Origin of the sequence: Phycicoccus endophyticus, from assembly GCF_011326735.1 — a bacterium.
GTDB classification, from domain to species: Bacteria; Actinomycetota; Actinomycetes; order Actinomycetales; family Dermatophilaceae; genus Phycicoccus; species Phycicoccus endophyticus.
In genome coordinates this window covers 168794-225183 of sequence record NZ_JAANCN010000002.1, presented here as the reverse complement: position 1 = coordinate 225183, position 56390 = coordinate 168794, and the positions used below count along the sequence as shown (strand labels likewise).

General features: G+C 73.4%; 50 protein-coding genes, 2 tRNA genes and 1 pseudogene (2 of these 53 running past the window's edge). 28 read left to right on the top strand and 25 right to left on the bottom strand.

Annotated elements, in window-relative coordinates; translation table 11 throughout:
- On the top strand, positions 1-458 hold the final stretch of the coding sequence (locus tag G8D98_RS04105) for a dihydrolipoamide acetyltransferase family protein (RefSeq protein ID WP_166099464.1). The gene continues 1051 nt to the left of window position 1, outside the view; 458 of the gene's 1509 nt are visible here — the last part of the coding sequence; the start codon falls outside the window, past its left edge; the stop codon is at positions 456-458.
- 1 nt (position 459) lies between these two features.
- Positions 460-1923: a hypothetical protein gene (locus G8D98_RS04100; RefSeq protein ID WP_166099462.1), complete on the top strand. Its 1464-nt coding sequence runs from the start codon at positions 460-462 to the stop codon at positions 1921-1923.
- A gap of 10 nt (positions 1924-1933) precedes the next feature.
- Here G8D98_RS04100 and G8D98_RS04095 read toward each other — a convergent pair whose 3' ends face one another.
- On the bottom strand, positions 1934-3076 hold the full coding sequence (locus G8D98_RS04095) for a carboxylate-amine ligase (protein WP_166099459.1): 1143 nt from the start codon (positions 3074-3076) through the stop codon (positions 1934-1936).
- A 196-nt stretch (positions 3077-3272) separates the two neighbouring features.
- Between G8D98_RS04095 and G8D98_RS04090 the strand changes: the two genes are divergently transcribed.
- The gene (locus G8D98_RS04090; RefSeq protein ID WP_166099457.1) at positions 3273-4472 is read left to right on the top strand and encodes an acyl-CoA dehydrogenase family protein; all 1200 of its coding nucleotides are present in this window, start codon (positions 3273-3275) and stop codon (positions 4470-4472) included.
- 30 nt (positions 4473-4502) lie between these two features.
- Positions 4503-5714 (top strand): MFS transporter, encoded by a 1212-nt coding sequence (locus tag G8D98_RS04085; protein WP_166099454.1) that lies wholly within the window; start codon positions 4503-4505, stop codon positions 5712-5714.
- Here the strand turns inward: G8D98_RS04085 and G8D98_RS04080 are convergent.
- From G8D98_RS04080 to G8D98_RS04065, 4 genes are all read right to left on the bottom strand, one after another.
- Positions 5695-7473, bottom strand: a complete 1779-nt coding sequence (locus tag G8D98_RS04080) for an MDR family MFS transporter (RefSeq protein ID WP_166099451.1) — start codon at positions 7471-7473, stop codon at positions 5695-5697. The genes G8D98_RS04085 and G8D98_RS04080 overlap by 20 nt on opposite strands.
- A gap of 3 nt (positions 7474-7476) precedes the next feature.
- Positions 7477-7947, bottom strand: a complete 471-nt coding sequence (locus tag G8D98_RS04075; RefSeq protein WP_166099448.1) for a MarR family winged helix-turn-helix transcriptional regulator — start codon at positions 7945-7947, stop codon at positions 7477-7479.
- A 135-nt stretch (positions 7948-8082) separates the two neighbouring features.
- The gene (locus tag G8D98_RS04070) at positions 8083-8559 is read right to left on the bottom strand and encodes an SRPBCC family protein (protein ID WP_166099446.1); all 477 of its coding nucleotides are present in this window, start codon (positions 8557-8559) and stop codon (positions 8083-8085) included.
- A gap of 2 nt (positions 8560-8561) precedes the next feature.
- Positions 8562-9410, bottom strand: a complete 849-nt coding sequence (locus tag G8D98_RS04065) for a maleylpyruvate isomerase family mycothiol-dependent enzyme (RefSeq protein WP_166099443.1) — start codon at positions 9408-9410, stop codon at positions 8562-8564.
- A 27-nt stretch (positions 9411-9437) separates the two neighbouring features.
- On the opposite strand from G8D98_RS04065, the gene G8D98_RS04060 reads away from it, so the two are divergent.
- Entirely contained in the window at positions 9438-11426 is a 1989-nt protein-coding gene (locus G8D98_RS04060; RefSeq protein WP_166099440.1) for a bifunctional copper resistance protein CopD/cytochrome c oxidase assembly protein, read from the top strand.
- Positions 11427-11463: 37 nt separating this feature from the next.
- Positions 11464-12270: a carbon-nitrogen family hydrolase gene (locus G8D98_RS04055; protein WP_166099437.1), complete on the top strand. Its 807-nt coding sequence runs from the start codon at positions 11464-11466 to the stop codon at positions 12268-12270.
- Between the two features lie 59 nt (positions 12271-12329).
- Here G8D98_RS04055 and G8D98_RS04050 read toward each other — a convergent pair whose 3' ends face one another.
- Positions 12330-13241: a hypothetical protein gene (locus G8D98_RS04050; RefSeq protein WP_166099435.1), complete on the bottom strand. Its 912-nt coding sequence runs from the start codon at positions 13239-13241 to the stop codon at positions 12330-12332.
- Positions 13242-13441: 200 nt separating this feature from the next.
- On the opposite strand from G8D98_RS04050, the gene G8D98_RS04045 reads away from it, so the two are divergent.
- The 3 genes from G8D98_RS04045 (at position 13442) to G8D98_RS04035 (ending at position 16862) form a co-directional block, all read left to right on the top strand.
- Complete coding sequence (locus G8D98_RS04045; RefSeq protein WP_166099433.1) at positions 13442-14812, top strand: FAD-binding oxidoreductase; 1371 nt, start codon at positions 13442-13444, stop codon at positions 14810-14812.
- A gap of 136 nt (positions 14813-14948) precedes the next feature.
- The gene (locus G8D98_RS04040) at positions 14949-15203 is read left to right on the top strand and encodes a DUF6458 family protein (protein WP_166099430.1); all 255 of its coding nucleotides are present in this window, start codon (positions 14949-14951) and stop codon (positions 15201-15203) included.
- 129 nt (positions 15204-15332) lie between these two features.
- On the top strand, positions 15333-16862 hold the full coding sequence (locus G8D98_RS04035; protein ID WP_166099427.1) for a fatty acyl-CoA synthetase: 1530 nt from the start codon (positions 15333-15335) through the stop codon (positions 16860-16862).
- A gap of 58 nt (positions 16863-16920) precedes the next feature.
- Here G8D98_RS04035 and G8D98_RS04030 read toward each other — a convergent pair whose 3' ends face one another.
- Complete coding sequence (locus G8D98_RS04030) at positions 16921-18792, bottom strand: acyl-CoA dehydrogenase (RefSeq protein ID WP_166099424.1); 1872 nt, start codon at positions 18790-18792, stop codon at positions 16921-16923.
- Between the two features lie 175 nt (positions 18793-18967).
- On the opposite strand from G8D98_RS04030, the gene G8D98_RS04025 reads away from it, so the two are divergent.
- Positions 18968-19498, top strand: coding sequence for a hypothetical protein (locus G8D98_RS04025; RefSeq protein WP_166099421.1), 531 nt, complete (start codon positions 18968-18970; stop codon positions 19496-19498).
- A gap of 356 nt (positions 19499-19854) precedes the next feature.
- Here G8D98_RS04025 and G8D98_RS04020 read toward each other — a convergent pair.
- From G8D98_RS04020 to G8D98_RS04010, 3 genes and pseudogenes are all read right to left on the bottom strand, one after another.
- Positions 19855-20350: pseudogene (locus G8D98_RS04020) on the bottom strand (IS256 family transposase); the annotation flags it as partial.
- Between the two features lie 406 nt (positions 20351-20756).
- Positions 20757-21557 carry an SDR family NAD(P)-dependent oxidoreductase gene (locus G8D98_RS04015; RefSeq protein WP_166099419.1) on the bottom strand — a complete coding sequence of 267 codons (801 nt, stop codon included), beginning with the start codon at positions 21555-21557 and terminating at the stop codon, positions 20757-20759.
- A gap of 53 nt (positions 21558-21610) precedes the next feature.
- On the bottom strand, positions 21611-22201 hold the full coding sequence (locus G8D98_RS04010) for a TetR family transcriptional regulator (protein WP_166099417.1): 591 nt from the start codon (positions 22199-22201) through the stop codon (positions 21611-21613).
- A gap of 79 nt (positions 22202-22280) precedes the next feature.
- On the opposite strand from G8D98_RS04010, the gene G8D98_RS04005 reads away from it, so the two are divergent.
- Positions 22281-23102 carry an SDR family NAD(P)-dependent oxidoreductase gene (locus G8D98_RS04005; protein ID WP_229661865.1) on the top strand — a complete coding sequence of 274 codons (822 nt, stop codon included), beginning with the start codon at positions 22281-22283 and terminating at the stop codon, positions 23100-23102.
- A 228-nt stretch (positions 23103-23330) separates the two neighbouring features.
- The gene (locus G8D98_RS15710) at positions 23331-23684 is read left to right on the top strand and encodes a hypothetical protein (RefSeq protein WP_476704106.1); all 354 of its coding nucleotides are present in this window, start codon (positions 23331-23333) and stop codon (positions 23682-23684) included.
- 293 nt (positions 23685-23977) lie between these two features.
- Here the strand turns inward: G8D98_RS15710 and G8D98_RS03990 are convergent, their stop codons facing one another.
- Together G8D98_RS03990 and G8D98_RS03985 are read right to left on the bottom strand one after the other, a co-directional pair.
- Positions 23978-25282 carry a D-alanyl-D-alanine carboxypeptidase/D-alanyl-D-alanine-endopeptidase gene (locus G8D98_RS03990; protein ID WP_166099407.1) on the bottom strand — a complete coding sequence of 435 codons (1305 nt, stop codon included), beginning with the start codon at positions 25280-25282 and terminating at the stop codon, positions 23978-23980.
- 243 nt (positions 25283-25525) lie between these two features.
- A tRNA-Gly gene (locus G8D98_RS03985) sits at positions 25526-25599 on the bottom strand.
- Between the two features lie 283 nt (positions 25600-25882).
- On the opposite strand from G8D98_RS03985, the gene dcd reads away from it, so the two are divergent.
- Positions 25883-26458, top strand: coding sequence for a dCTP deaminase (gene dcd, locus G8D98_RS03980; RefSeq protein ID WP_166099405.1), 576 nt, complete (start codon positions 25883-25885; stop codon positions 26456-26458).
- 7 nt (positions 26459-26465) lie between these two features.
- Positions 26466-27119 carry an alpha/beta hydrolase gene (locus G8D98_RS03975; RefSeq protein WP_205859697.1) on the top strand — a complete coding sequence of 218 codons (654 nt, stop codon included), beginning with the start codon at positions 26466-26468 and terminating at the stop codon, positions 27117-27119.
- Here the strand turns inward: G8D98_RS03975 and G8D98_RS03970 are convergent.
- Both G8D98_RS03970 and G8D98_RS03965 read right to left on the bottom strand, forming a co-directional pair.
- Positions 27097-28512 carry an MFS transporter gene (locus G8D98_RS03970; RefSeq protein ID WP_166099402.1) on the bottom strand — a complete coding sequence of 472 codons (1416 nt, stop codon included), beginning with the start codon at positions 28510-28512 and terminating at the stop codon, positions 27097-27099. The two genes, G8D98_RS03975 and G8D98_RS03970, sit on opposite strands and share 23 nt — an antisense overlap.
- Positions 28513-28601: 89 nt before the next feature.
- A complete protein-coding gene (locus G8D98_RS03965; RefSeq protein WP_166099399.1) occupies positions 28602-30386 on the bottom strand; it encodes a chloride channel protein in 1785 nt (594 codons plus the stop codon).
- Between the two features lie 27 nt (positions 30387-30413).
- Between G8D98_RS03965 and G8D98_RS03960 the strand changes: the two genes are divergently transcribed.
- From G8D98_RS03960 to G8D98_RS03940, 5 genes are all read left to right on the top strand, one after another.
- Positions 30414-30920, top strand: a complete 507-nt coding sequence (locus G8D98_RS03960) for a MarR family winged helix-turn-helix transcriptional regulator (protein ID WP_166099396.1) — start codon at positions 30414-30416, stop codon at positions 30918-30920.
- Between the two features lie 136 nt (positions 30921-31056).
- Positions 31057-32199: an ABC transporter ATP-binding protein gene (locus G8D98_RS03955; protein ID WP_166099393.1), complete on the top strand. Its 1143-nt coding sequence runs from the start codon at positions 31057-31059 to the stop codon at positions 32197-32199.
- A 1-nt stretch (position 32200) separates the two neighbouring features.
- Positions 32201-32848, top strand: a complete 648-nt coding sequence (locus tag G8D98_RS03950) for an ABC transporter permease (protein WP_166099390.1) — start codon at positions 32201-32203, stop codon at positions 32846-32848.
- Positions 32845-33603 carry an ABC transporter permease gene (locus G8D98_RS03945; RefSeq protein ID WP_166099388.1) on the top strand — a complete coding sequence of 253 codons (759 nt, stop codon included), beginning with the start codon at positions 32845-32847 and terminating at the stop codon, positions 33601-33603. Before G8D98_RS03950 ends, G8D98_RS03945 begins: the two co-directional genes overlap by 4 nt.
- A gap of 97 nt (positions 33604-33700) precedes the next feature.
- Complete coding sequence (locus G8D98_RS03940; protein WP_166099386.1) at positions 33701-34618, top strand: ABC transporter substrate-binding protein; 918 nt, start codon at positions 33701-33703, stop codon at positions 34616-34618.
- 16 nt (positions 34619-34634) lie between these two features.
- Here G8D98_RS03940 and G8D98_RS03935 read toward each other — a convergent pair whose 3' ends face one another.
- Positions 34635-37688: a (Fe-S)-binding protein gene (locus tag G8D98_RS03935; protein ID WP_166099383.1), complete on the bottom strand. Its 3054-nt coding sequence runs from the start codon at positions 37686-37688 to the stop codon at positions 34635-34637.
- 343 nt (positions 37689-38031) lie between these two features.
- Here G8D98_RS03935 and cysK point away from each other — a divergent pair, with 343 nt between their 5' ends.
- Positions 38032-38961: a cysteine synthase A gene (cysK, locus tag G8D98_RS03930; RefSeq protein WP_166099380.1), complete on the top strand. Its 930-nt coding sequence runs from the start codon at positions 38032-38034 to the stop codon at positions 38959-38961.
- A 2-nt stretch (positions 38962-38963) separates the two neighbouring features.
- Entirely contained in the window at positions 38964-39560 is a 597-nt protein-coding gene (gene cysE, locus G8D98_RS03925) for a serine O-acetyltransferase (RefSeq protein ID WP_166099378.1), read from the top strand.
- On the opposite strand, the gene G8D98_RS03920 is transcribed toward cysE, so the two are convergent.
- From G8D98_RS03920 to G8D98_RS03900, 5 genes are all read right to left on the bottom strand, one after another.
- Positions 39553-42036 carry a CHAT domain-containing protein gene (locus G8D98_RS03920; protein WP_166099375.1) on the bottom strand — a complete coding sequence of 828 codons (2484 nt, stop codon included), beginning with the start codon at positions 42034-42036 and terminating at the stop codon, positions 39553-39555. The genes cysE and G8D98_RS03920 overlap by 8 nt on opposite strands.
- Positions 42037-42131: 95 nt before the next feature.
- Positions 42132-42629, bottom strand: coding sequence for a hypothetical protein (locus tag G8D98_RS03915; protein ID WP_166099372.1), 498 nt, complete (start codon positions 42627-42629; stop codon positions 42132-42134).
- Positions 42626-43222, bottom strand: a complete 597-nt coding sequence (locus G8D98_RS03910; RefSeq protein WP_166099370.1) for an RNA polymerase sigma factor — start codon at positions 43220-43222, stop codon at positions 42626-42628. The genes G8D98_RS03915 and G8D98_RS03910 overlap by 4 nt, the downstream gene beginning before the upstream one ends.
- Positions 43222-44841: a S8 family peptidase gene (locus tag G8D98_RS03905; RefSeq protein WP_166099368.1), complete on the bottom strand. Its 1620-nt coding sequence runs from the start codon at positions 44839-44841 to the stop codon at positions 43222-43224. The genes G8D98_RS03910 and G8D98_RS03905 overlap by 1 nt, the downstream gene beginning before the upstream one ends.
- A 503-nt stretch (positions 44842-45344) precedes the next feature.
- On the bottom strand, positions 45345-45734 hold the full coding sequence (locus tag G8D98_RS03900; RefSeq protein ID WP_187566683.1) for a protoporphyrinogen oxidase: 390 nt from the start codon (positions 45732-45734) through the stop codon (positions 45345-45347).
- 130 nt (positions 45735-45864) lie between these two features.
- Between G8D98_RS03900 and G8D98_RS03895 the strand changes: the two genes are divergently transcribed.
- Positions 45865-45951, top strand: a tRNA-Ser gene (locus tag G8D98_RS03895).
- Between the two features lie 39 nt (positions 45952-45990).
- Here the strand turns inward: G8D98_RS03895 and G8D98_RS03890 are convergent.
- From G8D98_RS03890 to G8D98_RS03870, 5 genes are all read right to left on the bottom strand, one after another.
- A complete protein-coding gene (locus G8D98_RS03890; protein ID WP_166099365.1) occupies positions 45991-46428 on the bottom strand; it encodes a hypothetical protein in 438 nt (145 codons plus the stop codon).
- A complete protein-coding gene (locus G8D98_RS03885; protein WP_166099362.1) occupies positions 46425-46820 on the bottom strand; it encodes a hypothetical protein in 396 nt (131 codons plus the stop codon). The genes G8D98_RS03890 and G8D98_RS03885 overlap by 4 nt, the downstream gene beginning before the upstream one ends.
- Positions 46821-46997: 177 nt before the next feature.
- Positions 46998-48701, bottom strand: a complete 1704-nt coding sequence (locus tag G8D98_RS03880) for a glycoside hydrolase family 13 protein (protein ID WP_166099359.1) — start codon at positions 48699-48701, stop codon at positions 46998-47000.
- Between the two features lie 35 nt (positions 48702-48736).
- Positions 48737-49681 (bottom strand): nucleoside hydrolase, encoded by a 945-nt coding sequence (locus G8D98_RS03875; RefSeq protein WP_166099356.1) that lies wholly within the window; start codon positions 49679-49681, stop codon positions 48737-48739.
- Positions 49678-50577, bottom strand: coding sequence for a PfkB family carbohydrate kinase (locus tag G8D98_RS03870; protein WP_166099353.1), 900 nt, complete (start codon positions 50575-50577; stop codon positions 49678-49680). Before G8D98_RS03870 ends, G8D98_RS03875 begins: the two co-directional genes overlap by 4 nt.
- Positions 50578-50851: 274 nt before the next feature.
- Between G8D98_RS03870 and G8D98_RS03865 the strand changes: the two genes are divergently transcribed.
- From G8D98_RS03865 to G8D98_RS03845, 6 genes are all read left to right on the top strand, one after another.
- The gene (locus G8D98_RS03865; RefSeq protein WP_166099350.1) at positions 50852-52192 is read left to right on the top strand and encodes an ABC transporter substrate-binding protein; all 1341 of its coding nucleotides are present in this window, start codon (positions 50852-50854) and stop codon (positions 52190-52192) included.
- Positions 52193-52269: 77 nt separating this feature from the next.
- The gene (locus tag G8D98_RS03860; protein WP_205859696.1) at positions 52270-53619 is read left to right on the top strand and encodes an ADP-ribosylglycohydrolase family protein; all 1350 of its coding nucleotides are present in this window, start codon (positions 52270-52272) and stop codon (positions 53617-53619) included.
- Positions 53600-54529 carry a carbohydrate ABC transporter permease gene (locus tag G8D98_RS03855; RefSeq protein WP_166099347.1) on the top strand — a complete coding sequence of 310 codons (930 nt, stop codon included), beginning with the start codon at positions 53600-53602 and terminating at the stop codon, positions 54527-54529. The genes G8D98_RS03860 and G8D98_RS03855 overlap by 20 nt, the downstream gene beginning before the upstream one ends.
- Entirely contained in the window at positions 54519-54851 is a 333-nt protein-coding gene (locus G8D98_RS15650; RefSeq protein WP_308788819.1) for an ABC transporter permease family protein, read from the top strand. The genes G8D98_RS03855 and G8D98_RS15650 overlap by 11 nt, the downstream gene beginning before the upstream one ends.
- A complete protein-coding gene (locus G8D98_RS15645; protein ID WP_308788820.1) occupies positions 54824-55336 on the top strand; it encodes a carbohydrate ABC transporter permease in 513 nt (170 codons plus the stop codon). Before G8D98_RS15650 ends, G8D98_RS15645 begins: the two co-directional genes overlap by 28 nt.
- 78 nt (positions 55337-55414) lie before the next feature.
- Positions 55415-56390 carry the 5' portion of a LacI family DNA-binding transcriptional regulator gene (locus G8D98_RS03845; RefSeq protein ID WP_166099343.1) on the top strand. The gene runs 38 nt beyond the window's last position, so 976 of the gene's 1014 nt are visible here — the first part of the coding sequence; the start codon lies at positions 55415-55417; its stop codon lies beyond the right edge, outside the window.

Here is a 56390-nt window from a genome sequence, read left to right as displayed (position 1 = left end):
CCCAGGAGATCGTCTACAAGCACGACGTCAACCTCGGGATCGCGGCCGCCACCCCGCGCGGGCTCGTCGTCCCCAACGTCAAGGGCGCCGACCGGATGACGATGCGCGAGCTCGCCGACGCCGTCGCCGAGCTGACCGCCACCGCGCGGGAGGGACGCACCCAGCCCGCGGACATGGCGGGCGGCACGATCACCGTCACCAACGTCGGCGTCTTCGGGGTCGACGCGGGCACCCCGATCCTCAACCCCGGAGAGGCCGCGATCCTCGCCTTCGGTGCGGTCTCGCGCCGTCCGTGGGTGCTCGGCACCGGCGCGGAGGAGCGCATCGAGCCGCGATGGGTGACGACGCTGGCGCTCTCCTTCGACCACCGGCTGGTCGACGGCGAGCTCGGCTCGCGCTACCTCGCCGACGTCGCCGCCCTCCTGCACGACCCGGCCCGCGGGCTCGTCTGGGGCTGAGGTGTCGGGTGAGCAGCACGGGGTCGTCTTCCCCGTCGTCGACGGGCGCCGCTCGACCTCCACGACGGGGCGGGCGGTCGTCGCCGAGGCGCTGCGCCCCGTCGACCCCGTCGGCGCGGCGGCCGCGGCTCGGGAGACGAGCTGGCGCACCGGGTACCTGACGCACTTCCGCCGCCTCGTCGAGGCGGGGCTGACGAGCTACGCCGACGCGCGCACCATCGCCGAGTCCGGCCTCGCCGCGGTCCACGAGCAGCTGCGCTGGCGTGCCGACGACGGGGAGGAGCACCCGCTCGTCGCCGCCGTGGCCGGCGCACCCGGGGGGCCCACCGAGCTCCTCGACACCGTCGCCCTCGCCGGCGGGGCCGAGCCCGACACCGCCCTGACCGTCCCCTACCGCGGACGCCGGCTGGCCGGGGACGACCTGCGGCGCCAGCTCGACGCCTGGGTCGAGGCCGGCGTCGTCGAGCCGGGGCTGCGCGAGGTGGTGGGCACCGTCCTGGAGAACCCGGGCTGGCTGCGCCTCGAGGGACGCACCGTCGTCGTCCTCGGCGCGGCCGCGGAGATGGGGCCCCTGCGCTCGCTGCTGCGCTGGGGGGCGTCCGTCGCCGCCGTCGACCTGCCGCGCCCCGAGCTCTGGCGGCGGCTGCTCGAGGACACCCGTGGGCTCTCCGGACGCCTCCTCGTGCCGGCTCGGGCCGGTCGGGGCGACCTCGCACACCGGGCCGGCATCGACGTGCTGCACGACCTGCCGGATGCGACCGCGTGGGTCACCGGCCTGCCGGACCGGCTCGTGCTCGGCAGCTACGTCTACGCCGACGGCGCGACGCACGTGCGCGTGAGCGCCGCGGTCGACGCCCTCTGCGAGGCCGTGCGCGCGCAGCGCTCGGACACCGCCCTGTCCTTCCTCGCCACACCGACCGACGTCTTCGCGGTGCCGGCCGAGGCGGTCGAGGCCGCCACCGCCGCCTACGCGAGCCGCCGCACGTCCAGGCTGCTGCGCGTGCCGTTGCGGACGGTGTCCGGGGGTCGGCTGCTCCGGCGCAACTACGTGCCCGGCGAGGACCCTGGCATCAACGACTCGGTGGTGCTCCAGCAAGGCCCGAACTATCTGCTGGCCAAGCGGATCCAGCGCTGGCGAGCCACGGCGGCCCGCGCCTCGGGGGCCACGGTCTCCCTCACCGTCGCCCCGCCGACGCGCACCCGGTCGGTGCTGCGGAACCGCGCACTGGCGGCCGCGTACTCGGGAGCGCACCGCTTCGGTGTCGAGGTCTTCGAGCCCGGCACGGCGAACACCCTCATGGCCGCGGTGCTCGTGCACGACCTCATGGCCCGCCGGCCCGCCCAGGACCACCCGTGGCAGGACGAGGCGTACGCGGCCGCGCACGGCGGTCTGTGGCGCTGCGCCTACGACCCCCGCAGCGCCCTCGGACTGGCGGCGCTGCTCGGGGTGGCCTCGCCCCGCTGAGCGTGCCGGGTCACCCGCGCCAGACGGCGTTGGTGCGATCGACGACGTCGTCGACGACCCCGGCCACCTCGCCGGTGCGCTCGAACGCCGCGCGCTGCCGGCTCGCCCCGCCGCCCGCCAGGGCACGGCGCAGACCGTCCTGGACGAGCTCGACGTCGCCGGTCTCCTCGAGCGCCTCGCGGGTCACGGCGAGCAGCCGGTCGAGCACCGCGGCGGCGGGTGCGAGCTCCCCGGTGGCGGGGTCGAGCAGCTGCCCGGTCAGGGCGTGCCGGGCGGCGCGCCACTGGGCGGCGCGCAACAGCTCCGAGCGCCAGACGTACTCGGCGGAGCGGCCCGCGGCCGTGCGCTCCTCGTCGGCCTCCCCGGTCGCCCGGCGCACGGCGCGGGTGACGAGCCCGCGCAGCGCCGCGGCGATGAGGACGGCGTCGTCGGGGTCGGTGCACACGTCGCTGATCCGCACCTCGACCGTCGGGTGCTCGGCGGCCAGCCGGGCGTCGAAGTAGAGCATGCCGTCGTCCCGCGCCGCGCCCGAGGCGAGCATCTGGGCGCTGACCTCGCGGTAGGCCTCGAGCGACCCGAACGCCTCGGTGGGCCCCGCGCTCGGCCACTGCGACCAGGCCTGGGAGCGCCACGACGCGTAGGCCGTGTCGTGCCCCTGGAGGTAGGGCGAGTTCGCGCTGATGGCGAGGACGACCGGCAGCCACGGCACGAGCTGGTCGATGACCGAGACGCCCACCTCGGGGGACTCGACGAAGACGTGCACGTGCATCCCGCAGGTGCCCCCCGGCCGGGCGATCTCGCCGAAGCGGGCCACCATGTCGAGGTAGCGGTCGTCGTGGGTGACGTGCGGGTCGGCGTTGACCGTCGGCACGGTGCCGGCGGCCATCGTCACCAGCCCGGTGGCCTCGGCGGCCTCGGCGGCCAGGCGCCGGGTGCGCACGAGCTCGGCTCGCAGGTCGGTCATGGACTCCAGCGGAGGCGTGCGCGTCTCGACCTGGTGGAGGTACAGCTCGTGGCCGAGGTCCTCCGGCCCCACCTGCGGCTCGTGCTCGGCGGCGTGCTTGAGCACCCGTTGGGACCCGGGCACGATGAGCCGGGTCTCCGGGTCGACGAGGAAGAGCTCTTCCTCGACCCCCACGGTACGAACGGACATGCGGCCTCCCTCAGCGCGTTGACCAGGCGATTCTCGCCGGTTCCAGCTGCCCGCGTGGGCTTTCGTCGCAGGCCGGACGCGCGCCGGGCGCGCGCCCGACGCGCACCGGACGACGTCCGGAGGCCGGCTCGTGGCCGCGCGCGTCCGGGGGACGGCCGGGGGCGGGCGGTCCGCCTCCGGGCGGCATGATGGGTCCATGAGCTCGTCGTCGCGCCCGAGGCGCCCCGCGGACCCGCTCGACATCGTCGACGTCGACTCCCTGCTCACCGACGAGGAGCGGGCGGTCCGGGCCACCGTGCGCCGGGTGTGCGACGACCTCGTCGAGCCCCACGTGGCACAGTGGTACGAGCAGGGCGAGCTGCCGGCGCGCGAGCTGGCCGCGCAGCTCGGCCGGCACGGCCTGCTCGGGATGCACCTGGAGGGGTACGGCTGCGCCGGGATGTCCTCCGTCGACTACGGCCTGGCCTGCCTCGAGCTCGAGGCGAGCGACTCCGGCATCCGCTCCCTCGTGTCGGTCCAGGGCAGCCTGGCCATGTACGCCATCCACGCCTTCGGCTCCGAGGCGCACAAGGAGGAGTGGCTGCCGCAGATGGCCGCCGGCGAGGCGATCGGCTGCTTCGGCCTGACCGAGCCCGACCACGGGTCGGACCCGGCGTCGATGCGCACCCGGGCCCGGCGCGACGGCGCGGACTGGGTGCTCGAGGGCAGCAAGCTGTGGATCACCAACGGCTCGGTCGCCGACGTCGCCGTCGTCTGGGCCGACGCCGGCGAGGAGCACGGCGGCATCCGGGGCTTCGTCGTCCCCACCGACACACCGGGTTTCGAGGCCCACGAGATCACCCACAAGATGTCGCTGCGGGCATCGGTCACCGCGGAGCTGGCGCTCTCCGGCGTCCGGCTGCCCGGCGAGGCCGTCCTCCCCGGTGTCACGGGCATGCGCGGTCCGCTCTCCTGCCTCACCGAGGCGCGTTACGGGATCGTCTGGGGCTGCCTGGGTGCGGCGCGATCCTCGCTGGAGGTCGCCCGCCGCTACTCGTGCGAGCGGGTCCAGTTCGGCCGGCCGATCGGTGCCTTCCAGCTGACCCAGGCCAAGCTCGCCCGGATGTCGACCGAGCTGCAGCTGGGGCGGCTGCTCGCCCTCCACCTCGGGCGGCGCAAGGACGCGGTGGGGCTGCGCCCGGAGCAGGTGTCCGTCGGCAAGTACAACAACGTGACCAAGGCGCTGGAGATCTGCCGCACGGCGCGCACCGTCCTCGGCGCGTCGGGGATCAGCGGCGAGCTGCCGGTGATGCGGCACGCGAACAACCTCGAGTCCGTCCTCACCTACGAGGGCACGGTCGAGATGCACACCCTCGTCATCGGGCAGGCCCTCACCGGCGAGCCCGCCTTCCGCTGAGACCGCCCAGCCCGACCCCGAAGGCCCTTCGTGCTCACCGCCTACCGCCCCCTGTTCGCCGTGCCCGGCGCCCTCCCCTTCATCGCCGGGACGGCGCTCGCGCGCATCGGTGGTGCGATGTTCGGGGTCGCCGTCATCGTCATGGTCAGCGACCGGCGTGGCTCGTACGCGGTCGCCGGCGTGGTCTCCGCGGTCGGCCTGGTGGTGCTCGCCCTCGCCGGTCCGGTGCTCGGCCGGCTCATCGACCGGTACGGGCAGCGGCGCGTCGCCGTGCCCTTCGTCGCCGTCGCCGGGGCGACCGGGCTCGGTACCGCGCTCGCGTCCTGGGCAGGTGCCCCGGTGTGGGCGCTGGCGGTCCTCTACGGGCTGAGCGCCTTCCTCCCCGAGCCGGGCCCGATGTCCCGGGCCCGCTGGGCGCACATCTTCCGGGACGACCCCGACCGGCTGCACACGGCGATGTCCTTCGAGCAGGTCGCCGACGAGGCGTCGTTCGTCGTCGGGCCGGTGCTCGCCGTCCTCGTGTCGACGCTGTGGTTCCCCGAGGCGGGGCTCGTGCTCGCCGAGGCGTTCTTCACGACCGGTGCGCTGCTCTTCCTCGCCGCCCGGGCCACCGAGCCGCCGGTCGTGCCGCACGCCGAGCGCCCGGCCGGCCTCGCGGTGCGCTGGCCCGGGCTGCTCCTCGTCGCGGGGGCGCTCCTGCTCACCGGCGTCGCCCTCGGGGCCAACGAGGTGCTCGCCGTCGCCTTCGCCGAGGCGGACGGGAACGCCAGCCTCTCCAGCGTCGTCCTCGCGGCCTTCGCGCTCGGCTCGACGGTCTCCGGCCTGTGGTTCGGCGGCCGGCGGTTCGGCTCGACCCTGACCCGCCGCCTGCTGCTGGCCACCGGCGCGATGTTCGTCCTCGAGGTGCCGGCCCTGCTCGTGCACGGCACCTGGCAGCTGGCGCTCGTCATGCTCGTCGCGGGCTCGGCGACGGCGCCGACGCTCATCACGAGCCTCAGCCTGGCCCAGCGCCTCGTGCCGGCCGCGCTCGTCACCGAGGGCATCGCCGTCGCGGTCACCGGCATCCTCATCGGCATCGCCGGCGGCTCCTCGCTCGGCGGCTGGGCCGTCGAGGCGCTGGGGCCGCAGCGCGGCTACGCGGTCCCGGTGCTCGCCGCGGCGCTGGCCACGGCGGCCGTCGGGCTGCGCGCTCGGCACCTCGAGGGTGCCGAGCGCGCCCGGCTCAGCTCGCCGGTGCCGTAGCGGTCTCCTGCGCCCGCTCGGCCTGCTCGGTGCGCTCGCTGTAGGCGGAGCCACCGCGCAGCTCGACGTGCGGGAGCATGAGCATGACGAGCAGCCCGAGGACCATGACGCCGGCGCCGACGAGGAAGACCAGGTCCATCGCGTCCGAGAAGCCGACGAGGAACGGCTTGGCCAGGCGCGGGTCGAGCTGGCTGAGGAACGAGGAGTCCGAGAGGACCCCGCTCGAGGCCGCCGCCGTGGCGTCCCCGGAGGCCGCCTGCTGGATGGCCGTGGCGACCTGGTGGTCGACCGAGCCGGCGGGCGCCTGCAGCCCCTCCGCGACACCCGCCTGCAGCTCGCGGGTCCCGGCCAGCCGGGTGAAGCTCTCGGCGATCCGGTCGGGGACGGTGGAGAAGAGGATCGAGAGGAAGACCGCCGTGCCGACCGTGCCGCCGAGCTGGCGGGTGGTCGTCGCGGTCGAGGTCGCCACCCCGATCTGCTGCGCCGGCACGGCGTTCTGCACGGCGAGGGTCAGCGGCTGGAAGTTGAAGCCGAGGCCCAGGCCGAAGACGACCATGATGATCATCGTCTGCCACAGCGGGGTGTCGTAGGCGACGAAGTGGAACCCGAAGAGCCCGACGACGAGCAGCGCCGACCCGATGATCGGGAACATCCGGTAGCGGCCGGTGCGGGCGATCACCTGGCCCGAGACGATCGAGCCGGTCATGATGCCGCCGACGAGCGGGATGAGCTGCAGGCCGGCCTCGGTGGGCGTGGAGCCCTTGACGATCTGCAGGTAGAGCGGCAGGGCGGCGAGGCCGCCGAACATCGCGATGCCGATGATGACCGACGCCGTCGAGGAGACACCGACGGTCTTGTTGCGGAACATCTCGAGCGGGAGGATCGCCTCCTCCTTCATCCGCAGCTCCTGCCAGACGAAGGCGACGGCCGCGACGACGGAGACGACGTAGGCCACCCAGGCACCGGTGGAGGTCCAGCCCCACTCGCGTCCCTGCTCGAGGACGATGAGCAGCGGCACGAGTGCGGCCGACAGGAGGAAGGCGCCCGCCCAGTCGATCCGGTGGTCGAGCCGCTGGTGGCTCAGGTGCAGCGTGCGGGAGACGACGACGAGGGCGACCAGGCCGATCGGCACGTTGACGAGGAAGACCCAGCGCCAGCCGGTGATGCCGAGGATGGAGTCGGCGCCCGCGAAGAACCCGCCGATGATCGGCCCGGCGACGCTCGAGGTGCCGAAGACGGCGAGGAAGTAGCCCTGGTACTTGGCGCGCTCACGCGGCGGGACGATGTCGCCGATGATCGCGAGGGCGAGCGACATCAGCCCGCCCGCGCCCATGCCCTGGACGGCGCGGAAGGCGGCCAGGCCGTACATCGAGCCGGCGAAGGAGGACAGCGCCGAGCCGACGACGAAGATCGAGATCGCGAAGATGAACAGCTTCTTGCGGCCGTAGATGTCGCCGAGCTTGCCGTACAGCGGTGTGACGATGGTTGCGGTGATGAGGTAGGCCGTTGTCGCCCAGGCCTGCTGGTCGAGGCCGTGGAGGTCGTCGGCGATGGTCCGGATGGAGGTCGCGACGATCGTCTGGTCGAGCGCGGCGAGGAACATGCCCATCATCAGCCCGACGAGGATGGTGAGGATCTGGCGGTGGCTCAGCGAGCCACCGCCGGTCGGCGCGGACGCGGCAGCCGCGGGCGCCGGGGTGGGGTCGGTGGTGGGTCGGCTCGCCGGCTGGGCCGGGTCGCCGGGGTGGGAGGTGGTCATCGGTCAGGTCCTCGGGGTCGGGTCGGTCAGGAAGGTCTCGAGGTCCGCGGCGAGGCGGGCCAGGTGGGTGGTGAGGGAGCGGACCTCGTCGTCCGTCCAGTCGGCGAGGAGGGTGCGCAGCCACTGGTCGCGCCCCTCCCGGATGGTGCACATGAGCTGGTCGCCGTCGTCGGTGACGGCGAGGACGTGGGCCCGGCCGTCGTCCGGGTCGGGCTGACGGCTGACGAAGCCGAGGTCGACGAGGGTGCTGACCTGTCGGCTCACGGTCGAGACGTCGGAGTGCACGAGCTCGGCGAGGGCCGAGACGCGCATCGGGCCCGGTGCGAGCTTCGAGAGCAGCGGGTAGGCCATCGGGTCGACGAGCGGGTGGTGGCGGGGGGCGCGCGCCCGGGCCGCGTGGATGAGCTTGACGACCCGCACGAGCTCGTCGCCGAGCGCGGCCGTCGGGGTCGGCGGCGTCGAGCGGTGCGACACGGGGTCCTCCTGGGGGCGGGTAGGTGCTTGCTTGCAGCATACAACTACATGCGCGGCGCTCCAATTCCCCGGAGCCGGGCTGTGCGGCGGGGGCAGGCGGCGGCGCGGCCGGCGCGGGTCGCGGCCGGAGGGGGGTCAGGTGGTGCGGGCGCCGAGGTGGGCGAGGAGCTGCTGGGAGAACCGCTGGCCCATGAAGGTGACGACGCCCTTCATGGCCGTCGTCACCGCGGGACGGGTGATGCCGGGAAACGGCAGGTCGACGGTGATCGCCATCTGCGTCTCCAGCCGCGTTCCGGCGGAACGCGGCTCGAGCAGGTACCAGCCATCGACGCCGGCCGACTCCGCCCCGTCCCCGGCATCCGGGTCGTGGCTGAACCGGATCCGCCGGGGCTGTTCGAAGTGCATCCGCTCGGTGAACCGGAAGGAGAAGCTGCGCCCGAGGACCGGCACCTTGGTCATCTCCCAGACCCAGTGCTCGCCGCGCTCGGTCACCCGGTGGAGGAAGGGGGTGAGCCGGGCGACGACGTCGGGGTCGGTGAGCGCGGCCCACACCTCCTCCGGCGTCGCAGTGACCGTCGCCGAGGAGGTCGTCGAGGTGGAGAACGTCGCCATGGTCAGGGGGTGACGACCATGGCGGCGAGCACGGCGGCCGCGACGCTCTCGTCGCCGTGGACGGTGACCGGGAGGTCCGCGGGGGAGCGGCGACCGCCCGCGAGGCGCATCCCGACCCGGGTGGACACCGAGATCGTCGTCGTCACGACGTCCGGGTGCTCCTCGGCGTCACCGGTGAACAGCGCGACGCCGACGGCGCGGCCGTCCTGCTCCTCGACCCGCGCGCCGGTGCGGCCGACCGTGGGGCCGGTGAGGTCGAGCACGACGGCGTTGCCCGGCGGCACCGCCGCGTCACGGGCGACGACCCGCGGGAAGAGGCCGAACAGGGTCGAGACCGACAGCGCTGCCGCCGGGGTGTCGAGGCCGCCCGGCCGGTCGAGCGCCTCCCGCAGGTCCTGCTCGTGCATCCACACGTCGAAGGTCCGCGTCGCGAGCAGCTCCGCGGCGGTCGTCGGGCCGAACGGTCCCACGACGGGCTCCTCGCCGGTGAAGCCCTCGGCGCGGTACACCCCGAGCCGCTCCTCCAGGCGCCACTCCAGCTCGTCGACGAGGTCCTCGGCGGTCCGCCCGCGCCGGGACTGCAGGTAGCGCTCCACCCGCTCGCCGAAGGCGCTGCGCACGTAGTCACGGTCGCTGACGTCGAGGTCCGGGACGGGGTCGCCCGCCGCCATCGCCTCACCGCTGACGACGTGGGCGACCTGGTCGAGCACGCTCCAGCCCGGGCAGTCCGTCGGGCGCTCGGCGTCCCCGGGGCGCAGCGTCCGGCCGAGGTCGGCCACGGCGCGGACCGTCTGTGCCCACGCGTCGACGATGCCCGGCACGTCGGTGGGGGCAGGTGGGTGCAGCGGCATGCCGCCACAGTACCTACGCTGGTCGGCATGACCGTCGTGCCGGAGCGCAGCACTCCCGTGCGGGCCCTCGTCGTCGCCGTCGGGGCGGCCCTGGTCGCCCTCGTGCCGGCCGCCCTGCTCACCGGCGCGGTCGCGCCCCTCGCGCTGGCCGACGCCGGGCCCTTCGTGCGGTGGATGGTGCCGGTCAGCGACGTCGTCGCCGACCTGTCCTCGGCCGCGACGGTCGGCCTGCTCGGCTTCGCCGCCTTCCTCGTCCCCGAGCGCGCGCGCACCGACCGGCGGGCGAGGGCCGTGCGGTTCGCCGCCGGGACCGCCACCGTGTGGCTCGCCGCGGCGAGCGTGCAGCTCGTCACCTCCTTCGCCGACCTCGCCGGCACCCCGCTCACCGCGCCGGGGCTGGCCCGCCAGCTGCTGTCGTTCACCTGGTCCCTCGAGGTCACCCGGGTGCTCTTCCTCACGGTGCTCGCGGCGCTTGTCGTCACGGTCTCCGCGCGGCTCGTGCAGCGGCGGGCTCCGATGGCGTGGCTGACCGTCCTCGCCTTCGCGGGGGTCGTCATCCAGTCGCTCACCGGGCACGCGGCCGGGTCGGCGAGCCACGAGGACGCGGTCAACGGGCTCGCCTTCCACCTCGCCGGGGTGGTCGTGTGGGTCGGCGGGCTGATCGCGCTGGTCGTCATGCGGCCCGCGCTCGGGCGCGACCTCGCGCCCACGGTGCGCCGCTACTCGATGCTGGCGCTGTGGTCCTACGTGGCGGTCGGCGTCTCCGGGCTCGAGCAGGCGGCGATCCGGCTCGGGTCGCCCTCGGGCGTGCTCACGGCCTACGGCGCGGTCGTCGTGCTCAAGGCGCTGGTCCTCGCCGCGCTCGGGGTCCTCGGCTGGCGCCAGTGCCGCGCGATCGCCACCCGGCTGGCGGCCGACCCCTCCGACGGGCGGGCCTTCGCCCGGCTCGCCCTGACCGAGCTCGTCGTCATGGGCGTCGCGGTCGGCCTGGCGGCGGTGCTGGCCCGCAGCGTCCCCCCGGTGCCCGACGCGCTGCCCGACCCGGGCATCGCCATCACCCTGACGGGCTACCCCGACCCCGGCCCGGTGGCCGGCGCGGACTGGCTGCTGTCCTGGCGGATGGACTGGCTCTTCGCCACGACGAGCGTCCTGGCCGTCGGTCTCTACCTGGCGGGGTTCGTCCGGCTGCGGCGCCGCGGTGACGCCTGGCCGGTGCTGCGGCTCGTGCTGTGGGTGGCCGGCTGGGCGCTCTTCGCCTGGGCCACGTGCGGCGCCCCCGGCATCTGGGGGCGGGTGCTCTTCAGCGCCCACATGGTCATGCACATGGCCGTCGCGATGGTCGTGCCGCTGCTGCTCGTCCCGGCGGCCCCGGTGACCCTCGCGCTGCGGGCGCTCCGGCCGCGGCGCGACCGCACGTGGGGCCCGCGCGAGGTGCTCCTGCAGGTGGTCCACTCACGGGCGATGCGGGTCCTGGCCAACCCGGTCGTCGCCGCGGCCCTGTTCTTCTTCAGCCTCGCGGTGTTCTACTTCAGCGGCCTGTTCGAGCTGGCCCTGACGACGCACACCGGGCACCTGCTGATGATGGCCCACTTCCTGCTCACCGGGTACCTGTTCGTCTGGGTGATGATCGGCATCGACCCCGGCGTGCCGCGGTGGTCCCCGCTGATGCTGCTCGTCATCCTCTTCGCCACGGTGTCCTTCCACGCCTTCTTCGGCGTCGTGCTCACCGGGAGCACGACGCTGCTCGCGCCGGACTTCTTCACGACGATCGACCTGCCCTGGATGACCGACCCGCTCGCGGACCAGCACACCGCGGGCGAGATCGCCTGGGGCATCGGCGAGGCCCCGACGCTCGTGCTCGCCGTCGTCGTCGCGGCGCAGTGGTTCCGCCGGGAGACGCTCGAGACGGCCCGGCGCGACCGGCAGGCCGACCGCGACGGTGACGCCGAGCTCGAGGCGTACAACGCCCGGCTGGCCCGCCTGCGCGAGGAGGCCCAGCACCTCGAGCCGCACTGACCACCCGGACCTGCCCGAGCCCGAGGGAGAATGTGGCATGCGCATCGCCGCCGTCCAGCTGTCCTACGGGGACGAGGAGCCGTTCGGGGCGCGCGTGGAGCGCGTCGCCGGCCTCGTCGCCGCGCAGGCCGGGCACGACCTCGTCGTCCTGCCGGAGCTGTGGGCCCCGACGGGCTTCGACTACCGGCGCTGGGAGGGCGAGGCGCAGCCGCTCGACGGCCCGTGGTCGGCAGCGATGGCGGACGCCGCGCGCGCCGCGGGGGTGACGCTGCACGCGGGCTCGTTCGTCGAGCGGCTGCCGGAGCCGGGGCCCGACGGCAACACGCTGGCCAACACCTCGCTGGTGTTCGGTGCCGAGGGGGAGCGCCTCGCCGGGTACCGCAAGGTGCACCGCTTCGGCTTCGGCAGCGGCGAGCCGAAGCTCATGGAGGCGGGCGAGGAGGTCGTCGTCCTCGACCTTCCGAACGGGGCGGGGGGCACGGTGCGCACCGGGCTGTCGACCTGTTACGACCTGCGCTTCCCCGAGCTGTACCGCCGCCAGCAGGAGGCCGGGGCCGAGCTGCTCGTCGTGCCCGCCGCCTGGCCGCTCGCGCGGGTCGAGCACTGGCGGCTGCTCGGCCGGGCCCGCGCCGTCGAGAACCAGTGCGCCGTCGTCCAGGTCAACACCGCCGGCACGCACGCGGACGTCCCGATGGGCGGGCACAGCCAGGTCGTCGCGGCGACCGGTGAGGTGGTGGCCGAGGCTGCGCACACCGACGAGGTCGTGCTGTCCGTCGAGCTCGACCTCGCGACGACGGCCGAGTACCGCGCCTCCTTCCCCGTCCTGGCCGACCGACGCCTCTGACCCCCTCCCCCTCCCAGCCGTGAGTGCGCAGGTGGCTGCTCCGGCAACCAGTTGCGCACTCAGGCCGCGTCGAGACGGGGGACGCCGAGCGCGCGCAGGTCGTTGGTGACGACCCACGGTTCGCGGCGCAGCTCCTGGGTGGTGCAGCGGACGACGATGCGGTCGGGTGTGGTCAGGCTCCGGTGGCGCCGCACGTCCTCCTCGTAGTGCACCACCTCGAGGTGGAACCCGCCGTCGACCTCGAGCACGAGCGTGCGCCCGTCGTCCAGCTCCCACTCGCAGTCGGTGAACCGCACGCGTCCGGACCGGTCGACGCGGCGCGTCTGACGGTTCGGGGGCCGCAGGCCGGCCGCGCGGCACATCCGCACGACGTCGACCTCACCGAGCGACTGCGAACCGCCGGCGAGGTCGTGCAGGAGGTCGCGGATCATCGGTGCACGCCGCAGCGGCCGGAGGGCCTCGACCCACGCGGCCAGCCGTTCCGGCGACGTCAGCTGTTGCTGCACGACGGCCGCCAGCAGGCCCATGGCCGAGCGGGGGTGCGGCTCGTGGCCCGCCCAGAGCAGGGCGGCCGGCTCCACCCGGCAGCACGGCAGGTCGTCGTCGCCACGGAGGGAGTCGAGCGGGCGACGGGTCCGGAACGTGCGCACGCCCTCGACCGGGTCGAAGGAGTCGGCGTTCTCGACGATGACGGTGACGTCCTCGCGCGGCCATCCGCGCAGGCCGCGGACGGCGAGCGCGGTGAGGCCGCCGAGCATCGCTCCGGGCCCGCAGTGCAGGACCGCGACCCATCGACGCTGCTCCTCCGACAGGGGGCCGGTCGTCGTCGTGACCACCGCGTCGGTGCGGCGCACCCAGCGGCCGGACGCCAGCTTGTGACGCACCAGCGCGCGACCGACCGCGAGCTCGCGCAGCTGCCGGTAGGAGACGACGCCGGCCTGGCGGCCCGCGACCTGGCTCCAGGTGTCCATCCCCGGAGTGTGGCCGGGAGGCGGGGAGCCGCCGCGGAGTTCTCCACAGCCCGAGGACGAGTACGCGGGACAACCCGGTGATGAGTGCGCAGGCGGCTGCTCTAGCGACCAGGTGCGCACTCGCGGCGAGTGGGGGGAGGCTCTGGCGACGGGCCACCGCGAACGCGCCCTTGAAGGAGGAGGGGTGGGAGAGTGTGGGGATGGACGCCGCTGACGCCGTCACCGAGCTCGCGCAGGCCCTGCCCGCCGGGGTCGTCGCGACCGAGCCGGACGTCGTGGAGAAGTACCGCCACGACTGGACGCACGACGCGCGCGCCGGAATGCCGCTCGCCGCCGTCCGCGCCGAGAGCGCCGAGCACGTCCAGGAGACGCTGCGCTGGGCCACCCGGCACGGCATCGGGGTCGTCCCCCGAGGGGCGGGCACCTCGCTCTCGGGCGGGTCGATGGGCGTCGAGGGAGCGGTGGTGCTCAGCCTGGAACGGATGCGCGCCGTCGAGGTCGACGTGGCCGCGCGGGTGGCCGTCGTCGAGCCCGGGGCGCTCAACGTCGAGGTCAAGCGGGCCGCGGCCGCCCACGGGTTGTGGTACCCGCCGGACCCCAGCTCGTTCGAGATCTGCTCCATCGGCGGCAACATCGCGACGAACGCCGGCGGCCTGTGCTGCGTCAAGTACGGGGTGACGACCGACTACGTCCTCGGCCTCGACGTCGTCCTCGCCGACGGCACCCTGCTCACCCTCGGCGGGCCACGCGTCAAGGACGTCGCAGGCCTCTCGCTGCTCAAGCTGTTCGTCGGCTCCGAGGGCACCCTCGGGGTGGTCACCCGCGCGGTCCTGCGCCTCGTCCCCGCGCAGGCGCCGCGCTCGACGGTCGTCGCGTTCTTCCCCACCGTCGCCGCCGCGGCCGCCGCGGTCGTCGAGCTCGGCCGCACGGTGCGCGCCTCGATGGTCGAGCTCATGGACCGCGCCTCGGTCAACGCCGTCGAGGACTTCCAACCGATGGGTCTGGACCGTGACGCCGGCGCGCTCCTGCTCATCCAGTCGGATGCACCGGGGCCCTCCCGTGCGGAGGAGGTCGAGGTGATCGTCACCGCCTGTGAGGTGAGTGGTGCGAAGGAGGTCGTCGCCACCGACGACCCCGAGGAGGCCGAGATGTTCGTCCAGGCCCGGCGGGCGCACTTCACCGCCCTCGAGCAACGCGGTGCCGTGCTGCCCGAGGACGTCGGGGTGCCCGTGCCCCACCTGCCGGCGCTGCTCGCCGAGCTCGAGGCCATCGCGCAGCGGCACGCCGTGGAGATCCCCGTCGTCGCCCACGCCGGCGACGGCAACACCCACCCGGCGATCGTCTACGACCCCACCGACCACGACGCCGAGCGCCGCGCCCGGCTGGCGTTCGACGACGTCATGCACGCCGCGATCCGGCTCGGTGGCACGATCACCGGCGAGCACGGGGTGGGGCGCCTCAAGGCCGGCTGCCTCGAGCACCAGCTGGGCCCGGAGGTGATGGCGCTCAACCGCCGGGTCAAGGCGGCGCTCGACCCCGACGGCATCCTCAACCCGGGCTCGTTCGTCTGAGGACGGCCCTCGCACGGGCAGCCGCCTCGATACCCGCGTGCGCACTCGCAACTTGCCTGCACAAACGTTCGACGCGGGATGTCCCTGCAGGTAGGGTCGGTTGGCCAGCCCGTCCCCGTACCCAGAGGAGACCCCCATGTACATCGGACTCGGCATCTTCCTGCTCGTGCTCGGCGCCATCCTGCTCTTCGCCGTGGGCAGCACCGCCGTGGCCGGCATCAACCTCAGCGTGATCGGGATCATCCTGATCATCGGCGGCGTGCTCGCCATCATCCTGTCCTTCCTCATGCAGGGCACCCGGCAGCGCGGCGGGGTCACGACGACCCGCGAGAGCCACGTCGACCCGAACACCGGGACGCGCGTGGACCGCACGGACGTCGACCCGCACTGACGCCCCACCGGCACCAGCGCGACGGCCCGCCCCCTCCCCCGGGGGCGGGCCGTCGCTCGTCCCTCGTCCCCGGCGCGCGGCCCGGCCGGGCTCGTTGACGCCCCCACCGCCCGCACCTAGGGTCCGGGCATGAGCGGACCACGGTCGAGCACCGTCGACGACATCATCCGGCGCAGTGCCGGCAGGTTCGGTGACCGGGTGGCCCTGCGGTTCGCCGACCGGGAGTGGAGCTACACCGAGCTCGACGCGGCGACGACCCGGGCCGCGGCGCACCTGCTCTCGCTGGGGCTCGTCCGCGGTGACCGGGTCGCCACCGTCGGGCTGAACTCGGACGCCTACCTGCTGGCCTTCCTCGGCTGCGCCCGGGCCGGGCTGGTCCACGTGCCGGTGAACTTCGCCCTGACCGGTGGCGAGCTGGCCTACCTGCTCGCGGACTCCGGCGCACGGGTCGCGCTCGTCGACGAGCCGCTGCGGGCCGGGGTCGAGGCGGTCCGCGAGCGCACGGTGCTCGAGCAGGTGCTCCTGCTGCACGGGAGCGACGAGGCGGTGCTCGCCCGGTGGAGCACCGGGGAGGTCCCGCCGCTCGAGGTCGAGGTGGAGGACACCGACCTGGTCCAGCTGCTCTACACCTCGGGCACGACGTCGGCCCCGAAGGGGGCGATGATGACCCACCGCGCCCTCGTCCACGAGTACGTCTCGTGCATCGCCTCCCTCGGCATCGGCGAGGGCGACGACCCGCTGCACTGCATGCCGCTCTACCACTCGGCCCAGATGCACGTCTTCCTCCTGCCCTCGCTCGCGGTCGGGTGCCGCAACACGCTGCTGCCCAAGCCGGACGTGCCCGAGCTGCTCCGCCGGGTCGCCGAGGACCACCACCACGCGCTCTTCCTCGCGCCGACGGTGTGGGTCCCGCTCGCCAACCACGAGGCGCTCGAGACGGCCGACCTGACGAGCCTGCGCAAGGCGTACTACGGCGCCTCGGTGATGCCCGGCCCGGTGCGCGAGCGGCTCGCTGCCCGGCTGCCGGACATCGGGTTCTACAACTGCTTCGGGCAGAGCGAGATCGGGCCGCTGGCCACGGTCCTCCTGCCGCACGAGCACCTCGAGCGGCCGGAGTCCTGCGGCCGGACGGTGCTGTTCGTGCAGGCTCGGGTCGTCGACGAGGAGGGCAGGGACGTGGCGCCGGGGGAGCGGGGCGAGCTGCTCTACCGCTCCCCGCAGCTGTGCGTCGGGTACTGGAACAAGCCGGAGGTGACCGCCGAGGCCTTCCGCGACGGCTGGTTCCACTCCGGCGACATGGTGGTGCGCGACGAGGACGGGTACGTCACGGTCGTCGACCGGATCAAGGACGTCATCAACACCGGCGGGGTCCTCGTGGCCTCGCGCGAGGTCGAGGACGCCGTCTACAGCCACCCGGCCGTCGCGGAGGTCGCCGTCGTCGCGACGCCCGACGAGCGGTGGATCGAGGCGGTCACGGCCGTCGTCGTGCGCCGGCCCGGGCACGACGTCGACGAGGCGGGGATCATCGCCCACGCCCGAGGCTCGCTCGCCTCGTTCAAGGTGCCCAAGCGGGTCGTCTTCGCCGACGAGCTCCCGCGCAACCAGAGCGGCAAGCTGCTCAAGCGCGTCCTGCGCGACCGCCTCGAGAGCGCCTCCTGAGCTCCGGACGTCGGCGGCCCGCCCCCACGTCGGGGAGCGGGCCGCGGGAGCGGGGGCCTCAGAAGGCCGACTCGGGCACGTCCATGAGGTCGTTGTCGGTGGCCTCGGCCATCGCGCGCTCGGCCGAGAGCCGGGGAAGCACCTGGCGGGCGTAGAAGCGCGCCGCGGCGACCTTGCCCTCGTAGAAGTCGCGGTCCTTGCCCTCGGCCCCGGCCTCGAGCGCGTCGAGCGCGACCGCGGCCTGGCGCAGCAGGAGCCACCCGACGACGAGGTCACCGGCGCCGAGGAGCAGGCGGGTCGTGTTCTGCCCGACCTTGTAGATGTTCGGCAGGTCACCGCCCTGGCGCGGGTCGGACTTCATCAGCTCGCCGACCATGTACCCGAGGATGCCCTGGACGTCCTCGACGCCCTGGCCGAGCAGCTCGCGCTCGCGGTCGATCCGGCCGCCGTGGGCGCCGAGGTCCTTGGCGAACTCCTGCATCTGGGTCGCGAGGTAGGTGAGCGCCTGGCCCTTGTCCCGGACGATCTTGCGGAAGAAGAAGTCCATGCCCTGGATGGCGGTCGTGCCCTCGTAGAGCGTGTCGATCTTCGCGTCGCGGACGTACTGCTCGACCGGGTAGTCCTGGAGGAAGCCGGACCCGCCGTAGGTCTGCAGCGACTCGGTCCCGAGGAGCACCCAGGCCCGCTCGGACCCCAGCCCCTTGACGATCGGCAGGAGCAGGTCGTTGACCCGGTTGGCGACGTCGGCCGCGGAGCCCTCCTCGAAGGTCTCCTCACCGGTGGTGAGCACGTGCTGGTCGACGACGTCCTGCTGGGTCGCCGTGTAGAGGACGAGCGCCCGCAGCCCCTCGGCGTAGGCCTTCTGGAGCATCAGCGAGCGACGCACGTCGGGGTGGTGGGTGATCGTGACCCGCGGCGCCGTCTTGTCCGACATCTGGGTCAGGTCGGCGCCCTGGACGCGCTCCTTGGCGTACCCGAGGGCGTTGAGGTAGCCGCTGGAGAGGGTGGCGATCGCCTTGGTGCCCACCATCATCCGGGCGTTCTCGATGACGTGGAACATCTGGGCGATGCCGTCGTGGACGTCGCCGAGGAGGGTGCCGACGGCCGGGGCCTCGCCACCGAAGGTCAGCTCGCAGGTCGGGGAGACCTTCAGGCCCATCTTCTTCTCGACGTTGGTCACGTAGACGCCGTTGCGCTCGCCGAGCTCACCGGTCTCGAGGTCGACGTGGTACTTGGGCAGGATGAACAGCGAGAGGCCCTTGGTGCCGGGGCCGGCGCCCTCGGGCCGGGCGAGGACGAAGTGCACGACGTTGTCGACGAGGTCGGACTCGGCGCTCGTGATGAAGCGCTTGACGCCGGTGAGCGTCCACGTGCCGTCCTCGTTCTGGACGGCCTTGGTGCGCCCGGCGCCGACGTCGGAGCCGGCGTCCGGCTCGGTGAGCACCATGGTGCAGTGCCAGCCGCGCTCGACGATGAGCCGCGCGAGCTTCTGCTGCTCGGGCGTGCCGAGGTGGTGCAGGAGCTTGGCGAAGGAGTACGAGGCCGCGAACATCGCGAGCGCCGGGTTGGCGCCGAGCAGCATCTCGTTGACCGCCCAGCGCAGGCTCGGCGGGGCCACGGTGCCGTCGAGCTCGGCGGGCAGGTCGATGTTCCAGAAGCCGCTCACCCGGTAGGCCGCGAAGGAGCGGGCGAAGGACTCGGGCATCGTCACGGCCTGGGTCGAGGGGTCGTACACCGGCGGGTTGCGGTCGGCGTCGGCGAAGGACTCGGCGAGCTCGTGCTCGGAGAGCCGGGAGACCTCCTTGAGCATCTCGCGGGCGGTGTCGGCGTCGAGGTCCTCGTAGGGGCCCGAGCCCAGGACGTCGCCGCGACCGAGGACCTCGAAGAGGGTGAACTCGATGTCGCGCAGGTTGCTCGTGTAGTGACCCATGGCGGTCCTTCCGTGGCATGACAAAGTGAGCGCTTGCTCACCAGTGTGCTACCAGTCAGTAACAAAGGCAAGCGAGAGGCCCGGTAGGCCCGTCCGGGCGCCGGCCGACGCGCCGCCCGCCCTGCCTCGGCCCGGCGCCCCCGGCGACCCCGCCGCGCGCGGCATACTCGGGGTCGTGAGCACTGCCGACCTCCTCGCGCAGGCCCGGTCCCACCTCGAGGCCGGGCAGCCGTGGAAGGCGCGCGACCTGCTGCTCGCGCGCGTCGAGGCCACCGAGGACACCGAGGCGCTCGTCCAGCTCGGGTACGTCCTCCACGGGATGGGTGACCTGCCGCGCGCCGGCGCGATGTGGTTCGCGGCGGGGGTCAAAGGGCCCGAGGCCGACGTGGCGGTCGCCGCGTGGCGCGAGCAGGCCGACGACGACTTCGCCGCCATGTGGCGCTCCCTCCCCGCCGGGGTGCGCGCCGAGCCCCGCAGCCCCCGGGTCGAGGCGCTGCGTGCCAAGGCCGTCCTCGCCGACCCCCGGCTGGAGTCGCCGGAGGAGCCCGTCGTGCGGCCGGGTGAGCTGACGGCGCCACCGGACCTCGAGCCGGCCGGGGGCGGGGTCGACGCGGCCCAGGTCATCGGCTGGGTGGTCGCCGCGGCCTTCGTCGTCTGTGCGGTGATCGGCGTGGTCACCGTCCTCGGCTGGATCGTTCCGAGCTAGGCCGAGCCCGAGGTCAGACGGGATGGGGTGACCCCTCGGACTGAAGGGGTGAGTCGCCCCGGGTCCGATGGAGGCTCTGGCCTGCCCCGGGCTTCCCGGCGTCATCCGGGGTGGATTCCTAAGCCGACGGGGTTTGGTTCTTGGACTGTATCGGGGTGAGGTAACCCAGCGCAGAGTGGCGGCGTTGGCGGTGTGGAAGATCTCGGGGTAGTCGAAGGTCGCGTTGGCCAGCTCCGGCCGGGTGCGCCATTTCGTGCGGTTGAGCAGCTCGACCTGCATGCGTGCCCAGACGGATGCCATGTGGCCGTTGTCGTAGCAGTCCCAATGGAGCCCATGGAGGGCACCAGGCCGGAGTCCTTGGCCCGCTGGGTGAGGGTCCAGAACATGTCGGCCACGCCGCGGTTCCTGAGGTCGGTCAGCACGCCCATCCAGAACTTTGCCGCCTCCGCGCCGCCGTGGCCGGACCACAGCCCGAGCACGTCGCGGTGCCCGGACAGGTCGACCCCGATCGCGGCGTAGAACGGCTGGTTGCCGACCTCCCCGTCCCAGACCTTGACGTAGATGGCGTCGATGAACACGGCCGCATGCACCCGCTGCAACGGCCGGGAGGATCCCGCCTGCATATCCTCGATGACCTTCTCGGTGATCTTCGAGACGCTGTCCCTTGCTGACCGAGGCACGGTAGATCTTGGTGAAGTGCGCGCTGATCTCCCCGGTGGCCAGGCCCCGGGCGGACAGCGACAGCACGATCGCGTCGACATCGGACAGGCGGCGCTGGCGCTTCCTGACGATCACTGGCTCGAAGCTGCCCTCCCGGTCCCGCGGCACCTCGACCTGGACTGGGCCGGCGTTGTCGGTCATCATCCCGACCCTTCCCGCTGAGCTCCTCAGCGACTTGGGCTGGTGACACCGTTGGACGGACAGTCCCAGTCATAGCAGGGTCCGGGGCGAGCCGTGTCCGCTGAGATCAGGGACAGCGGATTCGTCTTTGGGCGGACGGGATACGCAGGCTATGACGCTGCTATGCGAGTCGGCTCTGGGCGATGGCCCGGGCCCGCCACCGCGGATCCTCGACACGACTTCGGCGGGACCCTCGGGTGGGGTTACAGCCGAATCGATGAAGATGGTCGTAGCGATGACTGGGTGGTCCGAGGTTCGCTCACGAGAACAGCAGTGCTGTATCGACAGGGACGCTCCTAACGACCCCCGCAGGCCGTTGGTGTTTCGGCTTTCCGGAGGCGCTCACAGGGAGTGCGCGCTACTGCTGGGTTCGCATGGCGGCTGCGGTGGGGTAGACCTGTGCGGTGATGCCGCCGTCCACGGGGACCTCGATGCCGGTGATGTAGGCGGAGGCGTCGCTGAGCAGGAACAGTGCGGTGTTGGCGATGTCTTCCGGCATTCCCGCGTGGCTGCCGGGGGTGGAGGCGTCCATGGCGGCCTCGATGGCCCTCGGGTCGATGCCGGCTGCGCCGGACATTGCCATGCGGGTCTTGATCGTGCCGGGCAGAATGGCGTTGACCCGTACCCCACTGGCGACGACCTCGAGTGCGGCGGTCTTGGTGAGCCCGATCACTCCGTGCTTGGAGGCGACGTAGCCGGCCTGGCCAGGCAGTCCGCCCACGCCGCCCATGGAGGAGGTGTTCACTACGGCGCCGAAGCCCTGCGCGGTCATCACGGGAAGCACATGCTTGAGGCCGAGGAACACGCCGCGCAGGTTGACGGCAACGACCTTGTCGAACGCCTCCACCGGGTAGTCGGTGATTGGCGCCATCGGCCCCAGGATGCCCGCATTGTTGAAGAACGCGTCGATGAAGCCGGTGAGTGCCTTGGCGGCCTCAACGTAGGACTGCACCTGCGCCGGGTCGGTCACGTCGGCCCGGAAGACCATCCCGGATCCAGCTTCGGCGTCGACTGCGGCCTTGGTCTCAGTCAGGCCGGCCTCATTGACGTCGACGAGCACGACTGCGGCGCCATCGCGCGCGAGCCGCACGGCTGTTGCCCGCCCGATGCCGTCGGCGGCTCCGGTGACGATTGCGACCCTTCCGTCGAGAAGTCCCATCTTCTCTTTACCTTCCTTCTTCGGATCGGCGACCCGGCGCGGGTCGCCACGTGCTACTGCGGTGCGCGGAGGGCGGCGAAGGCCTGCTCGAGTAGTGTCTTCGGCGACAGGCGCCCGTCGGACTCGACCCAAGCATCCGTTGCCGCCTGGAGCGCGGCGAGAGCGGCGGCGGAGAGTGTGCGCACGCGGATGTCGTCCGCCGCAGCCGCCGAGCGGGCCGCGATGGCGGCGCGCAGCTGCTCCTGCCAGCGGTGCTGCTTCTCCAGTTCGCGGGCGCGCAGGCTAGTCGTGCGGGTAACCAGCCGCGCCCGCGCGAGCGAGCGGTCGGCGTCAGCCAGTTCGTCGCCGACCACGGCGGCGGTCGCACGGCTGAGGGCCGTCCAGGCGTCGATCTCGTCGGGCTGTTCGAGGACCGCGGCGGCGATCCGGTTCCCGATGCCGTCGATGCTCGCCAGCACGGCATCGTTCTTGCCGTCGAAATAGCGGAAGAACGTCGCTCGCGATATTCCCGCGGCCTGGGCAATCTCGCTGACCGTCACCTCGTCGAAGCCACGGTCGACGGCGAGCTCGAGCGCGACGCGCGCGACCTCAGCACGCGCCTCGTTCCGTAGGCGCGATCCGAGGCCGGTTGACGCGAACTTCATGGATACCTAGTTTACTCTTGAGATTCAGTCTCATAGGCGTGTTGAGGGAGAAGTTGTGGACGCTGCGCAAAGGACCATCGTGATCACCGGCGCCAGCGACGGCATCGGCGCAGCCGCTGCTCGGGCGGCGGCACGGGACGGGCACCGGGTGGTCGTGGTGGGCCGCTCGCCGCAGAAGACCGCGGTGGTCGCCGCGGAGCTTGGCGTCCCGTACCACCTCGCCGACTACAGCGAACTGGCACAGGTCGTGCGGCTGGCCGAGGAGCTGACCGGCCGTTATGAGCGCATCGACGTGCTCGCCAACAACGCTGGTGGGATCTTCGCGGAACGACGCGTGACCGGCGACGGACTAGAGCAGACCTTCCAGGTCAACCACCTGGCCGGCTTCCTGCTCACCGCCCGCCTGCGCCCGCTGTTGGCCGCCAGTGGCGCCCGCGTCGTGCAGACCTCCAGCATGGCAGTCCGTACGGTGCGCCGGTACGACCTCGACAATGTGCAGTTCGCCGCCGGTTACACGCCCATGAAGGCCTATTCCTACGCGAAGCTCGAGAACGCCCTGTTCGCCCGCGAGTTGCAGCGACGGGCGGACGCCGAGGGTATCACCGCCACGGCCTTCCATCCCGGGGTCATCGCCTCCAACTTCGGCTCGACCGGCCGTGCATCGTTCCGGTGGCTCTATGCCAACCCGATCAGCCGCCGGGTGCTGGCGACACCCGAGGACGGAGCCCGGCGGATGCTCCAGCTGGCCCTCGCCCCGGAGGATGCGGGCTGGGAGCCGGGCGGGTACCACGAGCGCAACCGCCCTGCGGCGCTGCCCGCCCGGCTTCACCCGGACGAGGCGGCGGCCGGCCTCTGGAACCTCAGCAAGCAACTGCTTGCCGAGCGCGGTTTCGCGGTGTGATCCCCGAGCAGACGACCGCGGGGATCGGGGCGGTGTGGGGACCGACTGGGCCTCCTCAGACGGTATGGGTGAGCCCTCGGATTGAAGGTTGCCGGTCGAGATGTCCTTGCCCGGCCTATCCGACAGTTGTGGGAGGCCCTCGTGTTCCAAGAGCGTACGAGGGTCGGGCTGGACGTGCACGCACGATCGGTTCACGCCACGGGCGGCACCCGGGTCGCGTTCGAGAGCGTGCAACTGACCGCGGCCCACCCGGACTGGCTCGACACCGCCATCGCCGCCATGGCCGCGGACAGCGAGTACACCGACACCACCCGCCGGTTGACCTGCCTGTGCGGGGTCTCCACCCTCACCGGGTTCGCCCTCGCCGCCGAGATCGGGGACTGGCGCCGCCTGGACGGTGCCACGATCCGCGCCTACGTCGGGCTCGTGCCCACCGAAACACTCCAGCGGAGACAGACGCACGCAGGGCGGCATCACCAAGACCCGGAACAGCCACGCCCGACGGCTGCTGGTCGAAGCCGCGCCGATGCCGGTGACCGGCGCCTGAACCACCGCTGGGTCCAGCTCGAGACCCGCCGATAGAAGCACACCGTCGCCCGCACGGCGGTCGCCCGCGAGCTCGCCGGATGGCGCTGGCCCCAACCCGGAGCCAACCCGCCCGGCCCTGCTGTGAGCAGCCCCCGGGCCGCGCTCGACCTCAGACCACGCGAAAGCTCCCGCCAAGACACCGCCATGCGGTACCCAACGTGCGAACACCGACTGACGGCGCCGTCGACCAGACACCCGCCCGGCCCCGCGGAGAACGACAGAGGCGGCGCCGGACACCCAGCCCGGTGGCGCCCCACCCTGCCCACTTGACAGGGAACGGCTACGTCTCAGTAGCAGCCCTTGACGGTGGCGGCGAGCATGTCGAGCTGCTGCTTGAGCTTGAGCGTGGAGTCCTTGCCGTTGACGAGGAAGGCGAAGACCTTCAGGCGCCCGTCGGCACCGACGGTGAACCCGGCGAGGGCGACGACGTCGGAGAGGCTGCCGGTCTTGGCCCACACCTTGCCCGCGGCGCACCGCGACTGGCGGGTCGTGAAACGGCCGTACTTGGCGGCGAGCGTGCCCGTCTGCCCCGCGGTCGGGATCGCTGCGGCCTGGCGCATCACGGCGAGGTTCGTCGCGCGGGGGTTGACGCCGCGCATGACGACCCGCGCCAGCTGGAGGCTCGACATCCGGTCGGACCGGGAGAGCCCCGAGCCGTCGTAGAGGGCACCCACCGCCAGGCCCTTGCGGGTGAGCACGCGCGACTGCGCCGTCCGGGCGCGTGACCACGAGGTGCCGACGCCCTGCTGCCGACCGACGAGCTTGTGCAGCGTCTCGGCGATCTCGTTGTCGCTGTGCAGGAGCATCCGGCTGACGATGTCCGACAGCGCGTCGCCGCGCACGGTCGCCACCGTCGTCGCGTCCCGGGCGACGTCCCGGCGTCCGTCGTAGGTCACCCGGGCGATGCCGTGCGCCTTGAGGCGGGCCCGGAAGTAGAGGGCGGCGTCCCGGGTGGTGTCCGGGGTGTTGCGCTGGTCGCGGACGAGCGCCCGGACGGGTGCGATCGAGTCGGGGACGTAGCTCGCCTTCCAGCCCACGGCGAGGCTGGGGGTCGGGAAGACGTCGTCGTCGGCGTAGACGTGCGCCATGGTGACGCCCCGGGCCTTGAGGTAGGCGGCGGTCGCGGAGGCCAGCAGGTCGACGTCGGCGCTGGTCAGGCTCGGGTCCCCGAAGCCCTGGATGGTCACCTGGTTCACCCGCGGCCCGCGCCGCACCCGGGTGACGAAGCGGGTGTCCGGGCCGAAGACCGTCAGGGCGTTGAAGGCGGTGACGAGCTTGGTGGTCGACGCGGGCATGAGCGTCTTGCGCAGGTTCTTGCTCCACACGATCCGGTTGGCGCTGGCGTCCATGACCACCCCGGAGAACTGTTTCCCGAAGCGGGCCACGGTGACGCGCTTGCCCAGCTTGGTGTGGATGCGGTTGTCGGCGTTGGTGCCCGAGGCGGCGGTGACGGCGGACTGCGCGGTGGCGACCGCCGTCGTGTGCATCCCCGGCACGGCGGCGGTCTGGGCCAGAGAGGCAGGCGCGAGGGTGGTCGCGGTCAGGGCGGCGACCACCGTGGCCACCAGGGCACGGGCGCGGGTCTGGGGCATGGGCTGTCCTCGGTATGGCACGTCCCCGCGATCCGGTCCCTGCCTCGGGGTGCGACGAGGGTAGCCCACAAGCGGGGCCGATCCGTGGCAATCCGGCAGGTGGCGGGCACCTGCCGGCGTTCTCGCTCGGGTCGCCGGGAGGCTGCGGGCCAGCGGGCCGGGGTGGGCGCCCCTGCGTGGCTTCGTCTGGCCGCCACCGGACGGTGCGGTCGGCCTCCTGCGGGCTGACCTGCGGTGATGCGGTGGAGCCGATGACGGGAATCGAACCCGCGTGTCCAGCTTGGGAAGCTGGCGCTCTACCATTGAGCTACATCGGCGTGCCGGGCGATACGGGTGGTCCGACCGCCGGCGCCGGGAAGTCTAGCCGACGTCCCACGCCTCGCCGCACCGCCTCCCGGGCCCCGGCTCCACCCCCTCGCTCCGTGGCGCCCCAGCATCGGCGAGGTTCCCGCTGCACGCCGACGGTCCGTAAGCCCCGTGGCGGCGGCGCGCGCTCCGTCCGGGTGGTGAGGCTCCGGGCCGCCCGGTGCAGCCCCCGGACCGCGGGGACAGCGTACGGACGCGCCGGCGGGGCGCCGAGGCCGAGGTAGCCTGACGCGCGTGCTCCTCTCCGACCGTGACATCCGCGCCGAGATCGAGGCCGGCCGGGTCGCCCTCGACCCGTGGGACCCGGCGATGGTCCAGCCCAGCAGCGTCGACGTCCGGCTCGACAAGTTCTTCCGGCTCTTCGACAACCACAAGTACCAGGTCATCGACCCCGCGCAGGACCAGGCCGACCTCACCCGGCTCGTCGAGGTCGACCCGCAGGAGGGCTTCGTCCTCCACCCCGGCGAGTTCGTCCTCGGCTCGACCCTCGAGACGGTGAGCCTGCCCGACGACCTCGCCGCCCGCGTCGAGGGCAAGTCCAGCCTCGGCCGGCTCGGCCTGCTCACCCACGCGACCGCCGGCTTCGTCGACCCCGGCTTCACCGGGCACGTCACCCTCGAGCTGAGCAACGTCGCCACCTTGCCGATCATGCTCTGGCCCGGCATGAAGATCGGCCAGCTCGCGTTCTTCCGGCTCACCAGCCCGTCCGAGAACCCCTACGGCTCGGAGGCCTACGGGTCGCACTACCAGGGCCAGCGCGGGCCGACGGCGAGCCGCAGCTTCCAGAACTTCCACCGGGCCGAGGTCTGAGCGCCCGGTGACCGACGCATCCGGCGGCGGGCAGCCCCTGCCTCCCGGCGGGGAGGGCGCACGGCTGCACGGCCGCGCCGACCCGGGCTGCGACGGCGTGGCCCTCGTCCTGCACGGCGGGCGCGAGCACAGCCGGGAGGAGGTCAGCGGGCGCCAGCTGGCGGTGCTGCGGATGCTGCCGTTCGCCTGGTCGCTGCGCCACGGTGGCTCCGGCCGGCTGGCCGTCCTGCGGCTGACCTACCGCCTGCGGGGGTGGAACGGTGCGGCGGAGGACCCGGTGCAGGACGCCCGCTGGGCCCTCGAGCACATCCGCCGGGCCGCTCCCGGGCGGCCGGTCGCCCTCGTCGGGCACTCGATGGGGGGCCGGGTCGCGCTGCGGCTCGCGAGCGAGCCGGCGGTCGCGGCGGTCGCCGCGCTCGCGCCGTGGGTCGAGGACGACGTCCGCCGCCTGCGGCCCACCGTGCCGGTCCTGCTCATGCACGGCACGCAGGACCGCACGACCGACCCGCGCCGCACGGCCGCGGTGGCGGCCCGGTGGACGCACGAGGGTGCGCAGGTGACGCACCTGCGCGTGGCCGGGGAGAAGCACGCGATGATGCGTCGGCCCGGCTACTGGCACCGCACCGTGACCGACTTCGTCACCGGCGCTCTCCTGCGCTGAGCCCGACCCGGCTGACCACCGCGCCGGCGAGCAGCAGCGCCGCGCACCACAGCATCGCCGCCCGGTAGCCGGAGGTCATCGCGTCGGGGTCGAGGTAGTCCGTGCCCGCCAGCCCCACGAGCCCCGGCAGCGCGGCGACGGCGACGAGCGACCCCGCCCGGGCCACCGCGTTGTTCACCCCGCTCGCGACGCCGGCGTGCCGGTCGGGCGCCGCGGCGAGCACGGTCGCGGTGAGCGGCGAGACGAGCGTGGCCAGGCCGAGCGCGAAGACGACCATCCCCGGCAACACGTCGAGCCACCCGGCGGCCGGGCCGACCCGCAGCAGGAGGAGGGCGCCGGCGGCGCACAGCGCCGGCCCCACCGTCATCGGCAGCCGCGGCCCGACCCGCTCGGCCAGGGCGGCCGAGCGGGAGGAGAGCAGCATCATCGCGACGGTGAGCGGCAGGCTCGACAGCCCGGCCGTCAGCGCGCTCCACCCGGCGACCTGCAGCTCGAGGACGACGAAGAGGGTCACCACGCCGAGGGCGCCGTAGACGAGCAGGGTCATCGCGTTGGCGGCGGAGAAGACCCGGGAGGCGAACAGCGACAGCGGCACGAGCGGGTGGCTCGAGCGGCGCTCGACGACGACGAACCCCACCCCCGCGCCGACGGCGAGCGCCCATCCGCCCGCCGAGACGCCCGCGGGCGTCGGGGCCCGGGCGGTGAGCACGTACGTCAGGGCACCGAGGGAGAGGGCCGCGAGGACGCCGCCGAGCAGGTCGAACGGACGCTCGCGCGCCTGCGGGTCGCGGCTCTCGGGGGCGGTGCGCGCCGTGAGTGCGAGGACGGCGAGGCACAGCGGGACATTGATGCCGAAGACCCAGCGCCACGACGCGTGGTCGACGAGCCAGCCGCCGACGAGCGGGCCGAGCGCCGCGGCGACGCCCGAGTACCCCGCCCAGGTGCCGACCGCGGGCCCGCGGTCCTCGGGGCGGAAGGAGCTGCGGATGATCGCCAGCGCGCCGGGGGTGAGCAGCGCCGCGCCGACGCCCTGGAGGACCCGCAGGCCGACGAGCTGGGCGGGGCTGGCGGCGAGCGCGCACAGCGCCGACGCGGTGGCGAACCAGGTGACCCCGACGAGGTAGACCCGCCGCCGCCCCCAGCGGTCCCCGAGCGCGCCCCCGACGAGGACGAGGGAGGCGAGGGCGAGCAGGTAGCCGGCGACGACCCACTGCAGCTGGGCCAGGGAGGCCCCGAGGTCGGTGCCGATGGTCCGCAGGGCCACGGTGACGACGCTGCCGTCGAGGATGGCGACGCCCGTCCCGAGGACGAGGCCGGCGAGCACCGCCCGGCCCCGGGCGGAGCGGCGGTCGAGATGGTCGGCCGCGGGGACGGTCTCCTCGGGGGTGCTCACCTCCGGGCAACGCTGCGGGGCCTCCCGGCCATCCCGGCCATCCCGGCCGTCCCGGACCCCCGGGCGCCTCGCGCGGCCCGGGCGAGGCGTCAGCCGGTGCTCGCGGTCCGCATGCTCGTCAGCGCGTCCCGGTAGGTCACCCAGCCGACGGGGTCGACCCCGTCCTCGTCGAGGACCGGCATCCCGCCGACCCCGCTCTGGTTGAGGGCGTCGAGCACCCGGTCGAGGGTGTCGGTGACCCGCACCCGCTCGGGCAGCTCGGTGACCATCTCGGCCGGCTCGACCTCGTGCCGGCCCCCGGCCAGGGCCTCGGAGACCGCCCGGGCGGTGACCACGCCGTGGTAGCGCCCGTCGGCACCGGCGAGCGGGAGGACGCCGTAGCTCGTGCCCGACAGGCGGGAGGCGACGTCGCGCAGCGGGGTGCCGCCCTCGACCGGACGCGGCAGGGGGCGCATCACCTCGCGCACCGGCGTGCGGGAGGCGAGCGACTCCGGGGCGGGGGCGGTGAGGTCGACCCCGCGGCGGCGCAGCTTGAGGGTGTAGACGGAGTCGGCCGAGAGGGCGTGGCTGACGAGCGTCGCGATGACGATCGCGGTCATCAGCGGGAGGATGATCGAGTACTCGTTCGTCAGCTCGAACATGATGATGACCGCGGTGATCGGGGCCCGCGCCGCGCCGGCGAACACCGCGCCCATCCCGATGAGGCCGTAGGCGCCGACCGGGCCGGCGACGCCGGGAAGCGCGCCGTGTGCCACGGCACCGAACGCGGCACCGAGCATCGCCCCGATGAACAGGCTCGGCGCGAACACCCCGCCCGAGCCGCCGATACCGATGGTCAGGGAAGTGGCGAGCATCTTCCCGACGAGGAGCAGCAGGAGGAAGGCGATGGCGTAGCGGCCGTCGATGGCGTCGCCGAGGACGGGGTAGCCGACGCCGTACATCTGCGGCAGCGCGAGCAGGAGCAGGCCGAGCAGCAGCCCGCCGACGGCCGGCCGGGCCCACTCCGGCCCGGGCCACAGCGCGTCGCAGAGGTCCTCGACGCGGTAGAGGACCCGGGTGAACAGGACGCCGGCGCCGCCCGCGACGACGCCGAGCAGCGCGAAGAGCAGGTACTCGCTCGGGTGGGCCACGGTGAAGGTCGGCAGTGCGAGGAAGGGCTCGTTGCCGAGGACCGCCCGCCCGATCGCCGAGGCGGTGACGGCGGAGAGGACGACGAGCCCGAAGGACTGGGCCGTGAAGTCGGCGAGGATCAGCTCCATCGCGAAGAAGACCCCGGCGAGCGGGGCGTTGAACGTCGCCGCGATGCCGCCGGCGGCGCCGCACGCGACGAGCACGCGCATCCGGGGCTCGGTGACCCGGACCACCCGGCCGACCGTGGAGCCGAGGGCCGACCCGATCTGGACGATGGGCCCCTCGCGGCCGACCGACCCGCCGCCGCCGATGCACAGTGCCGAGGCGAGCGCCTTGACCCCGGCCACCTGTGGCTTGATCCGGCCACCGTTGCGCGCGACGGCGTACATGACCTCCGGGACGCCGTGCCCGCGCGCCTCCCGGGCGAACCGGTGGACGAGGGGGCCGTAGAGCAGGCCGGCCACGACGGGGGTGAGCACGACGAACCAGCGGCCGAGCGCCGGTAGGTGGGGGTTGGCCGCGCCGGGGACGGCCGCGTAGTCGGCGTGCCCGGTGAACAGCCGGGTGAAGGTCTCGATGAGCCACCGGAAGAGGACCGCGGCGCCCGCGGTGCCGGCGCCGACGACGAGCGAGAGGGCGAGCAGGCCGCCACGCGAGCCCCGCAGCTGGTCCCCCCGCACACGGGCCCGCCGCCGCCAGCCCGTCGTCGGTGTCGGACGCGGGGCGGCGGCGCTCACGGACATGAGTTGCAGTATGCAATAGTTGCAGGCATGAGCGGAAATCCGTCCACGGACGTCCCCGCGGGCAGCGCGGAGGAGCTCGACGCCATCGTCGGCGCCGTGCTCGTGGCCTCCCGGGCGCTCGTCGGGGTCTCGGCGCGCTCGCTGGCCGACGTCGAGGACACCGTGACGCTGACCCAGTTCCGCGCGCTCGTCGTCCTGAGCACGCTCGGGGAGACCCGGCTGAACACCCTCGCCGAGCGGCTCGGGGTCGGCGCCTCGAGCGCGCTGCGTACCGTCGACCGGCTGCTCGCGGCCGGCCTCGTCACCCGCCGGGAGAACGCCCGCGACCGGCGGGCGGTGGCCATCGCGCTCACCCGGCGCGGACGCAGCCTCGTCGACACGGTCACCGCCCGGCGGCGGGAGGCGATCGCCGCGATCGTCGAGCAGATGCCCGCCGATCGCCGCGCCGGGCTCGTGGCCGCCCTCACCGCCTTCGCCGAGGCGGCGGACGAGCCGGTGCCCGAGCTCCACGAGGTGCCCGAGGGCAGCTGGTGACCGCACGCTCCCACCCGGCCGGGTGAGCGCTCCTCGGGGGTCGGCGGAGCCCCCGTCCGGCGACGGCGTGCGCCGCTCGTCGAAGGTCGGGCCCCGGGGCCGCCCGACCTGCACCGATTCCGGTTAGGGTCGACGGATGATCCGCTTCGACGGCGTGACCAAGCAGTTCCCGGACGGCACGGTCGCCGTCGACGACCTCAGCCTCACGGCGCCGACGGGCAAGATCACGGTCCTCGTCGGGCCCTCCGGGTGCGGCAAGACGACGAGCCTGCGGATGGTCAACCGGATGATCGAGCCGACGCGCGGCGCGATCGTCATCGACGGCCAGGACACCGCCCGGATGGACCAGGCCCAGCTGCGCCGCGGCATCGGGTACGTCATCCAGCACGCCGGGCTCTTCCCGCACCGGACCGTCCTCGACAACATCGGCACGGTGCCCCGGCTCCTCGGCTGGGACCGCGCCCGTACCCGCGAGCGCTCCCGCGAGCTGCTCGAGCGGGTGGGGCTGGACGCCCGGCTCGCCGACCGCTACCCCACCCAGCTCTCCGGGGGGCAGCAGCAGCGGGTGGGGGTGGCCCGGGCGCTCGCGGCCGACCCGCCGATCATGCTCATGGACGAGCCGTTCTCGGCGGTCGACCCGATCGTGCGCGACCAGCTGCAGGACGAGTTCCTCCGCCTCCAGGACGAGCTCGACAAGACGATCGTCTTCGTCACCCACGACATCGACGAGGCGATCAAGCTCGGCGACCAGGTGGCCGTGCTGCGGGTCGGGGGCTCGCTGGCGCAGGTGGCCGAGCCGGCCTACCTGCTCGCCCACCCGGCCGACGACTTCGTCGCCGACTTCGTCGGCCGCGACCGTGGCTACCGCTCGCTGCAGTTCCAGCCCTCCCCACGCCTGCCGCTGCGCTCGGAGCGCACCGTGGTCCTCGGCGAGCGCCCCGGCGAGGCCGGTTCGGCGTGGCTGCTCGTCGTCGACGAGCACCGCCACCCGGTGGGCTGGGTGGAGCCCGGCCGGGTCGGTGACCGTCCGGTCGAGGACGCCGACCTCCACCGCGGCGGCACCCTCGCCCGGGCCGACGGCACCCTGCGCGGAGCCCTCGACGCGGCGCTGTCCTCGCCCTCGCGGCGCGGGGTGGTCGTCGACGACAGTGGCGCGCTCATCGGGACCGTCCTCGCCCACGAGGTGCTCAGCGCCATCGAGGACACCGACCGGCCCGAGCGCGACGAGCGCGACCCCGTCCGCGGCGGGGCCGTCGACGTCGCGGGGGAGCAGGCCTGACGTGGACTGGCTCGCCTCGAACTGGCGCACGGTGCTCGACCTCGCGGTCTCCCACCTCTACCTCGCCGGGGTCCCCCTGGTCGTCGGGCTCGTCCTGTCGGTGCCGCTCGGCTGGACGGCCAAGCGCTGGAGCCGGACGTACTTCGCCATCATCACCTCCGCCGGGCTGCTCTACACGATCCCCTCGCTCGCGCTGTTCGTCGTCATGCCGCTCATCGTCGGCACCAAGATCCTCGACCCGCTCAACGTCGTCATCGCGATGTCCGTGTACACCGTCGCGTTGCTCGCGCGCACCGTCGCGGACGGCCTCACGGCGGTCCCCGACCATGTCGAGCAGGCCGCGACGGCGATGGGGTACAAGGGCCTGCGCCGGCTCTTCGGTGTCGAGCTGCCGCTCGCGGTGCCGGTCGTCGCGGCCGGGCTGCGGGTCGCGGCGGTGAGCAACGTCAGCATCGTCTCGGTGGCCTCCATCGTCGGCATCTCCCAGCTGGGGGACCTGCTCGTCGACGGCTACAACCGGGTCATCTGGGGCGAGCTGGTCACCGGCATCCTCGCCACGGTCCTGCTCGCCCTCGTCCTCGACGCCCTCATCGTCGCCGGGGCGAAGGTCCTCACGCCGTGGACCCGGGCCGCCGGGGGGCGCGCATGATCGCCTCGCTGCTGTCGTGGTTCACCGACGCCGAGACGTGGGCGGGCGAGTCGGGCATCGGCAACCGCCTCCTCGAGCACCTCTGGTACACGCTCGCGACGATGGTCGTCGCGATGGTCCTCGCCGTCCCCGCCGGCCTCTGGGTGGGGCACACGGGACACGCCCGGTGGCTCGTGACGGTCGCGAACTCGCTGCGGGCCGTGCCGACCCTGGGTCTCCTGCTCGCCGCCTCGCTGTGGCTGCGGACCCTGCCGGGGGACCTGGCCTACGTCGTCCCGAGCATCGCGGTCCTCGCGCTGCTCGCGATCCCCCCGGTCCTGGCGGGGACCTACGGCGGGATCGAGGCCGTCGACCCCGCTGCGCGCGACGCCGCCTACGGCGTGGGGATGCGGGGCCGGCAGGTGCTCTGGCAGGTCGAGGTCCCGAACGCGCTGCCGCTCATCCTCTCCGGGGTGCGCTCTGCCGTCCTCCAGGTCGTCGCGACGGCGACGATCGCCGCCATCGTCGGTCTCGGCGGTCTCGGCCGGTTCATCATCGACGGGCTCGCGCTGAGCGACTACGCCCAGGCCGGTGGCGGCGCCCTGCTCGTGGCCGTGCTCGCCCTGGCCCTGGAGGGGCTGCTCGCCCTGGTCCAGCGGCGGCTCGTCTCGCCCGGCCTGAGCGGGCGCCCTGTCGGTGGGTCACGAAAGGATGACGAAGACGCACCGCGGGAAGAACCGGGCGAGAGCACGGTTGACCTCCGCACGCCCGCCTGACACCGGCGCGTCCTCGACGGCCGCGCCCAGCCACCGCCCGACCCGACTCCGCTCGACCGACCACCGGCCCTCCGGCCACCACGAAAGGGACCGACCGATGAAGCGCAGAACCGCCCTGACCACGCTCGCCGTCGCCGCCGCCCTCGGGCTGACGGCGTGCGGCGGAGGGGACGACCCGCTCGCCGCCGAGAGCTCCTCCTCCGACGGCGGCGGCTCCGGCGGCGGGTCGGTCGTCGTCGGAGGAGCGAACTTCTCCGAGTCGACGCTGCTCGCCGAGATCTACGCCGGTGCCCTCCAGGCCGACGGCATCGACGCGAGCACCAAGCTGAACATCGGCTCGCGCGAGGTGTACCTGCGTGCCCTCCAGGACAACTCGATCCAGGTCTTCCCGGAGTACACCGGGGCGCTCGCCCTCTACTACGACGCCGACTACAGCGGCACCGACGCCGACGAGGTGTACGCGCACGTCCAGGAGGTCATCCCCGACGACGTCACCGTGCTCGAGAAGTCCGCCGCCGAGGACAACGACTCGATCAACGTCACGCAGGAGACCGCCGACAAGTACTCGCTCTCGACGATCTCCGACCTCGCCGACGTCGCGGGCGACCTCACCCTCGCCGCACCGCCGGAGTTCAAGGAGCGCCCGCAGGGCGTGCCGGGGCTGAAGAAGACCTACGGCGTGACCTTCGGTTCCTTCCGCCCGCTCACCGGCCAGGCCATCGTCCAGGCGCTCGTCAACGGCCAGGCGGACGCGGCGAACATCTTCTCGACCGACCCGGCCATCGCGGCCAACGACTTCGTGACCCTCGAGGACGACCAGAAGCTGTTCGGGTCGCAGAACATCGTCCCGCTCGTGCGCTCGGACCGCGCCGACGAGGTCAAGGACACCCTCGACGCGGTCTCCGCGAAGCTGACGACCGACGCGGTCGCCGACATGCTCAAGCAGACCGACATCGACAAGAAGGACCCGGCGGAGGTCGCGCAGCAGTTCCTCAGCGACAACGGCCTCTCCTGAGCCGCTGACGGGCGGCTCAGTCCCAGGGGTCGAGCTCGTCGAGGAGTGCCGGGTCGCCGCCCTGGTCGGCGTCGGGTGCCTGGGGCGACGGTGTCGTGGACGCCTCGGGCGCCTCCGCGGGGTCGGTGTCGTCGGCCGCGGGGGCAGGCTCGCCGGCGGGGGCAGGCTCGTCCCACGGGTCGACGTCGTCGGTGGCGACCTCGGCAGCCGTGGCGAGCCGCTCCGGGGTGGGCTCACCCTGTGAGGTGCCGGCGAGCGGGTCCTCGGCCGCCGGCGGGTCGTCCCACGGGTCGGGCTCGGACGCGGCCGGCTCCGCAGCGGCCGGCGGCGACGTGCTCGGCTCGTCCCACGGGTCGGCGTCGTCGGTGGACGGGGAGGCGGCGGGCTCGTCCCACGGGTCGGTGTCGTCGGACACTTGCGGGGGGCTCGATGTGGCGGCGGCCGGCGGCGACGTGCTCGGCTCGTCCCACGGGTCGGCGTCGTCGGAGGACGGGGAGGTGGCGGGCTCGTCCCACGGGTCGGCGTCCTCGGCGGCTTTGACGGGCTCCTCGGCGGGCGCTGCGGTAGGTGCTGCCGCGGCGGCAGTCGCTGCGCCGGCGGCCGCGGGCGGGAGGTCGGCGCCCTCCGCCGTCGTGGGCTCGTCGGCGTCCTCGGCCGGCGTCTCCGGCGAGCTCTCCTCCTCCCCGCGGCGTACGGCGGCGAGCAGCATCTGGGCGACGTCGACGACCTCGACCTGCTCGCCCGCCCCCTCGGCCTGCTTGGCGGTGAGCCCGTCCGAGATCATCACCCGGCAGAACGGGCAGCCGATGGCGATCCGCTCGGCGCCCGTCGCGAGGGCCTCCTCGGTGCGGTTGGTGTTGATCCGCGTCCCGAGCTTCTCCTCCATCCACATCCGGGCGCCCCCGGCGCCGCAGCAGAACGACTTCTCGCCCGAGCGTGGCATCTCGCGCAGCTCGACGCCGGGCAGGGCACCGATGAGCTCTCGCGGCGGCGAGTACACGCCGTTGTGCCGGCCGAGGTAGCACGGGTCGTGGTAGGTGACCGTCGCGGCGGTCGAGGCGACGTTCCGTGCCGAGGACATGCCGGGCACGTCGTCCGGGCGGGCGACGGGGGTGAGCCGCTTCTCGCGCACGAGCCGGTTGAGCAGCTGCGTGTGGTGGACGACCTCGTAGGAGCCGCCCAGCTGGGGGTACTCGTTCTTGATCGTGTTGAAGCAGTGGGCGCAGGTGACGACGACCTTGGTCACCCCGAGCTCGCCGAAGGTCTCGACGTTCTGCGCCGCGAGGGTCTGGAACAGCAGCTCGTTGCCGGCCCGGCGGGCGGAGTCGCCGGTGCACGTCTCGCCGTCGCCGAGGACCGCGAAGGAGACGCCGGCCGCGTCGAGCAGCTCGGCCACGGCGCGCGTGGTCTTCTTCGCGCGGTCCTCGTAGGCACCGGCGCAGCCGACCCAGAACAGCCAGTCCACCTCGGATGCCTGCTCGACGTCCCGCCCCAGCACCTTGACCTCGAAGGGCAGGTCCTTGGCCCAGTCCAGCCGCGCCCGGGCCCCCATCCCCCACGGGTTGCCCTTGCCCTCGAGGTTCTTGAACAGCCCGCCGAGCTCGTTCGGGAAGGCCGACTCGATGAGCGTGGAGTAGCGCCGCATGTCGATGATGTGGTCGACGTGCTCGATGTCGACCGGGCACTGCTCGACGCACGCGCCGCACGTCGTGCACGACCAGAGGACGTCCTGGTCGATGACGGCGTCCGGGCCGTGCGGGGTGTAGGCGCTCAGGGGCGCCTCGGGGTCGTAGCCGGTGTCGCCGACCAGTGCCATCGCCGACCAGTCGAGGACGTCGACCGGGGCGGTGGGCTCGACGCCGTCGGTCGGCACGGTCTGGGCAGCGGCCGAGACAGTGGCCATGGCCCGCTCGCGGTCACCGTCGGCGTCCGCGAGGGCTCGCAGGTAGGGCGCCTTGGCGTTCGCGTGGTCCCGCAGGGTCATCATGAGCAGCTTGGGCGAGAGCGGCTTCTCGGTGTTCCAGGCGGGGCACTGGCTCTGGCACCGACCGCACTCGGTGCACGTCGAGAAGTCGAGCAGGCCCTTCCACGTGAAGTCCTCGACCGCACCGACGCCGAGGACGTCGCCCTCCTCCATCTCCTCCATGGCCTCGAGGTCGAACGGCTTGCCTCCCACCGTCATCGGCTTGGCGGCCCCGAGGGCCGTCCGGCCGGAGGCCTCGCGCTTGAACCAGATGTTGGGGAAGGCCAGGAAGCGGTGCCACGCGACGCCCATCGTCGGCTGCAGGGCGATGGTGATCATCCAGGCGAAGGAGACGAGTATCTTGACGGTGGCGACCGCGTACACCCAGGCCGCGACCTGGGGCAGCGAGGCGCCCGACCACCAGCCGGCCATCCAGCCCGTGAGCGGGAAGTGCAGCGCCACGGAGGCCCCGGGCTCGAGGCGCTGGACCATCGCGGCCTCCAGGCCACGCAGCAGGAGGATGCAGATGGTGACGACGAGGATGGTCAGCTCGACGTAGTAGGCCTGCCAGAAGGTGGAGCCGAAGAAGCGCGACCAGCGCCCGTCTCGCCCGGCGGCTCGCTTCGGGTGGTTCTTCTGGCGGATCGCCATGAGCACGACGATGCCGACGAGCCCGGCCCAGGCGAACAGCTCGACGACCCACTCGAAGGGGGGCAGGTGGCCGACGAGGGGCAGGCGGTAGTCGGGCTGGACGAGCTGGAAGAAGGCGTTGACGAGGGTGGTGAACAGGATGATGAAGGCCAGCGCGGTGAACCAGTGCGCCGCCGCGACGACCTTGAGCCGGCTCATCCGGGTGTGCCCGAGGAACTCCCGGGCGAGCGTCCAGGTGCGCGAGCCCGGGGCGTCCGTGCGCCCCGGGTCGGGCCGGCCCATCCGGTAGAGCGCGATGAAGCGTCCCACCTGGCGGAAGAGCATCGCCCAGCCGACCGTCGGCACGACGACGCACAGGACGATGCCGACGACCTGGAGGGCGGTGACGCCGCCGAACCGTTCGTCGAACGTGGGCAGGACGTCGCTGGCCAGGGCGGGCGCGAGGGCAGCAGGCATGCGCGCCAGCGTACCCGGCGGTAAGCAAGCGCTCACCGCCGTGTGACGACCGTCAACCCCCGGCGCCGGAAGACCTCTCCCGGTCCTGCGGGGCTCGCCGAGCCATGCTGATCTCGCCCAGCACTGGCGCTGTAGCAACGTGGTTCAGCGAGATCGCCGCGGTCTGGCGAGGCCGGCGCGGGTCGGAGAGGTCTTCCGGTGGGGGTGGACGGCATTGCCGTGGGGGATAACGGTCTGTTGGAATATGCATAACGCGCCCGGGGTTGGCCCGGGCAGCACGACCGATGCAGCGCGCCGTCGCCCGCCCGGGCCGTCGGTGCACCCCGACAGAGAGGCGACTTCGATGCCCATCCTCGACGACGTGACCCAGGCCGTCGGCAACACCCCGCTCGTCCGGCTCAACCGGATCATCGACAGCGAGGCCACGGTGGCCGCCAAGCTGGAGTTCTACAACCCGGCGAGCTCGGTCAAGGACCGCATCGGGGTCGCCATCGTCGATGCGGCCGAGGCCTCCGGCGACCTGCAGGCCGGCGGCACGATCGTCGAGGCCACCTCGGGCAACACCGGCATCGCCCTCGCCATGGTCGGGGCGGCCCGCGGCTACCAGGTGGTGCTCGCCATGCCCGAGACGATGAGCAAGGAGCGCCGCGCCCTGCTGCGGGCCTACGGCGCCGAGCTCGTCCTCACCCCCGGCTCGGAGGGGATGAAGGGTGCGGTCACCCGCGCCGAGCAGATCGTCGCCGAGCGTGAGGGCGCCGTGCTCGCCCGGCAGTTCGCCAACGCCGCCAACCCCGAGGTCCACCGGCGCACGACGGCCGAGGAGATCTGGAAGGACACCGACGGCGCGGTCGACGTCGTCGTGGCCGGCATCGGCACCGGCGGCACGATCACCGGCGTCGGCGAGGTGCTGAAGTCCCGCAAGCCGGACGTGCAGATCGTCGCCGTCGAGCCCAAGGAGTCGCCGATCCTCAACGGCGGTGAGCCCGGGCCGCACAAGATCCAGGGCATCGGGGCCAACTTCGTCCCGGAGATCCTCAACACCGAGATCTACGACGAGGTCATCGACGTCGATGCCCAGACCTCCGTCGAGTGGGCCCGCAAGGCGGCCACGGACGAGGGGCTGCTCGTCGGCCTGTCCTCCGGCGCCGCCCTCGCCGCCGCCAACGAGGTGGCGCAGCGCCCGGAGAACGCCGGCAAGACGATCGTCGTCATCATCCCGAGCTTCGGCGAGCGCTACCTCTCGACCATCCTGTTCGAGGGTCTCGTCGACTGACCATGGCCTCGTTCCTCGGCGCCTTCCGCGCCATGGTCCGCGAGGACCTCGACGCCGCGATGGCGCGTGACCCCGCCGCCGAGACGCGTGCCGACGTCGCGTTCAACTCCCCGGGGCTGCACGCCATCTGGGGCTACCGTCTGGCCCACCGGCTCTGGCAGCGCCCCGGGGCCCGCCCGGCCGCGCGGCTGCTGTCGACCGCCGTGCGCGGCGTCACCGGCGTCGAGATCCACCCCGGTGCCACGATCGGCCGGCGGTTCTTCATCGACCACGGGATGGGTGTCGTCATCGGCGCCACGGCCGTCGTCGGTGACGACGTGATGCTCTACCACGGCGTCACCCTCGGCGGGCGCTCGATGCAGCGGGGCGTCAAGCGCCACCCCACCCTGGGGGACCGCGTCACGGTCGGCGCCGGCGCCCGCGTCCTCGGGGACATCGAGGTCGGCGACGACGCCCAGGTGGGCGCCAACTCGGTCGTCGTCAAGGACGTCCCGGCCGGCGCCGTCGCGACCGGTGTGCCCGCCGCGGTGCGCTTCCCGGCCGTCCCGGGCTCGGACCCCTACGACGCCCTGTTCGCCGAGCCGGCCATCTTCATCTGACCGCGCTCGGCGTCCGCGCGCGCCAGTCGGAGCCGTAGAGGCAGAAGACCCCCGCCTCGGGTGCCTCGGCGACGACCTGCGCCAGCGCGTCGGCCGTGTCCGCCCCTGCGGCGACGCGGCGGTGGTAGGCGACCATCGCCTCTCGGGCGACGTCGTCGGCCACCGGAGCCACGGCGGCCAGCACGCTCGTCGCCTTGAGTGAGAGCAGCGCGATCGCGAGCCCGAGTGGCTCGTCCCCCGGCCGGCTGGAGAACTGGCCGACGTCGCACGCCGAGAGGACGACGTGCTCGGCCGCGACCGGACGGGGGAACTCGTGGGCGTAGACGGGCCCGTCGGCCATGGTCACCGCCGAGAACAGCGGGCTCTGCCCCTCGTGCCGGCCGTGGGCCGCCAGGTGCACCACGTGGGCCTCGGCCAGCGCCTCGAGGACGTCGGTGCTCGTCGCGGCGTCCGAACCGATCGTGGCGCCACCGGGCCCGACGGCGGCGGGCGACCGGGCCCAGGCGCCGGCGACCGCCTCGACCTCCTCGGCGGCGTGGTCCAGCCCGGGGCCACGCAACGCCCGCACGGTCAGCCGCGACGCAGCCGGCCCGCGTCCGGCGGGACCGCGCACCCACCGCGTGACGCTCGGGGTCGCCGTGACCGCCCGCCCGGCCAGCGAGGGCAGCAGCCGCCACGGAACCCCCGTCAGCGACCGCGAGGGGGCGACGACCACCCGCTCGCCGTCCGCCCAGACCGGGGAGAGCAGGGCGTCGACGGCGGCGAGGGACGAGCCGGTGGCCCGCTCGAGCGCGGCCCGCATCGGGGAGCGGGGGCCGAGCAGGGCACGTGCGCGCAGGTCCCGGCGCAGCCGGCCGGCGAGCGCCACGGCCTCGGGCACCGCGGCGAGATCCCGCAGTCGCACCCCGGCGGAGGAGACCGTGAGCGCGTGCAGCTGCCCGGCGCTCTCGAAGAGCTCGACGACCGTCGTCCCCGGTGGGCACCCGGCCCGCAGCTCGGTGGCGTCGGCGGCGGCCGGTGCCGCGCCCCGCGAGCCGGCCACGACGAGGGCCCACTCGCGCTCGCTCACCGCTTGTTCCAGCTCCTCGAGCCGGGCCAGCTGGGCTGCCGAGAGGGGACCGTCGTCGGCGAGGCCGTGCCGGGCCAGCCGCAGCTCGCGGGTGGCCTCGACGAGCTCGGGGTCCGGGGGGGCAGCGACCGGGTCGATCCGGTGGGACACCGCCCGCCATCGCTCCACGGTGGTCAGGACGTCGTCGGGGTCCCGCACCGCCATCGCGCGCTCGACGTCGAACGCGGCCAGCCGCCGGGCGTGCAGGGCCAGCGCGGCGCGCACGTCGAGGCTCGAGGAGCGGAACTGGTGTGCCGCGAGCAGCCGGTTGCCCTCCTCGACCCAGCGGGCACTCTCGGCCGGCCGGCCGGCGAGGTGGTCCATCCGTGCCCGGACGAGCAGCTCGTGCAGCTGCCCGGCGAGGGAGTCCGTCCGGCTGCCGTCCGCGGCGTCCAGCCGGCGCCGCGCCCCCGTGAGGTCACCGAGCAGCAGCCGTGCCTCGGCCTCGAGCCGCACCGCCTCCCGCTCGCTGGAGGTCCGCGGGCGGCCGTCGCCCTCGGGGTCGCGCGCCGGGCGGCTGCCGAGGCCGACGACGACGCCCGGCAGGTCGCGGCCCTCGCCGATGTCGACGGCCGCGCGCACGATCTCGGCTCCGGCGACGAGCTCGGCGGCCTGGCGGGTCCGGTAGGCCGCCGTCGCCGACCGCAGGTGCTCGCGTGCGCCCGCAAGGTCCTCGACGAGGATGTCGCAGCGCGCGAGGCGCAGCGCGATGTCGCCGACCTCGAGGCGGTGCCCGTCCGCGTGCGCGGTCGCGAGGGCGTCCTCGAGGGCCTCGCGGGCCTGGTCGACGAGCCCCGCGGCGAGCAGGACCTCCGCGTAGTCGAGCCGGGCCCGGTCGCGGGAGACCTCCGCGTCGAGGGCGTCGGCCGCACGCATCAGGAGGAGGGCACGGGGCAGGTCGTCCTCCGCGAAGGCCAGGCAGCCGAGGTTGTGCCGGGCCTTGAACTCCTGCTCGGCGAAACCGTGCTCGGTGGCGAGGCCCAGCGCCGTCTCGAGGGCCTCGCGCGCCGGCCCGGTCTGGCCGAGGGTCAGGTGGGCGAGCCCCCGGTTGATGTGGAGCGCGCAGCGCTGGGCGGGGGCGAGCAGGGTCTCGTCGGCACCGACCTGCCCGAGCGCTGCCAGCGCACCCTGCCAGTCGCCGACCCGGGCGAGGATGTTGCTCTCCTGGATGTGCGTCAGCGCCAGCAGGGCCCGGTCGCCGGCGGCCACCGCCTCGCCCCGGGCGCTGCGGAGCAGGCCGAGGGCGGGGTCGAGCCCCTCGAGCTCCATCGTCGTCCACGCCCGGGTGATCCGGACCCGGACCGCGAGCAGCGCCCCGGCGCCGTCCGGGGCAGCGTCGAGGAGGGCGAGCGCCTCGTCCAGCGCCACTGCGGCGGGCCCGAACCGGCCGACCTCGTTGTCGGCCCGGGCGCCCGCGAGGAGGCTCTCCGCCCGCTGGGTCGTCTCCGGCTCGATGGGCTCTCCTACAGCTCGATGGCGGGCGTGATCACCGGCGGCGCGCCGGCCACCCCCTGACGGCGCAGGACGAAGTTCACCAGCCCCCGCTCGACACCGGTGAAGACGAACCGGCCGTCGTCGTCGGTCGAGGTCGTCCGGGTGCGGCCGCGCTCGCGCAGCTCGATCTCGACCTCGCCCTCGCTGACCCAGCCGACGATGTCGACCCGGGCCGTGCCGGCGCTCTCGATCGTCACCATGACGCTCAGCCCGTCCCGGGCGAAGGTGACGGTGTCGGCGCGGGAGAAGTCGGTCCCGCGCACGCTGGCCAGGCCCTCGTCGCTGACGATCTCCGCGACCTGGGCCTCGAGCGATGCCACGCTCATGGCGAACTTGACCCGGTCGAGCAGGTCGCCGGGGACCGGGTCGAGGTCGCTGTGCAGGTCGCGGATCTCGGCGAGGAGGACGGCGTCGAGGGCGTCGAGGGGCTGGCCGGCGAGGTGCAGCTCGTTCTCGGGTGGCGTCATGTCGTCATCTCCCATCGGGGGTCGGCGGTCAGTGAGGCCCGCAGCTTGGCGAGGCAGCGCCCGCGGGTCGGGCCGATCGAGCCGACCGGCATCCCGAGGGCGGCCGCGACGTGGGCGTAGTCCGGGCGGTCGGCGAACGCGACGGCTCGCAGGAGGGTCTGGCAGCGGGCCGGCAGGCGGGCGAAATGGCTGCGGACGAGGGTGCTCTCCTCGGCCGCGACGACGGCACCCTCGGGGGAGGGCGCGGTGGCGTCGGGCTCGACGTCGCGCACGTCCTGGGCGGTCCCCGGCTGTTCGCGCTGGGCTCGGGCCACGCGGGTCCAGGCGTCCCGCTTGGTCGTCGTGATGAGCCACTTCAGGACCGACTGGGGGTCGGCGATCGACGCGGCGTGCTCGACGAGCTTGAGCCAGGCGTTCTGGACGACGTCCTCGGCGTGCTGCCGGCTGACCCCCTGCTGCCGTGCGACCGACCACAGCAGCGGCGTGACGTCGTCGACGAGCCGGGACATGCCGGACGCGTCGCCGTCGCGGAAGGCGCGGAAGGCGGTGGCCGCGCGGGTGGCGAGGCTGTCGGCGCCGGCGTCGGTGTGCATCAGCCGACGACCTTCGCCACGGCCCGGGCGGCGCGCTCGCGCCGGTCGGGCCCCTTGCCCGCCGGGCCCTCCTCGGCGAGGACGGAGGCCACCATGCCGACGCACGACGGCGCTGCGAAGGAGGTGCCGCTCCAGACGCCGAAGCCGGTCCGGTAGGCGTCCGGGTCCGGGGTGGCCCGTTCCGGCCGGGGGGAGTCGGCCTCGACGAACACTGCGCCGCGGGCCGAGCTGTCGAGCGTCGTGGGCATCGTGCTGACCACGGCGACCCCGGGCCGGTAGGTCGTGACCCAGCTGCCGGTGTTGGAGAACACGGCGACGTCCTCACCCGTGGGGTTGTGCGCCCCGACGCTCGTCACCGGCACCGCGGTCGGGACGGCGTCGGCCATGGCCGCCGGCCAGAAGCGTTCGGCCGTGCCGCCGTTGCCCGCGGCCGCGACGACCGCGACGCCGGAGTCGGCGAGTGCGCGCAGCGCCCTCATGAGCGAGGCCTCGTCCTCGACGGTGTCCGGACGCTCGTGGTAGTACCCGAGCGAGAGGTTGACGACGTCGAGGGGGTCGTTCGGGCCGCGTCCGTCCAGGGCGGACCAGTGGTAGAGCAGGAGTGCCTCGAGGGCCGCCACGAGGTCCTTCTCGTCCGCGGCGCCGTCGCCCCACATCACCGGCACGACGACGAGCCGGGCCTCGGGGCAGTGCTGTCGCACGATGCCGGCGACGAAGGTCCCGTGCCCGGCGAGCGGGTCGAGGGTGCGGTTGACCGGGTCGATGGTGACGCCGTGCAGCTCGGGGTCGTCCTCGGGGGCGAAGCGCAGACCGACCGGCTGGCCGTCGACCCGGGGGTCGCGGTCGACGTGCGCGGATCCCGGGGGGAACCAGGGGTGCTCGCCCAGGCCGGTGTCGAGCAGCGCGACGACGGGGGAGCACTCGTGACGTGGGCGCGGTGCCGGGAACCGGAGGGAGACCGGCCCGCGCCCGGAGGCGACGCCGGGCAGGCTCACCCCGGAGGTGTAGCCGACGCCCGAGGTGTACCCGACCCCGGAGGTGTAGCCCACGCCGGAGGTGTAGCCGACCCCCGAGGTGTAGCCCACGCCGGAGGTGTAGCCGACCCCCGAGGTGTAGCCGACCCCCGAGGTGTACCCGGCGCCCATGAGGATGTGGTTGAGCCCCCAGCCGCGGACGGCCTCGTGGCCGAACTCGCTGCGGGCCCGCTGGAGGACGTCCCAGGCGTCGAGTGGCGGCCCGAGCCGGGTCTCGTTGGGCACCAGCCGGACCGGGGCGTGGGTCACCTCGCCGAGCCGCTCCGCGTAGCCCCCCTCGGTGGCGACGTCGGCCAGCGGGTTGGGCGGGATCTCGACGTGGAAGTCGAGCTGCTTGCCCAGCTCCTCGAGGAGGCCGCGCGGACCGGCGAGCTGCTCCTCGGTGAAGCCCGGCACGAAGATCCGGTGCGGGACGTAGGCGACCGGCCTGGGGGCGGGCTCGTTCCCGAGGCGGGTGGCGGTGTCGGGGTCGAGGACGGTCGCCCCGAACCGTCGCAGGGCGGTCGTCGGCACGGAGAAGACCGGAGGCACCCGTCGGGGGTCCTCGGGCGAGGGTGAGGGGGCGTCGGGGGTCTGGCCGACCATGAGGGCTCCTCGGATCCGGACACGGCGGCAGGGGCCGCGCCGGGCTCAGCGTAGTGACGGATTCGGGCACTGAACAGGAGTGGCGAGGAGCGGCGGTGATACGTGCAGGTCAGCCCGGCGCCGAGCTGGCGTGCTCCCTCCCGCGGCCGACCGATCGGAGGTGGCGTGTATCAGGACGCGGCAGTGGCCGTCCTCGTCCACGTGGGCCCGAACGGGTCACGGTGCGCACGGCCCGAAGGGGCTCGGTCCGGGTGTACCGCGGCTCGAGCCGGCAGCCGCGGCAGGGAGCGGCATCCATCCGGTTCCCCGGGGTCCATGGCGCACTGCGTGGGGAGACCCGCGTCGGGCGTCGAGCGGGGCCGGCCCGACGTGCCGTGCCGTCCGGACCTGCGGTGCGGCGCGGGTCGCGCCCCGCTCGGTGGGGACCGGCCAGGCGTCCGCGGGCCGCGACGGAGCCTGCCGCGCCCACGGGCCGCGGCCCGGAGACGGTGGTGTCGCTGCCCTCAGTCGGCCGTGCCGGTGGGACGCGTGGCCGCGGACCAGGCCTCGGCGTGGTCCGCCCCGGCCGCTGCGGACGAGGGCGGCTCGGCACCGGCGGACTCCCCACCCGCGGAACGACCGCCCGCATCATGGCCGACCGCCTCGGAGGCGATGGTGCGGCCCTGGCGCAGCTTCTCTCCGGTGGCCCGGGCGGCGTCGGCGACGAGGTCGGCGACGACCGGTGCGGCCTTGGTGCGCGCCACGTCCTTGGCGTTGGCGACCTGCTTCTGGACCGGCTGCGAGCTCCACACCTTCTGTGAGGTCCGCCGGATCTGCTCGTAACGGCGGGTCCCGGCCTTGGCCCCAAGGACGTACCCGGCGGCCAGGCCCGCGAGGAAGGACAGCTTGCCCATGGGGGCTCCTTTCGTCGGTGTCCGACCTTACCCATCCCGGGTGGGGCCGACACCCGGCCGCTCCCGTCGGATGCCGACCGGAGACGCCGCCCGGCTTACCCTGGACCCGCGCTCGGCGGTGTCCGGGCGAGGAGGGCTCGCATAGTGGCCTAGTGCGGCGGTCTTGAAAACCGCTAGGGGCGCAAGCCTCTCGTGGGTTCGAATCCCACGCCCTCCGCGCGGGGTGGTGCGACGTGCGGTTGCTCGGGGGATGTCACTAGTCGCGGGCCAGCTCGGGGGGCCGGACGAGTTCGGCGATGGCTTCCCACCGCTCCGGCGACATCAGGTACGGCTCGGCGTCGCCGGGCCGGTAGAACTTCATGGCGAAGTGGTTGCTCGGCTGGTGGTAGGAGAGGACGGCGACCTGCCAGAGGCTCTCGTCGGGTCCTTCGGTGGCCAGCAGCAGGTCCTGTAGGTACGGGCGCATGCGTCGGGTGGAGAGGATCATCTCGTCCGGGTGGCCGTGGTCGTCGTAGTAGATGGCGTCGACCCGGGCGATGGCGCGCCCGTCGGCCTGCGCGACCACCGCGAACGCGCACCAGTCGATGTCCTCGAACGAGGGCTCACCGCGGAGTGCGTCGATGACGGCGTGCATGGCCTCCAGCTGGAGCTCCTCGACGGGGGTGGCGTCCTTGGGCTTGGTGAACCACCTCATACCGGGCGCACCCGTTCCGCGTTCTGCCGGAAGTTCGCGGGGCTGGGGCGCCACTGTTCGGCGTCCTCGCCGAAGAACAGGTGGTCCTTCCACTCGCCGGTGCTGCGCACGTAGGTGCTCACCATCGCGGCTTGGCGGGCGTGGGTCACGTTCGCCTCGTCGAGGACGTCGTAGGCGAGGGTGAAGGTGGGCGTACTCAGAGTCTTTGGCTGGAAGAAGGGGGGCCCTCCCGCGCAGACGTAGAGCGACTGGAACTCGCGGACCCCTTGGTCGTCGTCGATGTGCGTGGTCAGGATGAGCCCGTCCCAGGGCTTCTCCGCCTGCTCGGCCTCGGTCGCGGCCCGAGCGTGGTACCGCTCTGCGAGGGTTCCTCCCCGCCGCATGTCGTCCATTCGCGGACCCCCGTCACGTCCTCGATCGGCGCCGCGCAGCTTCTGCCCACTCCGCTCGGCCGAGCTGCTCAGTTCCACACTAGCCGGGAGGCCCAGCACCGTTCAGCACGAGCACGCACACGAGAGGCGTGGCGAGCCCGGGCGGTAGTTCCTGGGGGGAGAACCCGGGCGCTCGAACTAGGACGGTGAGACCACGCTCTCCGCCTCCGGGGGGCTCTTGGCGAGCCAGGCGGTCGCGTAGCCGGGCAGGTGGCCCTCGCGGACTGGGTCACTCGAGAGCAGCACAGGTACGTCCGGGAGGGGGACCGGGCTCTCGCCGAAGTTGGAGCGCACGACGACGTCGCCGACACCGAAGGTGACCACCGCCGGGTTCGGGTCCTCGAGCCAGACGAGCTCGCCGGTGCCCAGGCGGTGCGTCCGTCGCAAGCGCAGGGCACGTCGGTAGAGGGCGAGAGTGCTCGCTGGGTCCTCGTGCTGGACGTCGACGGCGTAGGGCCCCCACGTGGCCGGCTGGGGGAGCCACGAGCGCCCGTTCGGGCTGAACCCGTACGCCGGAGCGTCGGCCGCCCAGGGGATCGGCACCCGCGCGCCGTCGCGGCCGGCCAGGGTGCCTCCGGAGCGGGCGAAGGTGGGGTCCTGGCGGTCCTCGTCGGGGATGGTCGTGTGCTCGGGCAGCCCGAGCTCCTCTCCCTGGTAGAGGTAGGCGCAGCCGGGCAGGGCGAGCATGAGCATGCTGGCCGCCCGGGCCCGCCGGGCCCCGACGACGAGGTCGGGTTGCGGGTCACGTGGGCCGATCCCACCGTCGGTCGGGGTGCCGACCGGCAGGCCGAAGCGCGAGACGTGCCGGACGTCGTCGTGGTTGTTGAGGACCCAGGTCGTCGTCGCTCCGACCGCGCCGTAGGCGGCGTAGGACCGCTCGACGACGCTGCGCACCGCCGCGGCGTCGTACGGGGTGTCGAGGAACTCGAAGTTGAACGCCTGGTGCATCTCGTCCGGCCGCACGTAGCGCGCGAGGCGCTCCGGGGGCTCGACGTGTGCCTCGGCCACGAGGATGCGGCGGCCGGGGTACCCGTCGAGGACGGTCCGCCAGCGCCGGTAGACGTCGTGCACGCCGGGCTGGTCGAACAGCGGGCTACGGGTGCCGTCCGGGGCCTCGCGCGAGGAGAGCTGTAGCTCGGGCGGGTGGTCCGGCAGGCCGGCCGCCTTGACGAGCCCGCGGGCGACGTCGACCCGGAAGCCGTCCACGCCCCGCTGCAGCCAGAAGTGGAGGATCCGCTCGAAGGCCGCGTGGACGTCCGGGTTGGACCAGTCGAGGTCGGGCTGCGTGGAGTCGAACAGGTGCAGGTACCACTGGCCGGGGCTGCCGTCGGGCTCGGTGACCCGGGTCCACGCCGGCCCGGAGAACACGCTGCGCCAGTTGTTCGGCGGCTGCCCACCCTCGGGACCCCGGCCGTCCCGGAACAGGTAGCGGGCCCGCGCGGCCGAGCCCGGGCCACCGGCGAGGGCCGCGCGGAACCACGGGTGTTCGTCCGAGGTGTGGTTGGGTACGAGGTCGACGATCACCCGCAGGCCCATCCCGTGTGCGGTGTCCACGAGCTCGTCGACGTCGGCCAGCGTGCCGAACAGGGGGTCGACGTCGCAGTGGTCGCTGACGTCGTACCCCGCGTCGGCCTGCGGAGAGCGGTAGAACGGCGAGAGCCACACCGCGTCGACGCCGAGGTCGACGAGGTGTCCCAGCCGTGCCGTGACGCCGGGGAGGTCGCCCACGCCGTCACCGTCGCTGTCGGCGAAGGAGCGCGGGTACACCTGGTAGATGACGGCGCCACGCCACCACTCGGCGTCGCGGGCCAGGGGGTCGGTGGACGAGGTGCGGGAGGGCATGGGGACGGGGGCCGGGCCTTTCGTGCGAGGCAGCGTCAGAGCGCGGCCAGGAGGAGGGCGAGGAAGGCGTCGGTGTCGACCTCGAGCGCGATGCGCGCGTTGGCCGGCGGTGGGTCCTCGCGGCGCCGCAGGTCCGCGACGGTGATCCCGCGACCGACGCCGTCGCGGACGACCTCGACGGCCGCGTCGTGCCAGGTGAGCAGCTCGGGGTGGGTGACGGCAGCGACGGCGAGCGGGTCGTGCAGGTGCACCAGGCCGCGCACGGCCGACCCCGGGTGCCGGGTCCGCAGCGCCTCGACCCAGGCGAGCGCGGCCTCGCCGGCCAGCCGGGCGAAGGCGGTGTCGCGGGCCGCCAGCTCGCGGCAGCGAGCCTCGTCCAGGTGCACGCGGTAGGTGACGTCGAGCCCGACGAAACGCAGTGGGGCCCCGCTGTGGAGGACCACGTGAGCGGCGTCCGGGTCGGACCAGATGTTGAACTCCCCGCTGGTGCCGGCGTCCCCCATCTGCCCGAGGAAGTAGCCGCCCATGACGACGATCTCCCGGACCGCGCCCGCGACGCGGGGGTCGAGGACGAGGGCGGTGGCCACGTTGGTCAGCGGCCCGATGGCGACGACGGTCACCTCACCGGGACGGGCCAGCACGAGGTCGGCGATCGCGGCCGGGGCGTACCCGGGTGCCGGCGTGCCCCGGCCGAAGTGCTCCAGGACGGCCGGGTCGGCAGGGCGGACGCGGGCGGGGTCGAGCAGCGGGCCGGCGGCACCCCGGACGACGGGGATGTCGGGACGCCCGACCATCTCGAGCAGCCGCAGGCTCAAGGTCGTGGCGCTCGTGACGTCGGTGTTCCCGGCGACGGTCGTCACGAGCCGCAGGTCGAGGGTGGGGTCGGCGAGCGCGAGGGCGAGGGCAAAGCCGTCGTCGACGTCGCTCCCCGGTGCGCCGAGCGCGAGGTCGGTGTCGAGGACGATCGTGCGTCCGGTCACCGGCGCGTCTCCGCGGAGGGCGGGGGCAGCGCCGCCCCGCGGACCTGGACCGCCGCGGCGCCGGCGAGCGTCGCGTCGTCGACGGCCCGGCGCAACGGGCAGCCCTCGGCCAGGCGGGCGGCCAGGACTCCGGTGAAGGCGTCTCCGGCACCGGTCGTGTCGACGACGGGGACACGGGGGCTGGCGACCGTCCACGCCTCCTGTGCGGTCGCCACGGCGGCACCCCCGGCGCCGAGGGTGAGCACGACGCTGCGAGCGCGCCCCAGGAGCGCGCCCGCGTCGGTGGGCGGCGCGCCGTCGTCCGCGTCGCCGAGCAGTGCGGCGGCCTCGCTCTGGTTGACCACGAGCGGGTCGGCGAGCGCGATCACCTCCGGGTCGAGCGGAACGACGGGCGCGAGGTTGAGCACGAACCGGGCGCCGGAGTCGCGCGCCGCACGGGCTGCTGCACCGATCGCGTCGGTCGGCACCTCGGCCTGGGCGAGCACGACCGAGCCTGCCCCGAGCCGGCCCCGGAGCCCCTCGAGGACCTCCTGCGGGGTGAGCTCGGCGTTCGCCCCCGGGACGACGATCACGGCGTTCTCGCCGTCGTCGGTGACCGTGATGACCGCGGTGCCGCTGGGCACACTCGGGTCGTGAGCGACCCCGGCGGTCTCGACGCCACAGGAGGCGAGCTCCTCGACCATCGCCGGGCCGTGGTCCTCACCCACGCGCGCGAGCAGGAGCGGACGCGCACCCGCCCACGCGGCGGCCCGCGCCTGGTTGGCGCCCTTCCCTCCGACCGCCGTGAGGACACGGCGACCGAACACGGTCTCCCCCGTGCCCGGACGGCGCGCGAGGAGCACGCTGACGTCGTGGTTGACCGACCCGACGACGGCGAGCCGGCAGGGGTGGTCCATGCGCGCTCCTTCCGCCGGCCGACGAGCGCGGCCTCCGGGCGAGGACCGCTCGTCACCAGTCCTACCGACCCTGGTGCCTCGATGTCAACGCGAGTTGCACAGCCATGGGACACGTCGGTCAAAACGGCTTCGTGACAGGCGCTACACCGGAGAAACACGTATTGACACGTGTTGACTCGAAGCGATACAGTCCGACCACGATCACACGGCGACGCAGACGGCTCAGGCCCCTGGAGGTCGCTCGATCCCGTTCCACGAATACGAAGAGGTACTTGTGAACACCACTACTCGTCGCGGCTTCCTCGGTTTCGCCGTCGCCTCCGGTGCCCTCGGGGTCGTCGGCTGCTCCGCTCCGGGCTCGGACAGCTCGGGCACCACCTCCACCGGCCCGGTCTCGACCTCGCTGCCCACCGGCTCGCTCTCGTTCGACATGACGGTCGCCACCGGGAACGGGCTCTACGCCAAGCTCGTCAAGCTCTACGAGAAGAAGTTCCCCGACGTGACGGTGAACCTTCGCGAGGAGGGCTTCAACAGCCTCGTGACGAACGAGGCCCGGATCGCCTCGTCCAACGACCCGCCCGACGTGCTCTACCTCAACGCCTTCGGCAACCTCGTCAAGGACGGGCTGCTCACCAGCCTCGACCCCTACGCAGAGGCCTACGGCTGGAGCGAGTGGTCGCAGTCGCAGTTCCGCACGACGAGCTCGACCGACGAAGGGGTCCGCGGCAGCGGCCACCTCTACGGGGCGGGCCCGGGCTTCGGCACCACCGGGGTCTTCTACAACAAGAAGCTCGCCGAGCAGGTCGGGATGACCACCCCGCCGGACACCCTCGAGGAGCTCGAGAGCGTTCTGGCGGCCGCGAAGGCCAAGGGCGTCCTGCCGTTCATGAGCGACGGGAAGGACGCCCGGACGGCCTACCCCCTGCAGAACCTCATGATGATCTACACCTCCGACCCGGACGCCCTCTCCAGCTGGTTCTTCGGCACCCCGGGGACGACGATCGACACCCCGGAGGTGCTGGAGGCGGTCCAGAAGCTCGACGAGTGGGTCGGCAAGGGCTACTTCCCCGACGACGTCAACAGCCAGGACTCGACGACGTCGATGAACCAGTACATGAGCGGCAAGGGCCTGTTCTACGTCGACGGGAACTGGGACGCACCGGCGCTGGACAAGAACAACAGCGGCGAGTTCGGCTTCTTCCCCTTCCCGGCGAAGGAGTCCGGCGGGGTCCACTACTCGATGTCGGCCGCCACCCTGCTGGCGGTCCCGTCGAAGGCCACCGCGAAGGACGAGGCCGTCTCGTTCCTCAACTTCGTCCAGACCGACGACGACGCCCGCCAGGCGGCGCTCGACATCGGCGGGCTCATCCCGGCCGGCCCGAACGACGCGAACCCGGTCTCCGCGAAGGCCGGCAGCGCCCTCGAAGGCTGTGTCGAGTCCTTCGACCAGGTTCTCCAGGAGAACGGTCTGGTCGAGTTCATGGCCAACGCGACGTCCTCGATGCTGCAGAGCACCCTGACGCCCCAGATCCAGCTGCTCTTCGCCGGCAAGACCACGCCCGAGGCGTTCATCGAGAAGGTGCAGAGCGACTTCGAGTCGGTCGTGGGCTCCTGACCCCTCGACCGCAGCCCCGTCCGGTCGGCGCCCGGGCGGGGCTGTCGCCCGCCGCCGCCCCCAGAGGAGGAACATCCGTGCCCGAGCTCGACCAGGCGTACGCACACAGTGGGTTCGACGCCTTCGTCCCCAAGGACCTGCTCGCCGACGAGCTGCACCAGCTGCAGGAGACCGGGTACGACGTCGAGGAGCCGGTCCGGGCGGCGAACGCCATCGACCCTCGGGACGAGCAGGCCCAGCTGGCGCTGCTCGACTCCCTCGACGAGGCGCGGCTGCCGCGGGGCCCGTGGTCCTACGAAGAGCCCGACGACCTCGAGGGCATCACGGCCTCGTGGGAGCCGGGCCTGCCGGTGGCGCGGCCCGAGGAGGCGCACGTCGCCGAGCGGCTGGCCGCCGCGTGGACCGGGCGGATCGCCGGGTGCAACCTCGGCAAGCCGGTCGAGCAGGCCGCGTTCTGGACGGTCGAGCGCATCCGTGACTACCTCCAGCGCCTGGATGCCTACCCGCTGCGGGACTATCTCCCCGTGATGGACCCGATGCCCGAGGAGTTCCGCCTGCTCGACAACTGGACCGAGACCACCCGGGGCAACGTCCACGGCTCGGCCCGCGACGACGACATCGACTACACGATCCTCGCGCTGCACATGCTCGAGGAGCACGGCTCGGGGCTCACCGCGGACCTGGTCGGGCAGTACTGGCGCGACCTCTTCCCGATCGCCAAGGTCTACACCGCCGAGCGTGCCGCCTACCGCAACCTCGTCCGCGGGCTCCCCGTGCCGGAGACGGCGCGGTTCCGCAACCCGTACCGGGAGTGGATCGGCGCGGCGATCCGCGGGGACGTCTTCGGGTACGTCCACCCGGGCGACCCGGGCGCCGCGGCCCGCGCCGCCTACCAGGACGCACGCCTCTCCCACGTCCGCAACGGGGTCTACGGCGAGATGTGGGTGGCGGCCCTCGTCGCGACGTCCTTCCTCACCCGGGACGCGTCCGAGGCCCTGACCACCGCCCTCGGGGTGGTGCCACCCGGCTCCCGCTTCGCCGAGGCCCAGCGCCTCGTCCTCGACCTGCGTCGCGCGGGTGCGACGTGGGAGGAGGCCCTCGAGCGGGTGCGCACCGAGTACGCGTTCACGCCGTGGGTGCACGCCGTCAACAACGCCGCGGTCGTCAGCCTGGCCCTGCTGTGGGCCGACGGCGACTGGGCGACCGCGACCGGCTCCGCGGTGATGAGCGGCTGGGACACCGACTCCAACGGCGCCACGGTGGGGTCGGTCGCCGGCGTGCTGTGGGGGAGCGCCTCGATCCCGGAACGCTTCAGCGACCCGCTCGAGGACCGCACGCGCTCGGCGCTCTTCGGCTACGACCACTCGCGCATCTCCGACCTCGCGCAGCGGACGGTACGGCTCGGCCATGAGCTCGCCGGTCGCTAGCCCGCGCCGGGCCGCGCGCGCGGCGGCTGCCTCGCGCAGGCCGCGGCGGCGGGCGTGGAGCGGGCTGCTGTGGGTCCTGCCGGCGGCGGTCGCGTACGGCACCTTCGTCCTCTACCCGCTGTGGGAGACGGTCCGGTACTCCTTCTTCGACTGGGACGGGATCGGGGTCGCGACGTTCAGCGGGGCGGCGAACTACCTGCGGGTACTCACCGACGACGAGCTGCGGCTGTCGATCGTGCACGCCTTCGTCCTCATCGTCTTCTTCTCCTTCCTGCCGATCCTCGTCGCGCTGTTCGTCGCGGCCGTCCTGCGCGACATGCGCAGCAGGACGGGCACGACCGTGGCCCGGGTGGTGCTGTTCATCCCCCAGGTCCTGCCGCTCGTGGCCTCGGGGATCGCCTGGACGTGGATGTACTCGACGACCGGGCCGATCAACCAGGTGCTGGGCGCCCTGGGGCTCGGTGACCTCGCCCGGCCGTGGCTCGCGGACTTCACGACCGCACTGCCGGCGGTGGGCATCATCGGCACCTGGGTGGCACTGGGGTTCTGCGTCGTCCTGCTGTCCGCGGGCATCGGCAACATCGACCCGGCGCTCTACGAGGCGACCGCCCTCGACGGCGCCGGCTGGTGGCAGCAGTTCCGGCACGTGACGATCCCCGGGCTGCGCTCGGAGATCACCATCTGCCTCACGGTCACGACCATCTCGGCGCTGTCGAGCTTCGACCTGGTCTACGTGAGCACGAGCGGTGGGCCCGGCTACCAGACGATGGTCCCCGCGGTCGAGATCTACCGGCTCGTGTTCATCGAGAACCGGGTCGGGCAGGGGTCGGCGCTCGCTGTCGTCCTGACCGTGCTCGTGCTCCTGATCGTGGGTCTTCTGCAACGGATCGGACGGACCGATGAGAGCTAGCCGCGACGCCGCGTCCCGCACCGTGCTCCTGGTCGTGCTGTGCCTGGTCACGGTCTTCCCCCTGCTCAGCATGCTGTCCTCGGCACTGCAGCCCGAAGGGACCGTTCCCGTGGGCATCTCGTGGCCGACGGACCCGCACTGGGAGAACTTCGTCCTCGCCTGGGAGGCTGCGCACTTCTGGCCACTGCTCATCTCGAGCGTGCTCATCGTGCTCGGGGTCGTGCCGCTCAGCCTCGCGCTGGCGACCTTCGCGGGCTACGGGCTGGCGATGCTCCGGCCGAAGGGCACAAGATCGTGGGCGCGGTCTTCGTCCTCGGGCTGACCCTCCCGGGCGAGGCGCTCATCACGCCGCTGTACTACCAGATGCGCGACTGGGGGCTCCTCGGCACCCGCTGGGCGCTGATCCTGCCGCTGGTGGGGCTGAACATGGCCTTCGGGATCTACTGGATGCGCTCGCACTTCAGCAGCATCCCCGCCGAGCTGCACGAGGCGGCGAGCATCGACGGCGCGGGTCCGTGGAGCGCGTTCCGCCGGGTGCACCTCCCGCTGTCGGTCAACGCGATCTCCGCGCTGTCGATCCTGTTCTTCCTCTGGACCTGGAACCAGTTCCTCCTCGCGCTCGTGCTCGTCGACGACCCGACACAGCGGACGATGGCGGGGGGCATCGCGGCCTTCCAGGGCGAGTACGCGACCGACGTCGTGCTGCTCAACGCCGGTGCGCTCGAGCTGATCGTCCCCTCGCTGCTCGTGTTCATCGCCTTCCAGCGCCGGTTCGTCAGTGCCCTGATGCAGGGGTCCGTCCGGTGACCCGGTGAACTAGAGTTGCCCCGCCGACGCAGTCGGCTGGCAGGCGGCGGTCCCGCCCGAGGAGGAAGCCGGTATCCCGTGGGTGCGACTCGAGCCGATGTGGCGCGGCTGGCCGGGGTGTCTCCCGCGGTCGTCAGCTACGTCCTGCACGACGGCACCCGGCCGGTGGCCCCGAAGACGCGCGAGCGCGTGCTCGACGCCATCGCCAAGCTCGACTACCGGCCCGACCCCGTCGCGCAGGCCCTGCGGGGGCAGCGCACCCACTCGGTCGGGCTGCTCGTGCCCGACCACGACAACCCGTTCTACGCAGACCTGCAGCGCGAGGTCGAGCACCTGGCCTTCGACGACGGGCTCGTCCTCCTCGTCGGGACGACGGGGGCCGGGCGGGACCGGGAGACGAAGTACCTGCGTGCCTTCGTCGACCGTCGGGTCGACGGCCTGCTCATGATGTCCTCGCAGGCGCCGGACGAGCTCAGCCTCGTGGCGGCGGCCGGCATGCCGGTGGTCACCCTGGACCGGGTGCAGGCGGCGAGCGGTGTCTCCACGGTGATCTCCAACGAGCGCTCCGGAGCCCGGCGCGCGGTCGAGCACCTCATCGAGTGCGGCTACCGGCGCATCGGGTGCATCGCGGGGCCCGGGGAGTCCCAGGGAGCCACCGACCGGGTCGCGGGCTGGAAGGAGGGCCTGGAGGCGGCCGGGCTGGTCGCCCAGGAGCGCCTCGTGTCGCGGGGGCCGTTCAGCCGGGAGGGTGGGACGAGCGCCGCGCTGGCCCTCCTCGGGGACGTCGACGCGCTGTTCGTCTCCTCCGACGTCCAGGCGGCGGGCGTCGTGGCGCTCACGCACGCCCGCGGCATCGCCGTCCCCGACGAGCTCGGCATCGTGTCGTTCGACGGCACCGACCTCGCCCGCTACTCGACCCCGGCGCTCACGGTGGTCGAGCAGCCGATGCGGGCCATGGCGGAGGTGGCCATGCGCCGGCTCAACGGGCTGATCGCCGACCCCGGCCGCACGCCGACCCACGACGTCCTCGAGCCGCGGCTCGTCGTGCGCGAGT

Bases quoted from the DNA above. Each gene is read 5' to 3' on its own strand.
- G8D98_RS04095 (WP_166099459.1), bottom strand. From the start codon at position 3,076: ATGTCCGTTCGTACCGTGGGGGTCGAGGAAGAGCTCTTCCTCGTCGAC.
- G8D98_RS04090 (WP_166099457.1), top strand. From the start codon at position 3,273: ATGAGCTCGTCGTCGCGCCCGAGGCGCCCCGCGGACCCGCTCGACATC.
- G8D98_RS04080 (WP_166099451.1), bottom strand. From the start codon at position 7,473: ATGACCACCTCCCACCCCGGCGACCCGGCCCAGCCGGCGAGCCGACCC.
- G8D98_RS04070 (WP_166099446.1), bottom strand. From the start codon at position 8,559: ATGGCGACGTTCTCCACCTCGACGACCTCCTCGGCGACGGTCACTGCG.
- G8D98_RS04065 (WP_166099443.1), bottom strand. From the start codon at position 9,410: ATGCCGCTGCACCCACCTGCCCCCACCGACGTGCCGGGCATCGTCGAC.
- G8D98_RS04060 (WP_166099440.1), top strand. From the start codon at position 9,438: ATGACCGTCGTGCCGGAGCGCAGCACTCCCGTGCGGGCCCTCGTCGTC.
- G8D98_RS04055 (WP_166099437.1), top strand. From the start codon at position 11,464: ATGCGCATCGCCGCCGTCCAGCTGTCCTACGGGGACGAGGAGCCGTTC.
- G8D98_RS04050 (WP_166099435.1), bottom strand. From the start codon at position 13,241: ATGGACACCTGGAGCCAGGTCGCGGGCCGCCAGGCCGGCGTCGTCTCC.
- G8D98_RS04045 (WP_166099433.1), top strand. From the start codon at position 13,442: ATGGACGCCGCTGACGCCGTCACCGAGCTCGCGCAGGCCCTGCCCGCC.
- G8D98_RS04040 (WP_166099430.1), top strand. From the start codon at position 14,949: ATGTACATCGGACTCGGCATCTTCCTGCTCGTGCTCGGCGCCATCCTG.
- G8D98_RS04035 (WP_166099427.1), top strand. From the start codon at position 15,333: ATGAGCGGACCACGGTCGAGCACCGTCGACGACATCATCCGGCGCAGT.
- G8D98_RS04030 (WP_166099424.1), bottom strand. From the start codon at position 18,792: ATGGGTCACTACACGAGCAACCTGCGCGACATCGAGTTCACCCTCTTC.
- G8D98_RS04015 (WP_166099419.1), bottom strand. From the start codon at position 21,557: ATGGGACTTCTCGACGGAAGGGTCGCAATCGTCACCGGAGCCGCCGAC.
- G8D98_RS04010 (WP_166099417.1), bottom strand. From the start codon at position 22,201: ATGAAGTTCGCGTCAACCGGCCTCGGATCGCGCCTACGGAACGAGGCG.
- G8D98_RS03990 (WP_166099407.1), bottom strand. From the start codon at position 25,282: ATGCCCCAGACCCGCGCCCGTGCCCTGGTGGCCACGGTGGTCGCCGCC.
- G8D98_RS03965 (WP_166099399.1), bottom strand. From the start codon at position 30,386: ATGTCCGTGAGCGCCGCCGCCCCGCGTCCGACACCGACGACGGGCTGG.
- G8D98_RS03960 (WP_166099396.1), top strand. From the start codon at position 30,414: ATGAGCGGAAATCCGTCCACGGACGTCCCCGCGGGCAGCGCGGAGGAG.
- G8D98_RS03955 (WP_166099393.1), top strand. From the start codon at position 31,057: ATGATCCGCTTCGACGGCGTGACCAAGCAGTTCCCGGACGGCACGGTC.
- G8D98_RS03945 (WP_166099388.1), top strand. From the start codon at position 32,845: ATGATCGCCTCGCTGCTGTCGTGGTTCACCGACGCCGAGACGTGGGCG.
- G8D98_RS03940 (WP_166099386.1), top strand. From the start codon at position 33,701: ATGAAGCGCAGAACCGCCCTGACCACGCTCGCCGTCGCCGCCGCCCTC.
- G8D98_RS03935 (WP_166099383.1), bottom strand. From the start codon at position 37,688: ATGCCTGCTGCCCTCGCGCCCGCCCTGGCCAGCGACGTCCTGCCCACG.
- cysK (WP_166099380.1), top strand. From the start codon at position 38,032: ATGCCCATCCTCGACGACGTGACCCAGGCCGTCGGCAACACCCCGCTC.
- cysE (WP_166099378.1), top strand. From the start codon at position 38,964: ATGGCCTCGTTCCTCGGCGCCTTCCGCGCCATGGTCCGCGAGGACCTC.
- G8D98_RS03915 (WP_166099372.1), bottom strand. From the start codon at position 42,629: ATGACGCCACCCGAGAACGAGCTGCACCTCGCCGGCCAGCCCCTCGAC.
- G8D98_RS03910 (WP_166099370.1), bottom strand. From the start codon at position 43,222: ATGCACACCGACGCCGGCGCCGACAGCCTCGCCACCCGCGCGGCCACC.
- G8D98_RS03905 (WP_166099368.1), bottom strand. From the start codon at position 44,841: ATGGTCGGCCAGACCCCCGACGCCCCCTCACCCTCGCCCGAGGACCCC.
- G8D98_RS03900 (WP_187566683.1), bottom strand. From the start codon at position 45,734: ATGGGCAAGCTGTCCTTCCTCGCGGGCCTGGCCGCCGGGTACGTCCTT.
- G8D98_RS03890 (WP_166099365.1), bottom strand. From the start codon at position 46,428: ATGAGGTGGTTCACCAAGCCCAAGGACGCCACCCCCGTCGAGGAGCTC.
- G8D98_RS03885 (WP_166099362.1), bottom strand. From the start codon at position 46,820: ATGGACGACATGCGGCGGGGAGGAACCCTCGCAGAGCGGTACCACGCT.
- G8D98_RS03880 (WP_166099359.1), bottom strand. From the start codon at position 48,701: ATGCCCTCCCGCACCTCGTCCACCGACCCCCTGGCCCGCGACGCCGAG.
- G8D98_RS03870 (WP_166099353.1), bottom strand. From the start codon at position 50,577: ATGGACCACCCCTGCCGGCTCGCCGTCGTCGGGTCGGTCAACCACGAC.
- G8D98_RS03855 (WP_166099347.1), top strand. From the start codon at position 53,600: ATGAGCTCGCCGGTCGCTAGCCCGCGCCGGGCCGCGCGCGCGGCGGCT.
- G8D98_RS15650 (WP_308788819.1), top strand. From the start codon at position 54,519: ATGAGAGCTAGCCGCGACGCCGCGTCCCGCACCGTGCTCCTGGTCGTG.